Genomic DNA, 57,671 nt, shown 5'->3' on the forward strand with positions numbered 1-57,671 from the left:
TTCCGCTAAAAGAGGAGATGTATCAGGGGTTAGTCTTAGATCGCGCGGATGAGTCCTTCTTCTATCAGGCCCTCACTCGTGTCGGCTTTAAGGTTGAAGAGCTCTATATTACCCCTTTTATTAAGTGTCGGCCGCCTGAATTACGCGATGTGGAAGAGAGTGAGTGGCATGCCTGCTATGCTATCTTACGGCAGGAGATTTTGGCATTACAGCCGAAGGTGATCTTTCTTCTAGGACGAAATTGCGTTAAATTTCTTCTCCAGAGTGAGCTTCCCTTTGAGTCACTCCGTTTAACACCCCATCAATTGACCTTTGACGGGGTTACTATTCCGGCAGTGATCTCCCATTCACCTAAAGTTTATGCGCGAAATTCCCGTTTAAAAGCGAACTTTTGGCAAGATGTGAAATTTTTACACCGGCAATATTCTTGCTCAAATCGTATGCTATGACGATTCAATGAGTAATATCAACAGAGCGATTCTGTAGCCAAGCAGTTTTAAGAGACGTTATTCTGCACTTTTGATAACTTTGATGATCTTTAATAACTTTGATGATCTTTAATAACTCTGATAAGAGCTGATAAGAGCTGATAAGAGCGATTAAAGATGCTGTAAAGATCAAGATACTCATCAGAAGTATCTTATTAGGGAGGAGAGATGGAAAAGAGAAGAGAAGAGGAGATTGCCGCACTATTTGCACGCCTATCAATTGTGCCGGCAACAGTAGAAGATTTAGAGCGTATTGTTGAAATTGAGCAGAGAGCCTATCCTGTCCCTTGGAGTAGAGAGCAGCTACTTGCCGTCTTTCAGCAGAAGGTGATTCGCTTAAAACTTCTTCTTGATGAAGAGATCGTAATCGGTTATGCCTTTGTCTCTATTGTATTAGATGAAGGGCATCTGCTCCACATTACAGTTGATCCGCAATATCATGGAAAGCGATTAGGATACTATCTCCTCGATGCGATCTTAAAATTAGGGGAGAAAGAGAAGTTGGCAACACTCTTTTTAGAGGTCCGTGCCGGGAATGAACCTGCGCGCCGGCTCTATGATCGGATCGGATTTAATCAAGTCGGTCTGCGGAAAGGGTACTATCCTTGTAATATCAATGGACGGGAAGATGCGATTGTGATGGCTTATACTTTTCCAACGGCAATCTTTAATTTCAATTTAGAAGCATAGAGATAGGAGCATAGAGATAGAAGCATCGCTAGCAATCGGTGATCAATATCGATGATCAATGTCGGTGATCAATATCAGTAATGAATACCGATGAGTAGCATTAATGAGTCTATAAGAGAACTTTATAAGACTCGTTTACAAGTGAGTTAAATTACTAAACGCGTTAAAAGTAGAGGATTAATAATGAGTGAGAGTCATGAAAAAGCAGTTATCCAGCTCGATCTGAAAGGATTAAACTGTCCCATGCCGATCTTAAAGACAAAGCAAGCATTGATGCGTGCCGAGAAGGGGGATCGATTAGAGGTCTATGCCACAGATCCCCATGCAGAGATCGATTTTAAAGCCTATTTAGCACGAACAGAGCATCAACTTCTCTCTTTTGAGAAGCGGGATGATCTCTTTATCTTCTTGATAGAAAAGGCATAATTGAGCTCAATATCAGAAGCATCAGAAGCATCAGAAGCATCAGAAGCATCAGAAGCATCAGAAGCATCAGTAATAGTAATAACGTTAAACATTAATTAAGTTAATTAAGGTATTGATTGGTTAAAGACCAAAGAACGCATGAAGATTATTCGTAGAACCCCCCAACACGCCCATATTGCACCGCAACATTCCCCCTTTCTTCAAGAGATCTTAAAAAAGAGAGCCATTGAGGATCCGGCAGAGCTCGATCTCTCCCTTCGTGGGCTCCACTCTTTTGAAAGCTTGAGCAATATAGAAGAGGCAACAGCGATTGTTGTCGATGCGATTTTGAAGCAGAAAGAGATCTTAATTGTAGGGGACTATGATGTCGATGGTGCGACAAGTATTGCGTTAGCCGTGAGAATTTTACGGGAGTTTGGATCTCATCATGTACGCTATACTGTGCCGCATCGCATCTTAGATGGTTATGGACTTTCAACACCTCTAGTGCGTAAGATTTTACGTAATCCGCCCGATCTTCTGATTACGGTGGATAATGGCATCTCCAATATTGATGGCGTTGCGCTTGCCCGTGAAGAGGAGATTGATGTCATTGTTACAGATCACCATCTGCCACCGGAGAGACTTCCTAACGCGAATGCCATCGTCAATCCCAATTTAGTGGGAGATCAATTCCCGAGTAAAGCATTAGCCGGGGTGGGTGTGATCTTCTATCTTCTCTCTAGTGTGCGGGCAAGATTGCAAAAAATGGGATACTTTGGGCAAAATCCAGCTCCCAAGTTGGGGAAATATCTCGATATTGTTGCGCTAGGAACGGTGGCGGATTTGGTCCCGCTTGATGCTAATAATCGTAAAATTGCTCAGCAGGGACTTTTAAGAATGCGTCAAGGGATTACAATTCCGGGGATTGCCGCGTTAATTGAGGTCTCTAATCGCAATCAAGCGCGTCTTTCAACCAGTGATATTGGGTTTGGGCTTGCTCCGCTTCTCAATGCTGCAGGTCGACTCGATAATATGCAGGTGGGAATTGAGCTTCTTTTAACGGAGAGCCCAGAAGAAGCGCGAGCTATTGCGCATGAGCTCTTTAGTATGAATGAGGAGCGTAAACGAATTGAGCAAGAGATGCGTGAAACGGCTGATTTTATCCTCAACGAGATCTCGTTAGATGATCAAACATTGCCACTTTCGATCTGTCTTTATGATCAATCTTGGCATCAAGGAATCACCGGGATAGTGGCTTCTCGTATTAAAGAGCAATATTATCGTCCCACCTTTATCTTCGCTTATGATAATGAGGGCTTAGTCAAAGGATCAGGGCGCTCTATTCGGGGCATTCATCTTCGAGATCTGATGAGCAATGTTGCGCGAGATAATCCTGGCTTGATTGTTACTTTCGGGGGGCATGCAATGGCAGCAGGACTCTCTTTAATGGAAGAGAATATCCCCCATTTCCAGAAGGCGATGGAAGAGGAGATCGAGCGCTTTTTAGCGCAGAATGGAGAGGATCAAGAGGCGCTTTTGAGTCAAAAGATCTACAGTGATGGACCACTACCACCGACGGCTTTCAATCTGCACTTTGCCGATGAGATTAAGTTAGCATTCCCATGGGGACAGCAATTTCCCGAACCGATCTTTGATGATCGCTTTGAAGTGCTCGATTATCGTATTCTCAAGGGAGCTCACCTAAAATTTACGCTAAGAGCGCCGGAAAATGGGGAGACTTTTGAGGCAATGGCCTTCTTCCAAGCGCATCAATTAGTGGATCATGTTGGGGAGATTCATTGTGCATTTAAGCTCGACATTAATGAGTGGCGAGGGAATCGTAATCTACAGTTGATTATCGATTACTTTACGCCGGTGGCATAATAGCAATAATAAATACGGATGATACGGATGATACGGATGATACGGATGATACGGATGATACGGATGATACGGATGATACGGCGCCACCATCACCGTTTCTGACTTCTTTTATGTTTTCGTTCACTTTTCTTTTTCTGCTATCTCCGTTTTGTTCAGTCGATAAGGCAACAGAAGACACAATTTGGCAGACATAGACTAACTTTATACTTTTTATTCAGTTTAACGAAGTATAGAGGCGTCTTATGCAACAGATAGAGACCAGATTAGAGTTAATCGGATTAGAGTTAAATCTAGGATTGAATCATTCTTTGTTGAATCAGCGCTTATTATTCCGGCGCTATTGGCAGAGATTTTTTTGGCACTTTTCGTCCCCTATTTTACTGCTTTTCCTATTACTGTTGATCATCGTGCCGGCAAATGCAGTTCCGCTGCAGCATGGAAAGAGTTTAACCCCTGCTATATTAGATGAGATTATTGTGCAGGAGTATTTTGTAAGTGAAAAGCTCGATGGTGTTCGTGGCTATTGGGATGGGGAGCAGCTTCTCTCCCGGCAAGGATATGAGATCGTTGCACCAAAATGGTTTACAGAGCATCTTGGCGATATCCCTTTAGATGGGGAATTGTGGTTAGGGCGAGAAACCTTCCAAGAGATCTCTGCCTTGATCGCGCGTGCAGATCGGGAGGATCCGCTCTGGAGTAGGGTGACTTATCAAATTTTTGATCTGCCGGCAGAGCGAGGCCCCTTTCGTGATCGCGTTGCCAAGATGGCGCAATATCTACCCCTTTTAGCGGAGAAAAATCCCCATATCGCAATGATTCCTCAAATACGAGTGAACTCTAAAAGAGCACTTAAAAGAGAGTTAGATAGGGTAGTTTCGCTAGGGGGAGAGGGATTGATGCTCCATCATCAAGATGCTTTCTATCAACCCTATATTCGTCACGGTCAGCTGCTGAAGATGAAAAAAGTAGAGGAGGATTGTGCGATGGTGATCGGTTACACTCCTGGGAAGGGTAAGTATCGGGGCATGGTAGGGGCTTTGCGCGTTAAAAATGTTATTGAAGGGGAGACGAAGTATTTCAAAATCGGCTCCGGTTTGAAGGATCACGATCGGCAATCACCACCAGAGATTGGGCAGTGGATTCGTTATCGCCATAATGGATTTACCGATCGAAAGATTCCTCGCTTTGCTCGCGTTATCGATATTAGTGGTGAGCATTGTGAGCAATTATCAGAGCAGGAGTTTAGGGCGTTAGAAGAGGCAATTTAGCTTGAGATGAGATTATCTGTTTGTAGATATGGGGTTATCTATTATAATAATGGGGTTTATAGGATCTATATCGGATAATGGTAGAGAGCGATCATCTCGGAGATTCCCTGAAAAGTTGCTTAAGAGTGGCTGATAGAGAATAAGCTGTAAGAAGTTGCAAGAGAGATCGATAGGGAATTTAACCTTCTACTAATTATCACTTTTATTATATAAGAGGCTTAAAATGAAGAAATTAACAATGATTGGACTTGCAGTATTGACGCTTGCTGGTTGTACAAACTCAAGTCTATATTCGGGTGATGTCTATACAGGAAACCAGGCGAAAACAGTTCAATCAGTCTCCTATGGTACAGTTGTTGCAGTTCGTCCTGTGACGATTCAAGCGGAAGGTTCATCTTTAGGAACCGTCTCTGGTGCAGTCTTAGGAGGTGTTCTTGGTAATGCAATGGGTGGAGGTCGTGGTCGTAATATCACAACCGCTGTGGGTGCCGTTGCAGGTGGAATCGCAGGAAATAAAGTTGAGCAACAGATGGATAAAGTTCAAGGTGTTGAGCTCGATATTAAAACCGATAGCGGACAAACAATTGCGGTGGTACAGAAGCAAGATAAGAGCCTTTTCCGCCCAGGTCAGCGTGTAAGAATGGTAGGAAGTGGTCGTAATATCAACGTTTCTCCTCTTTAATAGCATCGATTATCGAGCGTAAGTGCATTAAAAACATTAAATTAAAAATGCATAGCAAAAAGGATCTAAAATGGAGTAATCCTCTATTTAGATCCTTTTTTTCTTTTACTGTAATAATCAATTATTGTCATAATCAATTCTTAAGAGAGTTATTGGAGCGGCGGGAGCCGACGAATTCTTTCTTTTTGCCACTGCATGCCCGCCCATTGGCATCTTTAATGCCGGGAATAATGATTATTAAAAGCATAATATTCATAATATTTGCCAAGACGTAATCATTGGCAGAGCGCATCTGCCGGCATGTGATTTAAGGAAGAGCGCGGTGGTTAAATCCGGCAGTGTTCAGCCTTTTTCTTTTTACTGTAATAATCAATTATTGTCATAATCAATTCTTAAGAAAGTTATTGGAGCGGCGGGAGCTGACTAATTTTTTTTTACCATTGCATGTCACCCATTGGCATCTTTGATGCTGGGGAAAATCACTATTTAAATGGTTAAAACTTCATCCCAAGATCGGCGCATTGCGCGCCGATTGGGTTATTGTATTATTTGAAAAGTATTATTTGAAAAAGTTAAGTGCAGAGACATTGAAGACTTCCACCAATAAATGGGAGACAATTGCCACTAAACCGTAGAGAATGATGATGTAGGGCATCACTTTTCCACCAAAAGCGCGGAATGAGACAGCAGGTTTTTGCCCGCTTTTTTCTGCTTTTTTTCGATAATTGATCACCATTGCAGCCGGTACAATAACAGACCAGATCGCTGCAAAGAGACCTGCAAACCCGATCGCTAATACAAATCCATTTGGAAAGAGCATCCCTAAAATTGTAGGAGGTAAGAAGGTGATCAATGCTGTTACAAAGCGACCTTTATGACCATCATTAATCTTAAAGAGATCAGCAATATAGTCGAAAAGACCCAATCCTGCGCCTAAAAATGAGGTCACAACCGCGAAGAACGCAAAGAAGCGGAGCGCTAAACCGGCAAAAGGTGAGGCATTAACCTCATCGAGAAGCCATGCTACTTGGTCACTTCCCACAGAGAGGAAACTTTCACGCTCAATACTGCCCATAATAGCGACCATCCAAGCAAGATAGAAGATAAAGGTGATGGACATTCCCCACGCAATCGCTTTCTTGATCTTTTTCCCCTCAATTCCATAATATTTTACAAAGCTAGGAACGCTAGCATGGAAGCAGAAGGAGGTTAAGAAGAAGGGCAGACTGGCAAAAGCATAGATGGCATAACGAGATTCACCACTTGGCTCAAAGAGATAGGGGATCTCGATTTTGCCTAAAAGACCTGTCACTGCGGCGAAAAGGGTCAAAAACATACCGATCATTAAGATGGTTGAGATACGATCAACCGCTTTAGTGCTCCACCAAACGATGCCGGTGAAGAGTAGAGCGAAAATCAGTGAGGATTGATAGCGCGGAATCGCAATATCGAAATTGTGACCGATGGTATTACTGATTACAGAACCAGAACCGACGACATAAGCATAGAGAAGAATATAGAGAACAAAGGCGACAGAGAACCCATTTACAAAGCGCCAAAGCCCCCCTAAATTATCTTTTACTAAGGTATCAAAACTCGCGCCAGGCTTATAGCCTAAATTGACCTCTAAGATCTGCTCCGCAGTAATATACATAAAAAAAACAGTCAAGAGCATTATCATGACTGTCCAACCAAACCACATCCCTGCAGATGCGATCGGTAAGCTTAACATTCCGGCTCCAATCATGGTTCCTGCAGCGATCATTGCGCCACCCACAACTGAAGGCGATTTATCTACTTTCATCTTCTTCCTCATCGGTCTACAACATAAGTTTGACCTGTTAGTTGATATTGCTCATTACTATATATGATCACATATATTGATCATGTGTCTTGATCAGCATCGATTAGCATCGATTAGCATCGATCAGCCAATCGGCTAATATGAATTGATAAGTGCTGATAAGCGCTGATAAGAATCTACCGAATTTATCAGATCTATCTAGCCTATCAAATCGATTGATGCTCCAAATTTATTACTGAAAGTCTCTAATATTATCACGATCTACTATTACTGTAATGATTAATCGGGAAAATCGCGGGATAAAAATAGATCTTTGGGGATAATATGTGATAGACTTCTCGCCATTGACCGCAACATAATATGATTTTTTGATTCGTTTATCACTTCACTTACTGCACAGCCCATCTTTTCACTCCGTTTATTCTATATTTGCGTAAGTAGGCCTTTTATTTAAGTACCGTTGCAACAGCGTCAATATTTTGGGCCCTATCCTTCAGATTTTTATATCACTATTTTACTGATGCTTGAATCAGCAGTCATTAAGATTGACGGATAGATCTTCTCCTCTTGCACCTTTTTGAGGAAATAATAAAAATGACTATTGAAGTATCGCCAGTTGAAGCGATTTCAACAAGAAAACCCACGATTATTGAAGCATTTATTCCCATAATATTTATGATGTTCTCCCTTGTGATCGGGATCGGTCTATGGGATGTTAGCCCCCATATACCCCTCTTATTGAGCGTCTGTGTAGCGATTATTGTCGCAATGCGCTTAGGTTTTAAATGGAAAGCGATCGAAACGGGAATGTTAGATGCCGTTCGTCTTGCGCTACAAGCGATTGTAATTCTGATTGTGATCGGTACCATTATCGCCTCTTGGATTGCCGGCGGCATCGTTCCGACCTTGATTTATTATGGACTCAATCTTCTTAATCCCGCCTATTTTCTAGTTGCAGCATGCGCCATCTGCTGCATTATCTCGATCGCATCGGGAAATGCTTGGACTGCCGCTGGGACAATAGGGATTGCGATTATGGGGATCGGCTTTGGTTTAGGGATTCCTCCAGAGATGGTAGCAGGTGCGGTAATTTCCGGCGCTTACTTTGGTGATAAGATCTCCCCACTTTCTGAGTCGACTAACTTAGCACCGGGAATCGTAGGGGTAGATCTCTTTGAACATATTCGTTATATGCTCTATACCACCATTCCGGCATTGATTATCTCTCTGATCCTTTTTACGATTTTAGGTTTTAGTGCAACCGCAGATTTAACTGATACGGCAGCGACAAACTTTACTCTGAGAGAAGATCTTAAAGAGCTCTTTGTGATCTCCCCTTGGTTACTCTTAGTGCCGGCATCGATCATTATTGTGATGATTTTCCGTATACCGGCATTTCCAGGATTAATGATAGGCTCTATTTTAGGCGTGCTCTGCGCACTCTTTGTGCAGAATGCTGATCCTAGCATGGTGATGAATGCGCTCTATGATGGCTATAGCATTACGACAGATAATGAGACGCTCAATGAACTCCTCAATAATGGCGGGATTGTCTCGGTCTTCTCGACAGTATCGCTTGTGATTATCGCAATGTGTTTTGGGGGGATTTTAGAGTTTACCGGCATCTTCCAGACTATCGTTGCCTCTATTGTTCGTTTAGCAAAGACAACAAAGAGTCTGATTATTGCCACGGTGACAACCTGTATTACGGGCAATATTGTCGGATGTGATCAATATATGTCGATCATTGTGCCGGGCAGAATGTATGCAGAGGAGTATCGTAAGCGTGGGATTAAAGGGAAAGTTCTCTCTCGTACATTGGAAGATTCTGGAACGATGACGTCACCGCTTATCCCTTGGAATACTTGTGGTGCCTTTATGGCAACAACATTGGGCGTTGCGACCTTTGATTATCTCCCATATACCTTCCTCTGCCTCCTAAGTCCGGTGATTGCAATCGCTTATGCCTTAACAGGTTATACCATTGAATATTATGAAGATGGGGAAGCGCCGAAGAAAGTTAGACGTTTTAGAATGCCTAAGCGTATCTAATCAAGAGGTAGATCGCTAGAGTAGATAAGAGTAGATAGATAAGAGAGTGATCGAGAGATCACTCTTTTTTATTATTTCTATTTATGCTGAGCGAAGATGGATCTGTCGGTAACGATCAGGTGTCATACCGGTCATTTTAAGAAAGAGGGTAATAAAGCTAGAGGTAGAGCGATATCCGAGCCTAAATGCACTCTCCTCAACACTATAACCTTTCTCTAAAAGCGCTAAGCCGTGGATAAAACGAAGACGCGCAGACCATTCACTAAAGCTCATTCCCAATTCTTTTTGAAAGTAGCGTGCGAGCGTTCGCTCGGTTGTATAGACTCGCTCCGCCCACTCTTTAAGCGTTAATCGCAGTGCCGGATTGGCTTCTAAGGCGCTTAAAATGGGCATTAAATAGCGATGATGAGAGAAGGGGAGATAAGTATGGCCGACCATTGCCTCTTCAAGTTCATCGATAAAAACGAGGCTTCGGCGATAATCACGATCACTTTCGGGGAGATAGATCTCTTTTGCAAAGAGCTCATCAATAATACTCGATGCGATAGCGCTCAGTTGTAGGAGCGATGGGGTTTGAGGAAGCTTTTTCGCCTCTGCTTCACAGATATTGACTGAGCGAAAGCGTGCTTCAGCGCGACTATAACAGCTATGAGAGCAGAGTGGTGGAATCCAGATAGCAAATCCCGGCGGGGCAATAAAGCGTTCTTGAGCAATCTCTAAGGTGATCACACCATCATTAACTAAAATCATCTGTCCCCAAGAGTGGGAATGGCTTAAATATTCTGTCGCTTCATTGATATGTTCATCCGCTAGCATAATAAGGCGCTTAGGGTGATGTTGAAATGATTGCAGAGGAAGTTGCTGCACCATTAAAGACTCCTATTAGAGAGAGGGTGGGGGAGATTGTCTGAATAGTGGGGAGGATTGTCCGATTTCCATTATATCCCTTATATCAGACAGGACTATACTATCCCTCTAATAATTTTCTTACAACTAATTCACTTATAACCTACTCAATCTAGGAGTTATCACTATGCAATTTGCAGCGATGTTCTATCCCCTTTTAGCCGTCTTAATTTGGGCGATGAATGCTGTTGTCAACAAATTATCGACGGGAGTTGTCGAGCCAGAGACTATCTCATTTTACCGATGGTTCTTTGCCTTTTTAATCCTCACGCCATTCTGCCTTAAAAAGAGCATTAAAGAGTGGCAAACGATCAAACCCTATCTTGCTAAACTCGCATTTTTAGGACTTTTGGGGATGGCGCTCTACCAATGTCTTGCTTACTATGCCGCCTATACCATTAGCGCGACGATGATCGGCATCTTTATCTCCCTCATTCCACTATTAACTATTATTTTGAGCCTATTTATCCTTAAAACACCAATCACATTGGGTTTAATTATCGGTAGTGCGCTCTCTTTTTTCGGGATTATCTGGCTGATTAGTGGTGGAATGCCGGGGATTCTCTTTGAAGTAGGGGTTGGGCAAGGGGAGTTGATGATGTTAGTTGCTGCTTCAGCCTATGCGCTCTATGGTGTCTTGACGAAAAAGTGGCAGATTCGTCTCTCTGTTTGGCAATCTCTCTATTGGCAGATTATCTTCGGAATGATAATTCTTCTCCCACTCTTCTGGCTAGCTGTAGATCGAGCGATCACCTCTGATAATATTGGCTTGATTCTCTTTGCCGGCATCCCCGCTTCTATTATCGCACCATTTCTATGGATTAAAGGGGTCGCTTTTCTTGGCCCTAATAAGACAGCACTCTTTATGAATCTTTCACCGCTATTAACAGCACTGATCTCCATTGTTGTACTGCATGAATCTCTAGAGAGCTATCACTATATCGGTGGTGCCGTCTCTCTAACAGGGGTTATGATCGCACAGAGATTTTCGCAGTAATCGATGCTTATCTAGAGTTTCTATTTTGAATCTTAACAAAACACCCTAAAGCAATCATTAATGATCAACTTTAGGGTGTTTTTTATATTCTCTTTATACCCTCTTTATTCTCTCTTTTAAGCGACTAGAGGCTTTTTCGGCGAATCATCCGATGGCGTAGACGGCTATAGATGAATGCGATTAAGAAGAGAAGTGTTTGGCTGAGAACGATACAGGGGCCCGTTTCGGCATCGATATGAAAGCTTAAGAGAACGCCCATAAAAGCGGAGATAAGTGAGGAGATTACCGCAATTATCATCATAATGGGGAAGCGCTTTGTGAGGAGAAAGCCAATAATGCCGGGGGCTACCAACATCGCGATAACGAGGATAACGCCCACCGCTTGTAGTGATGCCACAATACTTAGTGCTAATAGAATCAGTAATGTATAGTGCAGAAATTTAACCGGCAGCCCTAAAACACTCGCTTGTACCGGATCGAAGCAGTAGAGCATAAAATCTTTTCGTTTCAAGAGGATAACAAGTAACGTAATGCCGGCAATAATGATAATTTGCCACAGCTCTGATGGGAGAATCCCTAAGATATTACCAAATAGTACATGAGTAAGATGCTGATCGGTCTTTACAAAGGAGAACGCAAAGAGTCCTAATGCAAAGAGTCCTGAGAAGACGATCCCTAAAATGGCATCCTCTTTAATCCGGCTATTAGCGCGTAGATACCCCGTTGCAACAGCACAGAAGAGCCCAGAGGCAAAGGCGCCTATTACGAGCGGAAGATTGAAGATAAAGGCTAAAACAATCCCCGGCAATACGGCATGAGAGATCGCATCGCCCATCAATGCCCATCCTTTCAAAATAAGGTAGCAGGAGAGAACGGCACAGACAACGCCGGAGATAAGCGCGCCTAACATCGCTTGCTGCATAAAGGGATATTGTAGTGGTGTTAAAATTAAGGAATCGATCATAGTGATACCTCCTTCTGCGCTAACTTTTGCCCATCTTGCTCCAATGTCCCTTCGATCTTATCAATACTTTCACTCAGTTTTTGATGCCGGCGTGCTGAGCGACGTTTTGCAAAATGACCATGCTTAGGTGCGAAGAGAAATGCAAGCAGAAAGAGCGAGGTTTGAAGAACAACGATCAAACTCCCTGTCGTTCCACCCGGTAAAAAGAAGCTAACATAAGCACCAATAAAGCTACTGACGGCACCAATAATCACCGCTAGCGTGAGCATCACACCAAAGCGATCTGTCAAGAGATAAGCGGTAGCACCAGGGGTGATTACCATTGCGATTACTAAGATTGCTCCTACCGTTTGGAGAGCTGCAACAATACAGGCGCTTAAAAGCACAAAGAAGAGGATCTGTAGACGCATGACCGGTAAACCGATTGTCTTTGCTTGCACTTCATCGAAGAAGAGTAGCATCAGATCTTTCCAATAGCAGAGAAGGAGAAGAAGGGAGATGATAGTGATAATGGCTGCTTGTAGGGCATCACCATCGGAGATTCCTAAAATATTACCAAAGACAATGGAGTTGATGCTAATAGGGGTGGGATTGAGTGAGATGATAAGGAGCCCCGCGGCAAAGAAGCTACTAAAGATTAAGCCGATAATGGCATCTTCTCGCAATTTTGTGAAATGCTTCACCAGCCCCATTGCAAGAGCTGCTAAAATCCCGGTAAAAAATGCCCCAATAGCGTAAGGAAGGCTTAAAGCATAAGCGCCGGCAACCCCGGGGACGACAGAGTGGGAGAGCGCATCCCCCATTAATGACCATCCTTTAAGCACCAGATAAGCAGAGAGAAAAGCACAAACAGCGCCAACTAGAAGACTCATCAAAATCGCTTTGAGCATATACTCATACTGAAAAGGCTCTATTAAGAGCGACAATAACTGTTCCATTGATCACTCCTGAGATGTTTCACTATTAAGAGGGGCACGCTCTTTTTGATTATTGCGTACTTTTTTAAGCTCTTGAGTCTCTGTGCAGCCATAGAAGACAGCAGGGCGTTCATCATCAGTTAAGACCGTTAAATGGCGCGGATCATCATCACTATGGAGATGATCGCCCTTAAGTGAGATCTCACGCAGAACGCCACCGAAGGTATGGGTAAGATTCTCCTGTGTATAGGTGGTTTCTGTGGGACCTTGGGCTAAAACTGTCTGATTTAAGAGAATAACCTGATCACAAAACTCTGGAATCGATCCTAAGTTATGGGTGGAGACTAACATCAGATAATTCTCTTCTCTTAGTGAGATAAGAAGTTCAATAATGCTATCTTCGGTCTTAAGATCAACGCCGGTAAAGGGTTCATCGAGTAGTAAAATACGGCTCTCTTGCGCTAATGCTCTTGCTAAAAAGACCCTTTTTTTCTGCCCGCCGGAGAGCTCACCGATCTGCCGCTTACGAAAAGCGGTAAGATCGACGCGTGCTAAGGCTTCATCGACCTTTTGATGATCTATTTTAGAAGGAATTCGTAAAAAACCCATCTTGCCATATCGACCCATCATCACCACATCTTCAACAAGAACAGGGAAGTTCCAATCAACTTCCTCTGTCTGTGGGACATAAGCGATCTTATTGGCTTTTAGCGCCTCTTTAATAGCCATATTATCGATCTTAATCGTGCCGGAAGTGGGGTTGACTAACCCCATGATCGACTTGAAAAGTGTCGATTTACCACTTCCATTGACACCGACTAAGCCACAAATAGTGCCGGCATCGAGACGAAAATTAACATCAAAAATAGCTCTATGGCCATTGCCGTAAACAACAGCGACATCTTCAACAACGATACTCATTCTAGGTTAAATCCTTTAACAATCGTTTCTACAGTGGTTTGGAGAAGATCAATATAGGTGGGGACAGGCCCATCTTCTGTTGAGAGAGAATCAACATAGAGAACGCCACCATAACGAGCGCCACTCTCTTTAGCAACCTGTTTTGCTGGTTTATCAGAGATGGTACTCTCACTAAAAAGAACCGGAATTTGGTTGGCACGAATGGTATCAATCAAACGTTTAACCTGTTGTGGCGAGCCTTGTTCATCGGCATTGATGGGCCAGAGATAAGCCTCTTTGAGATTATAATCTGCGGCTAAATAACCAAAGGCTCCTTCACTCGTGACTAACCAGCGCTGATCTTCAGGGATCTGCTCAAGCTTTTCCCGTAATGGTTTATCGAGCGCTCTGATCTTTTCGGCATATTGAGCAGCATTTTCATTGTAGATCGCCGCATTTTCAGGATCAGCTTCTACAAAAGCTTGACGAATATTTTCGATATAGATTAAGGCATTATTAGGGCTCATCCAGGCGTGCGGATTAGGTAGCCCTTCATATTCCCCTTCATAGATCGAAAGGGGGGTAATACCCTCTGTTACAACAGCAGATGGGACATTTTTAATATTTTGGAAGAAGCGCTCAAACCAACGTTCAAGATTGAGACCATTCCATAAAATAAGCTCAGCATCTTGCGCTTTGACGAGATCTCTAGGTGTCGGTTGATAATCATGAATTTCAGCTCCCGGCTTTGTAATTGACTCTACAATTGCTGCATCGCCGGCAACATTTTGTGCCATATCTTGTATTATGGTGAAGGTTGTGATAACTTTTAAGGGTTCTTTCGCATATGCAATTCCCCACGCGGAAGTTAACATCGCGCTAATCAGCGCACCTCTTAGGGCAGTTCTAGCCCACTTTTTCAGACTTTTTTTCGATTTTAATTCCATGATTATTGGCCTCCCTCAGCCTTTTATTTGAGAACCATTCTCATTTGTAAATTTATATCATATAGAGCTTACTGTCAAACTTATCCTAAAAATATAATGAAAAAATGATATTTTTGGGACTGATATAGGATGGTTGAATCTCCCCTTGGAGTGCGCTATAGAGCAAGAGAAGCAGGGAGGAGTTGAAATTGAAGTGCAGAATTTTTCTGGAGATAGATAAAGATCTGGTAAGAGAAATAGTGAGAAGAATCGCAAGAGTCACAAAAAAGGTCACAAAAGGAACCGAAAGAGGAATCGCGAGAAGAAGGGCAGGAGGAGTAAGGGGCCCGGCGAGAATGGTGGAAACTTAAGAGGTCGTAGGAAGAGTTAAAAGAAGACTCAATTGGAAAATCGTCATCATTTCCATTTCAATCTATTTCCATTTCAATCCCAATCCGAGATAGAGCGTTCGATTGGTGCTGCTTCCCCGTTTCGCCTTTAATTTCTCATATTGATAACCGGTATTGATCGAGAGATTATCCGTCAAGCGATAGGCGAGAGAAGCATTGAGATTGAGATCTAAAGTAACATCCCGATTAAAACTTCGCCCGACACTCCCTTTAGTTGCAAAGGAGATGGTCTGATTGTAGAGGTCATGCTGAAAATTCCATTTGAGTGAGAGCTGCGGGTTATTGGAGTGTGTTCGATCCCGATACTCAATACTTTGATAGTTGAGTAATGTCGCCAAAGAGAGCTGTGAGCGCGCATTATTCCAGACCTGAAAACCAGGTCCTGTACCGATTAGTAGATTATTGCGGATATCTTCAATCCAATCGTGCTGAAATGCGATCGATCCTTGCCAGAAGAAGCGCGGCGTGATGAATCGATCCGCGGCATAATTGAGATGATAGTAGTAATCTTTTGTTTTATTCTGATCTCGCTTACGATAGAAGTGTGCGGAGGTGATATGACGCCAAAGACCATATTCCAAAGTATATTCCCCCTTAAGGCGATAGCGGGAGAGGCGAGAATTATCATTATCAAAGATCGCACTTGCGTTGAGCGCTAACTCTTGGCGAAAAGTTTTAGGTTGCAGAGTTGTACGATTTACTTTTGCAATAATAAGATTTTTATCGAAAGGAATGGATTGAGGGATGCCATGATTTTTAATAATGAGTCGATCTTTTAATGCCTCATCTTCAGCATCGTAGCGCACCTCGGTTGAGGTAAAACTCTTTGTAAATTGATTCTCTTTGACGGCGACCGGCGCTTTAATCTCAAATTGAGCGATATGTTTTGCATCTACCTTTACTCTGCCGGCATAAGGGGTTTCGATCTCAACCTTATGCGCCTCTATTAGTAAAATTTTACCACTGAGCTGATCCCCATTTTTTAAACGGATCTGATCGGCAAAGAGCGGAGTCGCTAGAAGTGAAATAAGCAGGGAGAGGAGGAGAATCAGTTGTGAAGTAAAGCGTTGGTGTGAAAATAATCTCATCAATTTTGGCATCAACAATCTCTCTTTTAGGGGAGAAGGTACTTTTCCGATTCTGTAGTAATAGATTACTGTAGAACGAATTAGAAAAGTCGGTAGAGAACAGGATAAAGGTCGATTTTGACAAGATCAAGAATAAATTGACGTTAATTGCCATTAATAAGCATTGGTAAGTACTAATAGACATCAATAGACATTAATAAGCGCCGATAAGCGCCAATTGACACTCACTTAAATTAAATTGATCTATTTGGTCTTGAAGTGTTTTCTTTATACTTTCTCTAAGAGCCAGTGGAGATAACGTGCATGTGCCTGATATCCGGGCTTTTCAGAGTAACGTAATTCCATCGCAAGGTGATCCTCTTCACTGATTCTTTGTCGAGCTTGTGGCGCCATAAAATCATAATAGGTACGTATTCCACTCTCTTTAAGGAGCATTAAACCATGATTCTCAATCTGCTTTGCTAGCCATTGTGGGGAGATGGGGGAGATCGGCGTTAGACTGCCCTTATCGCCCTGAAATTGCCCCTTATCAACATAGTAGTAATTCCCTCGAATGAGATTGTGGTAGATCAATCCTTCTTGGTTGTAGAAGAGAAGAGAGAGTTTGCCCCCTTTCTTCAAGTAAGGAAGTGCGATCTGGAAGAAGAGATCGGGATCAGGTAACCATTCGATCATTGCATGACAGGTGATTAGATCAAATTGAGGAAGCGATAGATGGGGAATTGTTTCCAGAGATTCATGATAAAAGGTGGCATCTATTCTTTCATTCTGAAAGCGCTCTTGCGCTAAATTTAACATCTCTATCGCCGGCTCAACTAAGGTGAGGTGATGGCCCTTTTGGGCAAGCATTAGCGCATATTGTCCCTGTCCAGCGCCTATATCGAGGATAGAGAGAGGTGTTTGATGAAGATTTAACGCATCAAAATCTCGTTCTAAAATAGCAAGGCGCAATCTTCCTTTAAATGTTTGGTAGATATTGCGTTTAAACTTTCGACTCAGCTGATTAAATGTCGTCTTATTGTCATGCCCTCTCTCTCCATGAGGAGCCGATTGCTCAAGTGATTGATCAGAAGAAGCGGATATCGGTTTTGGCGTTTTAGCGAGTTTAGTGGGCATGATGCTTTCTTAAATGACTAAGTGATTAAATGATTAAATGAAGTGACCCAATGATCAATTATCGGAGGATCAGTTGATGAGATCAGACTGATGCATCAGGTTTGTATCATCAGATTTGTATCATCAGATTGATTCGATCAAATTTACGCAATTAGATTAAAGCGGGGATATTGCAAGATTTCTGCTAGCATCGAGTAGGGGAACTCATTGGTAATCTCCCGATAATCGTGAGCTGTATCATTATAAAAAGAGGCAGATTCATCAATATTACGATTAGTGATCTCAACTCTACTCCAGAGCTCCTTTAATTGATCGAGATCTTTCAGCTCAGGATGGTGATTGGCGCGTTTATGAAGATAATTGAGGCGATCACGAAGTAGTAAGATATTGAAGATCTCCTCCTCTTGTGACTGTTTGTGGAGCTTATCATCGTAGAGTGGCATAATCTCTTCATAGAGTTTACGCTCGTCGCGTAGTACCTTCTGTGTGATAACAATAATAGGGCGAGAGTGGTCGATTAATTCACTCTGAAGTCGTAGAACATCTGAAAATGCCGTTTCACAGAGCAATCGCTGAGCACGTAATTTTCGGTAATGGTGGAGGAACAGCACTAAAATAGTGGCAGAGAGAAGAATCGTAATAACGATCGTTAATATAGTGGTTTTCATATAAGCTCAAGGTTCCTTAGCCGATGAGAGTTCTATCTACAAAGTGGCGCGTCGTTAGCCACCGCGCTATTCTCTATCATTTCTCCTATTATATTCGGAATAAAAATAAATGGAGAGATATATTGATCTATTAACCTAGGTTGGTGGGTCGGTGATCTATTAAATAGAGATTATCGATGAGTATTTCGATGGGTACTCTTTGAGATTTCTCATGCCTCCTCTTCATTTTCCATTTCCACTTCACATTTCATATTTCACATTCCTCATTCCCGGTTTCCAGTTTTTCTACTCTTAGATTGCCATTTTTTTAGGAGTCATCCATACCTTTTTTCGGGGTAAAAAGAGGGTGAAAAATTCTCTTTAGGGAAAGATAAAAATCTCTGAAATGCCCCATAAAATCTTTATCGAAAGATAAAAAATAGCGCTCTAATTCTATTGACTAAGGTGGGGCATAAGGATAGAATCAGTGACTCAGAAATCGATCATCTCTTTCGATTCCTATTGATCTTATTTATGGGTTGAATTTCTCAATGAAAAAACAGAAAGTCGCCATCATTATGGGGAGTAGAAGCGATCTGCCAACAATGCAGAATGCTGCTGATATACTCAACCAATTTTCCATCTCATACGACATGAAAATCGTCTCGGCACATCGTACGCCAGAGCATATGGTCTCCTTTGCGCTCTCTGCAAGAGAGGCAGGTTATGATCTGATTATTGCCGGAGCAGGAGGTGCTGCGCATCTTCCGGGAATGGTTGCTTCTTTAACGACACTCCCTGTCATTGGTGTTCCAATTAAAACAAGTACCTTAAGTGGTGTTGATTCTCTCTACTCTATTGTGCAGATGCCTGGTGGCGTGCCTGTTGCCACAATGGCAATCGGTGATGCCGGCGCCAAAAATGCCGCACTTTTAGCAGCTCAAATTCTCGCATTGAGTAACGACACACTTCATCAACAGATTGAACATTTTCGCGAAAAGCAAACCGCAACTGTATTAGCAGACAGCACAATTGAGGAGAAATAACTAAAATGCACATTTTACCCGGAAAAACTATTGGAATTATAGGTGGTGGTCAACTAGGTAAAATGCTAGCAGAAGCGGCGAACAGGATGGGATATTACGTTATCACGCTCGATCCTGCTTCAGATGCGCCGGCAGTCTCCGCATCTCATGGACATATTGTCTCTGGTTTCTCCAATGAAGAGGGTTATGAAACATTGATCTCTCGCTGTGATGTGGTGACTTATGAGTTTGAAAATATTAGCGCCAGCTTGGTAAAACGTCTCAATGAGGAGTATTGCAATATTCCTCAAGGTGAGCTTCCCCTCTATTTAGCCCAAAATAGAGCACGTGAAAAAGCAGCATTAACGGAAGCGAGCTTACCTGTTGCGCCCTATGTGGTATTGGAAGATCCAGAAAAAGAGCTCTCTAATGCGATTGACACATTAGGTTACCCTTTTGTCGTAAAGACACAGGAGGGGGGCTATGATGGTAAAGGGCAAGTGGTTGTTCGGAGTGAGGCTGATCTTCCTAAAGTTGCAACGCTCTACAATATCCCCTGTGTTGCGGAAAAATTTATCCCATATGATTGGGAATGCTCGATTATCGGAACGCGCTCAATTAATGGTGAATATCGACACTTCCCGATAGCGGAAAACCTTCATCACAATAATATTCTTTTTAAGACCGTTGCCGGCAGTGAAAAGGTGACGGCTGAATTAGAAGATGCGCTCAACGAGATGCTTAAAAGCTTTATGGTGACTCACAATATTGTGGGAACATTAGCGATGGAAGCTTTTGTTGTAGGAGATCTTATCTATGTCAATGAGCTTGCGCCAAGACCCCATAACTCCGGGCATTTTACCATTGAAGGGTGTGCAACAAGTCAATTTGAACAGCATATTCGGGCGATCTGTGGCCTCCCTCTTGGAGAGACTACACTCAAGCAGAAGACAGTGATGTTCAATATTCTTGGGCAAAATCGAGAGTTTCTCTTCAATTATCTCCCCCATCTTTCGAGCGATGCGCACCTTCATCTCTATGGGAAAAAGGAATTTAAAAATAACCGTAAAATGGGCCATGTCACCTTTACGGGCTCAAAAGGATTAACTTCTTTTGAGAAAATGCTGACAGATAGTTTTGAATAAACTGATACTCAAGGACTCTAATGAAACGTAGATTTTATATTGAAAGTACCCCGCGCTATTCAACTGAGGCTGCTGCCTTATTAAGCGAGCTCAAAAAAGCACTTAATATTCAGACGTTATCAAAAGTGCGACTCATTCAAGTATATGACCTCTTTGATTTGGCAGAGAAAGACCTTGATAGAGTGCGTACGGCATTAATTCAACCAGTCCGAGATCAAGAGATTGATGAGAGTATCATGATGGCTGAATTAGCAAAAATGCCTCACTTCACGATTGAATGGCTTCCTGGACAATATGACCAAAGAGCATATAGCGCAGAGCTTGCATTTAAAGTGCTCGGGATCTCTCCTAAAACACAAGTTGCAACGGCACTTCTTTACGGTTTTAATCATGATCTCTCTGCAGAAGATCTCCAAAAAATTCAAGATTATCTCTTTAACCCCATCAATTCCCGCCTGAAAGATCTCACCCTTCCTATTAATGAATCACGTTTTATCGATAGACGTGAGCCGAAGAAGGTGGAGAAAATTAAAGACTTTATCCATATGACCGATTCGAAACTGACAGAATTTAAGCTGCAGATGGGATTGGCAATGGAGTTTGAAGATCTTAAACATATTCAAGATTACTTTAAAAATGAAGAGAATCGTAACCCTACCGAGACAGAACTCTTAGTTCTCGATACCTATTGGTCGGATCATTGCCGTCACACCACTTTTGAGACTGCGCTTCAAACGATCGATTTTACCGAGAGTCAATTTAAAGAGCAGATTCAGCAAGCGTATGAAGATTATCTTGCGCTTCGTCGTGAGACGGGAATTACAGAGCGCCCTGAAACATTGATGGATATGGCGACAATTTTTGGTCGTTATCAGCGTAAAACAGGTGAGCTGGCTGATATGGAAGTGTCTGATGAGGTCAATGCCTGCTCTGTTCGCATCAATGTCGATGTTAATGGTGTCGATGAGCCATGGTTGTTGATGTTTAAAAATGAGACCCATAATCACCCCACAGAGATTGAGCCTTTCGGTGGTGCTAACACTTGTGTAGGGGGGGCTATTCGTGATCCGCTCTCAGGGCGTGCTTATGTCTATCAAGGAATGCGTATCACGGGTGCAGGTAATGTGCTTGAGCCGGTAGAAGAGACGCTTCCTAACAAGATTCCTCAAAGAAGAATTAGTAAAGTCGCAACCCAAGGAAATAGTGCTTATGCTAATCAGATTGGGGGTACAACGGCTTTTGCTAAGGAGTATATCCATCCCGGATTTGTGGCAAAACGAATGGAGTTAGGGGCGGTTGTCGGTGCGGTGCGTGAAGATTATGTTGTGCGTGAAAAGCCCGTTGCCGGCGATCTAATTATTCTTTTAGGTGCAAAAACAGGCCGTGATGGCGTCGGTGCAGCAACAGGCTCATCGCAAGTACAAACCGTTGAGACAGTTGAAACTGCAGGTACAGATGTCCAGAAGGGCTGTGCAAGTGAAGAGCGTAAAATTCTTCGTCTCTTCCGCAAGAAAGAGGTGACAACGCTGATTAAGAAGTCAAATGACTTTGGTGCGGGCGGCGTCTCTGTTGCGATTGGTGAGTTAGCAGATGGTGTCTATGTCGATCTTGATAAGGTTCCGACAAAGTATCCCGGCCTTAATGGTACAGACCTTGCAATCTCAGAATCACAAGAGCGTATGGCAGTTGTGGTGGCAAAAGAGAATGCAGAGCGCTTTATTGAGCTTGCGGCGGCGGAGTCTGTAGATGCTGTAGTTGTGGCAAAAGTAACAGAAGATCCTCGCCTTGTGCTTGAATGGAAAGGGCATAAAATTGTTGATATTGCCCGCTCATTCTTAGATACCAATGGTATTCGTAAAACGGCGACCGCTAAAGTGGTTGATAGCAACCTACCATCACCACTTCTTCAGCGTCAAAACTTAGATGATATTGAGAAGACTTGGCAGAATATTCTTTCTGATGTCAATATTGCGAGTCAAAAAGGGATGAATCAGAGTTTTGATTCCACCTTAGGGCGCTCAACTGTTCTTCTACCTTATGGTGGTAAGTGTCAGGCAACGCCGGCAGAAGCTTCAATTCAGAAGATTCAAGTTGCAGAAGGGGAGACGCAGACAGCAGCAATCTTAGCGCATGGCTACAATCCCTATATTGGTGAGTGGTCTCCTTTCCATGGCGCGGCGTATGCGGTTATTGAATCCCTCTCTCGCTTAGTGGCATCAGGTGGTGATCCTAAGCGCGCACGACTCTCTTTCCAAGAGTACTTTGAGCGTTTAGATGGTGTTCCAGAGCGTTTTGGTAAGCCGGTAGCAGCACTTTTAGGCTCTATCGCTGCGCAGAAAGCTTTCAATGTGCCGAGTATTGGCGGTAAAGATAGTATGAGCGGAACTTATGAGGAGATCAATGTTCCACCTACTTTAGTCTCTTTTGCGGTTGTTCCGGTAAAGACTGAAGATGTTATCTCACCAGAATTTAAGGATAGTGGTCACTATATCTATCTTCTTCCTGTGAAGGAGGATGTGACAGATCGCATCCCTTATGAAGAGATTAAACGTAACTTTGAAGTTTTTGAGAAGATCCATCGTCAATATAAGATCTATGCGGCAAGCTCCGTTCGTCAAGGTGGTGTCGCTGAGAGTTTAGCAATGATGAGCTTTGGTAATCGTATCGGTGCTAATATCGAAAATATCTCTGAGCATGATCTTTTCCGCCCACAATATGGGGCATTTGTGATCACAACGCGTCAAGCGTTACCGGAGTCGGAAGATTATATTGCCATCGGTACAACATTGAGTGAATACCGCTTCGATTATGGTCAGATCACTATTTTAGGTTCAACGCTACAAGCGGCAGCGGAAGATCGTTTTGAGAAGATCTATCCGATCTATCAGAAGAGCGAAGGTTTTGTTCCTAAAGTAGAGGCTCGCCCCTTAAGTGCCGTGAAGAATCATCTTGCAGTTGAAAAACCACAGGTCTTAATTCCTGTCTTTGAGGGAACGCATAGTGAATATGATACGGCGAAAGCTTTTGAAAAAGCGGGTGCGACAACCAATCTTCTACCGATCGTAATGTTAACGGAGGCTGATTATTTAGCCTCAATTCTGAAGTTTAAAGAGGCCTTAAAGCTCTCTGAGATCTTTGTCCTATCATCCGGCTTTGCAAGTACTGAAGAGCCAGCAGGAACAGGGTCAACAATGGCGCTCTTCTTAAAACGTCCTGAGATTCAAAAAGCGGTTGAAAACTTCTTAGAGAAGGGTGGATTGCTCCTCGGTATTAATGCCGGTTTCCATGCTTTAGTGAAAACAGGCCTTCTCCCTTACGGTGAATATCGTCAAGAGAGTGAACTCCTCTTAACGACCAATCAGATCGGTGAGTTTAAAGCGCAGATGGTGACAACAGAAGTTGTGAATAATCACTCATTATGGTTTGCGACCAATAGTATTGGTGAAGAGCATCACCTCCCCTTTGCAGCATTAGAAGGGCGCGTTGTCTTAACAGAAGAACTCTATGAGCAATTAAAAGAGCGTGGGCAGATCGCAACTCAATATGTCGATCATAAAGGGCGTGCAACACTTGATCTCACCTTTAACCCGGCACTCTCTGATTATGCGATTGAAGCGATTACAAGTCCTAATGGGCAGATTCTCGGTAAGATGGCACATAGTGAGCGATATGAAGAGGGGCTTTTCCTCAATATCCCCGGCAATAAAGCACAAACGATCTTTGAAAATGCAGTGGCAGCAGTCACTACTCCTAAAATCTAATATGAGCAGAAGGTATTAAATATGTCACAGTTACTCTATGAAGGTAAAGCGAAACAGATCTACAGTACAGAGAATCCAGAAGAGGTTCTGATCCATTATAAGGATGATGCAACTGCAGGTAATGGTGCTAAGAAGGCTCAATTTGAAGATAAAGGGGTCTTAAATGCTGCGATTTCGACGATGATCTTTGAATATCTAATTGAAAATGGTATTAAGACCCATCTGATCAAGCAGGTTAATGATCGTGATGTTCTCTGTGAGAAGATCGATATTGTCCTTCTTGAGGTGATTATGCGTAATATCGCAACAGGATCACTCACAAGTCGTTTAGGGATTAAAGAGGGAACAAAGCTGAACCCGCCGATCCTTGAATTCTGCTATAAAAAAGATGAGTTTAATGATCCATTGATCAATACTGATCACGCATTAGCACTCGGCTTAGCAACGCGTGAGGAGATTGAGACAATCTCTGAAGAGGCACGCAAGATCAATCAACTCCTTATCAAACTCTTTGCAGAGATCGGCATTGAACTTGTAGATTTTAAGGTGGAGTTTGGTCGTAATCCTAAAGGGGAGATTGTTCTCGCTGATGAGATTAGCCCAGATACCTGTCGCCTTTGGGATGTTGAAACCCATAGCAAGCTCGATAAGGATCGCTTCCGTCAAGATCTCGGTAATGTGATCGATGCCTACCGTGAAATTCATAAGCGTCTTTTAGCACGCAAGGAGAAATAAGTGTTTGCAGTTATTGGTAATCCAAATGCTGCTTCCTTAACGTACTACGGGCTGCATAGTTTGCAGCACCGTGGTCAAGAAGGTTCCGGTATCTCTGTAATGAATGATGATGGAGAGATCAATACCATTAAAGGTGAGGGACTCTTAACGGATGTCTTTACCAATCCTGCAATGTTAGTCGATCTGCCGGGGGCATATAGTATCGGTCATATCCGCTATCCATCAAATGGGGAGAAGGGCTACGATAATGTCCAACCGCTTTTGATGAAGATGAGTGATGAGAAGTTTGCCATCGCTTATAACGGCAATATCACCAATACAACAGAGCTTCGTCGTGAGCTAGAGCGTCAAGGAAGTGTCTTTCACGCTTCAGGTGATGCGGAGATCTTAGTTCATCTTATTCGTCGTAAAGAGGGCTCATTTTTAGAGCGATTAAAAGCTTCTCTCTTAGAGCTTGAGGGAGCTTTCAACTACTTTATTCTTCATGATAGTGGTGTCTACGCCGTTCGTGATAGTAAAGGAATTCGCCCACTCTGTATCGGTAAATTGTCAGACGGCGGTTATGTCTTTGCCTCTGAGACCTGTGCTTTAGGGATTGTAGGCGCAACTTATATTCGTGATGTGCTACCCGGTGAGATCGTCTATATTGAAGATGGTAGAGTGATGTCAACCTTCTTTACTGAAGAGCGCATGCATGCAATCTGCTTGATGGAATATGTCTATTTTGCACGCCCTGATAGTGATCTTGAAGAGCGAAATGTCCATAGCTTTCGTAAGCAGAGTGGTATTGAACTCTGTAAAGAGACCCATGTAGATGCCGATATGGTGATCGGTGTTCCCGACTCATCGATTTCGGCAGCTAATGGTTATGCAGAAGGGGCCGGACTTCCTAATGAGATGGGATTGATCAAAAATCGTTACGTTGGTAGAACCTTTATTCGCCCGACACAAGCATTGCGTGAGCAGGGTGTCAGAATGAAGTTAGCGCCAATTCCTTCTGTTGTTAAAGGAAAACGTGTGATTGTGATTGATGATTCTATTGTCCGTGGAACAACAAGTCGCCGTATTGTGCAGATGTTACGGGAAGCGGGAGCCAAAGAGATCCATATGCGCGTCTCCTCACCGCCGATTATGTATCCCTGTTTTTATGGGGTTGATACCTCAAGAAGAGAAGATCTTTTAGCGCATCAACTCGATACGGAAGAGATGCGTCGCCATATCAAAGCAGATTCCTTAGCGTTTTTAAGTCGAGAGGGAACGGTCCGCGCCCTTCAGCGTTCAGAGAGTTTAGGCCCTAATTGTGGTGTCTGTATGGCCTGTTTTACAGGCGAGTACCCCACTGATATCTTAAAGAGAGAGCAGTAGAGAGATCAATTAAGAGAGATCAACGTATAACGCAGTTATACTCATACGTAGTTAATTATAAGTAGGATCGACACTCAATTAAGCGTCTTAATGGGTGTCGATCCGCAATCATCAGATTCTGGTATAAGAAGAGTAGAAAGGAATAAGCATGAGCGATGCATATAGAGAAGCAGGTGTTAATCTTGAGGCTGGCTACGAGTCAGTTGAACGAATTAAAAAGCATGTTGCCAGTACCATGCGCATTGGTGCGATGGATATTTTTGGTGATTTTGGTGGCTCATTCGATCTTTCAGAGCTTAACTATCAAAAACCTGTATTAGTCTCCGGCACCGATGGTGTTGGCACAAAGTTAAAACTCGCTTTTGAGATGGATATCCATGACACCATCGGAATCGATGCGGTTGCTATGTGTGTAAATGATATCTTAACGCAAGGGGCAGAGCCGCTCTTCTTCTTAGATTACATCGCCTGTGGGAAGAATAATCCCGCACAGATTGAAGCGATTGTAAAAGGCGTTGCTGAAGGCTCTAAACTTTCAGGCGCTGCGCTCTTAGGTGGTGAAACAGCAGAGATGCCAGGTTTTTATCAAGATGGTGAATATGATATTGCTGGCTTTGCTGTCGGCGTTGTTGAAAAAGATGAACGCATTACAAAAGCAAATGTGAAAGTAGGCGATAAGATTATCGGCTTACCTTCAAGTGGCGTGCATAGTAATGGATTCTCCTTAGTTCGCCATATTATTAAGGAGAAAGGGCTCGATTTTCATACCACTTATGAAGGCTTTGATAAACCCTTAGGTGAAGTGCTTTTAACACCCACAGAGATCTATGTAAAACCGATTCTCAATCTCTTAAAAGAGGTTAAAGTCAATGCAATGGCACACATTACAGGGGGCGGTTTCTATGAAAATGTTCCGCGGATGCTCTCTGGTCAGTTAGGAGCTCGATTTGAGCAAAAAGCATGGAATCCGCCGGCGATCTTCCCCTTTTTACAGAAAGCAGCAGGGATCTCCGATAAAGAGATGTTTACTGTCTTCAATATGGGCATTGGCTATATGATTGTGGTTGATCCAAGTGATGTGGAGCAGACGCTGTCATTACTGCCTACCGCCACTTTAATTGGTGAAATTACTGAGTCTGGTGAAGTAGAGATTGTATAGATGAAAAAGATCGCTATTTTTGCCTCAGGAACAGGATCAAATTTTGATGCATTAGTTGCTGCTATTGAACGAGGAGAGCTCGCCGCATCGGTAGAGCTACTCGTTTGTGATCGTCGCTCTGCAAAAGTTTTAGAGAAAGCGAAAGCAAAGGGGATTCCAACACTCCTCTTTTCAGGAAAAGAGTATGCTTCTAAAGCAGAGTATGAAGCGATGATTGTTGAAGCTTTGCATGAACATCAGGTTGAATGGATAGTTCTTGCTGGATATATGAGACTGTTAGGGGAGACGCTTCTAAATGCCTATCCTAATCGGATTATCAATATCCATCCATCGCTACTTCCCGCTTATAAGGGGAAAGATGCCGTAGGACAAGCGCTAGCAGCCGGCGAGAGAGTGGTGGGTGTATCGATCCATTATGTCGATGCCGGTATGGATACAGGCGAATTGATCGCTCAAGAGTCGATCAATCTCACAGGACGAGAGAATAAGGAAGAGGTGATGGAGATGGTTCACCATGTTGAACATCAACTCTATCCTAAAACATTAGCAAAGCTCTTTGCAGCGTCAGCTAGCTAGAGTCGTTCGCACAACAATTTTATATCGATATCTATTTTATAGATGCTTAGAGTAGTCTTCGACTTCGACTCAAACTGAGAGTAATAGAGTAATAGATATTGATCACAATTTTCCGCGCTACTTCTGAAGCCTACTTATTGAGCGAATAACTTAGGTAGAGAATCGCCGTAGTATTCAGAAGTATTGCGATCATTTCATCGTTGTTATTTTAGAAAGGATAGATCTAATCATGACTAAACGACGCGCACTTTTAAGTGTCAGTGATAAAACAGGAATTACCGAATTTGCAGCTGAACTCGTAAATTTAGGTTTTGAGCTTATCTCCACAGGGGGAACTAAGAAAGCGATTAGCGATGCCGGCATTGCAGTGAAAGATATCTCTGATATCACCGGCTTTCCAGAGATTATGGATGGTCGCGTTAAAACGTTGCATCCTATGGTTCATGGTGGTTTACTCTCCATTCGCGGTAATGAGAATCATACCAAAGCGATGACCGATAATGGTATTGATTATATCGATATGGTTGTGGTGAATCTCTATCCTTTTAAAGAGACAATCAGTAAACCTGGCGTTCAATATAATGATGCGATTGAGAATATCGATATTGGCGGTCCTTCAATGCTCCGTAGTGCAGCGAAAAACCATGAATCAGTAACTGTTATTACCGATCCGGCAGATTATGCTGTGGTTTTGGAAGAGCTAAAAGCAAATGGTGATACCACTTTTGCAACGCGTCAAAAATTAGCGCTTAAAGTCTATCAAACAACAGCCGCTTATGATGCATTGATTGCACAATATTTTGCCAATGAAATTGGGGATCAATTCCCGGAGAAGCTCACTTTAACTTATGAAAAGCAGCAAGGTCTTCGTTATGGTGAAAATCCTCATCAAGAAGCAGCCTTCTACAGAACGCCATTACCCCAAAATAACTCGCTTGCCCATGCAACGCAGATTCATGGTAAAGAGCTCTCTTACAACAATATTCAAGATGCGAATGCAGCAGTCAATATTATGTTGGAATTTAAAGAGCCGGTGGTTGTAGCAGTGAAACATATGAACCCTTGTGGTGTTGGTTTAGGCAAAGATCTGTTTGAAGCTTGGACAAAAGCGTATGAAGCAGATCCAACGTCTATCTTTGGTGGAATCATTGCGACCAATCGGGAAGTGGATGCGAAAACAGCCGAAAAGATGAGTGAGATCTTCCTTGAGATCATTATCGCGCCAAGCTTTACCGAAGAGGCGAAAGCGATCTTAATGGCGAAGAAAAATATCCGTCTTTTAGAGAATAATCCGCAAGACGAGCAGATGAAAGAGACCTTAACAACCACAGCTGTCAATGGTGGTCTTCTAGTGCAGACACTCGATCGAGCAGAGATCGATCCCGAAGCCTTCACGGTAGTGACAGAGCGCAAACCGACTCAAGAAGAGATGGATGCGCTACTCTTTGCCTGGAAAGTGGTTAAACATGTGAAATCGAATGCCATTGTTGTTGCAAAAGAGGGGCAGACTTTAGGTGTCGGCGCAGGGCAGATGAACCGTGTGGGTGCAGCTCAAATCGCACTCGATCAAGCAGGAGCAGAAGCAGAGGGTAATGTTTTAGCATCTGATGCTTTCTTCCCAATGCCAGATACTTTAGAAAATGCAGCGAAAGCCGGCATTAAAGCGGTTATTCAACCGGGTGGTTCAATTAAAGATCAAGATTCGATCGATGTCGCAAATCGTTATGGTATTGCCATGGTCTTTACAGGAACACGCCATTTTAAACACTAATCAATCGTAAGATTGAGAGTTAATCTCCTTAGATGGAGAAAAAAGCCAAAAAACAGAATCGTCCACTTGAAGTCGTAATTTTATTGTGTGGTGCTTTAAGAGCGATCAGAGATGAACGGTTCTGTTTGGAGGAAGTCAAAGTGCCGGAGGACGCAAGTTCTCCGGCATTTATGTATTGGGATTAATATAATCACCCCAATTTTGATCTTTGTGCCACTTTCTGTGTTGATTATCTGTTCAAATGAGATTTAGTCAAAAACTTTTATGCAGAATAGATTAAAATAAGAGCCTTTATTCTATTGATACTCAATATTTATATTGTACTCATTCGAGGTAGTGCATGGATTGGCAGCAGGTTATCTTCCAGTTTTTAGGTGGTTTGGGTCTATTTCTTTTTTCTATTAAGTATATGGGGGATGGGCTACAAAAGTCAGCTGGCAATCGACTACGCTCCATTCTAGACCGCTTTACGACAAACCCTTTTATGGGGATCTTAGCGGGTATCTTTGTGACTGTTTTGATTCAGTCAAGCTCCGGGACAACGGTGATTACTGTTGGATTAGTGAGTGCCGGCTTGATGACATTACGTCAAGCGATCGGCGTGATTATGGGGGCTAATATTGGGACAACGGTGACCGCCTTTATTATCGGGATCGATATCGGAGAATATGCCTATCCCATTCTTCTGACCGGTGCGGTTATGCTCTTCTTCTTTAAGTCGGCAAAGATCCAAAACTTAGGACAGATCTTCTTCGGCTTTGGTGGTCTTTTTATCGGGCTCGATCTAATGAGTAGCGGCCTTTCTCCACTTCGTCATCTTCCACTCTTTACCGATCTGATCTTAGAGATGAGCCATAGCCCGATCTTAAGTGTCTTTGTGGGAACGGTATTCACCTTAATTGTACAATCATCAAGTGCGACGATAGGGATCTTGCAAGGCTTATATGCAGAGAATTTAATCTCGTTAGAGGCGGCATTACCGGTTCTATTTGGGGATAATATTGGAACAACGATTACTGCTGTTCTTGCGGCGATTGGTGCTAATATTGTGGCAAAACGAGCAGCTGCAATTCATGTTCTCTTCAATGTCTCCGGTGCTATTATCTTTCTGCTCTTTTTAGGGCTCTTTACCCACTTTATTGTCTGGGTAACAGGCGCTCTTCATCTTGAGGCGAAGATGCAGATTGCATTTGCCCATGGAACGTTCAACATTGTCAATACCTTGATTCAGCTCCCCTTTATTGGTGCTTGGGCTTATCTTGTCACGAAGTTATTGCCGGAGCGGGAGAAGCAGAAAGAGAAGATTGCGCTCTATCTTGATGAAACACTTATTGAAAAATCGCCCTCTATCGCAATAGGACAGGCAAAAAAAGAGGTGATTCATATGGGAAATCTCAGCTTAGATGGTCTTCGTACTGCTTATACCTATCTTAAGAATAATAATCCCGATGAAGCAGTCTTTGCCAATATGTTGGAGAAGAATATTAATCAGCTCGATGAGGAGATCACTAAATATTTAGTAAAGATTTTCCCTCACTCAATCTCTCCTCGTGATTCAAATGAGCTACAAGCGCTTCTCAATTTAGTCTGTGATATTGAGCGTATCGGTGATCACTCTGAAAATATTATAGAGCAGATCAACTATATGAATGAGCGCAATATCGTTTTAAGTGATGATGCAAGGAATGAGGTTTATGAGATGTTTGAATTGACAATCAACTCAGTAGCGCTCTCGATAGAAGCGTTAGAGAAGGGGGATCTAAGCAAAGCACGTCACGTTTATGAATTAGAAGATCAGATCGATGAGATGGAGCGTTATCTTCGTAAGCAACATATCCATCGCCTTAATCATGGTGATTGTACACCTAAATCGGGCTTAACTTATACCGATCTTCTCTCTAATCTTGAACGTATCGGTGATCATGCTCATAACGTTGCAGAGATGCTTTTAGATAAGGCGCAGATTAGAAAATAGATTGATGGTGTAATTATAAATATACCGCTAGATATAGCGGTAGGTATTTTTACCTATTAGAGAAGTTAGAAAAGTTAAAAAAGGCTCTTTATCAGAGCCTTTTGTTTGCATCATTTTTACATTAATTTTTTACATTAATTTTGTATCTTGTTTTTGTATCTTGTTGCATGGATGAATGATTATGGTAAAGATAAAGATCGTATTGCTCTGATCTTATTAGCCCAATAAGAGCGAGTCATCTTCTACTTTATCGCCTCTTGTCTGTTCAAAGAGCATCAATAGATCAGAGATGGTGAGCTCTTTGCGCATCTCTCCTGAAACATCGAGAACAATCTCACCTTGATGTAACATCACGGTGCGATTGCCAAGGGAGAGGGCCTGCTGCATTGAGTGCGTTACCATCAATGTCGTGAGGCGATTTTTACTAACAATCTCTTCCGTGAGCTTTAAGACAAAAGCTGCGGTTTTAGGGTCGAGGGCGGCGGTATGCTCATCAAGTAGTAAGATCTTCGATGGTTGTAGAGAAGCCATAAGAAGGCTAATCGCTTGTCGTTGCCCCCCAGAAAGAAGCCCCATACTATCTTCAAGACGATTCTCAAGGCCGAGTTTTAGGGTAGAGAGATGTTGCCGGAAAATCTCTCTTCGTTCTTGATTAATTGCCGGGGAGAGCCGAAAAGAGGGTGCGCCACGATCATAGGCGAGCGCTAAATTCTCTTCGATTGTCAGGCTTTCACAGGTGCCGGTCATAGGATCTTGGAAGACGCGGGCAACTAACCGCGCCCGCTCTGATACTGTTTTTTTAGTGACATCTTCATCATTGATAAAGACTTTGCCGGCAGTTGTTGCCGCGTTACCACTGATAACGTTTAAGAGGGTCGATTTCCCGGCACCATTTGTACCGATAACGGTGACAAACTCCCCTTCACGAATGGTGAGATTGACCTTCTTAAGGGCAATATTCTCTAACGGTGTATGTTCATTAAAGATCACTTGAACATTTTCTAAACGCATCATAATTATCGTCTCCCTCTTAGTTTCTTAAATTTGCCCTTTATTTGGGGTAGGACCAGTGCAATAACGACCAATGTTGAGGTAATAAAGTTTAGATCTTGTGCGCCCACCCCAATTTTTTGTAATGGTTCGCTATGAAGCGCCAGTGCGATAAAGAGACGATAGAGTAGAGCACCTAAAATAACCGCTGTGGTGATCCAAAACATCTTTTTTGAAGTGATAAAGGTTTCGCCAATAATCACAGCTGCTAAACCGATAACGATTGTTCCCACACCAATAGAGATATCAGCACCCCCTTGTGTCTGTACATAGAGAGAGCCTCCTAAAGCAATGAGCGCGTTAGAGATCATCATGCCGAGATAGGTGGTTAAATTGGTGTTGATTCCCTGTGCTTGCGACATCTTGATATTTGCACCGGTTGCTCTTGTTGCAAGTCCTGTACGGCTTCTAAAGAAGAGATCGAGTAGGAGTTTGCCGGCAACAACAAAGAGAAGAATAATCAGCGGTTTTACCCAAAATTGATTACTATAATCCTCATTGATAAATGGGGTGATAACGGTAGGTTCCCAAATTAAGGGTAGATTCGGTGCGCCCATAATTCGTAAGTTGACAGAGTAGAGGGCAATCATCACTAAGATACTTGCAAGAAGTTGCATAATCTTTAAGGAGACATGTAACCAAGCCGTCACAAAACCTGCAGCCGCGCCGGCAAGTGTCCCAAAGAGCGTTGCAAGCCATGGATTGACCCCAGCGATAATAGAGACAGCGCAGACAGCACCGCCTAAAGGAAAACTTCCATCTGCGGTTAGATCAGGAAAGTTGAGTATTCTAAATGAGATCAGAACGCCTAAAGCGACTAATCCGTAGATTAAGCCCACCTCTAAGGCGCCGAAAAGCGAAATAATCGACATTAAAACTCCATATTAAAAAGATCGATATAAGAAAGAGAGCGCTCATAAGAGAGAGCTGATGAGATATTCGCATCTCTCCTAAAGCGCTATTTAAGTTACTCAATCACCTTAACGGCAGCATCGATCACTTCAGGAGGAAGGGTTACACCTTGCTGTGCTGCTGCTTTTAAGTTGACATAGAGCTCAGTATTTTGTGGCTTTTCTGAGGGGATATCGCCGGGCTTTTCACCATTTAAGATACGAACAACCATCTTGCCGGTTTGGCGACCCATGCCATAGTAATCTCCACCTAAAGCGGCAACAGCACCACGCTCAGCCGATGAAGTATCTGAAGCGATAAGTGGAATCTTTGTCTGAACAGCTGCTTGATACATCGATTCATACGCTGAGACAACATTGTTATCGGTACTGGTATAGATCACATCAACACGATCTTGTAAGCTCTTCACCGCGGTAGAGATATCGGTTGTTCTTTGGGCAGGTGCCGGCACAACACGAATATTTTGCGGCGTTAAGATCTCTTGGAGCTGCTCTAAGACGATTGTGGAGTTAACCTCGCCGGGGCTATAGACAAAACCGATACTTTTAACTTCTGGAATAATGGTTTTAATAAGCTCTACTTGTGGTTCTAATGGAAGATGGTCGGAGACGCCTGTGACATTGCCTCCCGTAGCTTCCCAACTACGAACAAGATTTGCGGCGACAGGGTCAGTCACTGCGGTATAGACAATTGGAACCGTTCTCGTTGAAGCAAGAAGCGCTTGCGCACTAGGGGTTCCAATTCCGACAGCCACATCGGGATGATCGCCGGCATATTTTTTAGCAATTTGCGCCGCGGTTGCACTATTACCTTGTGCGCTTTGGAATTGGATTTTAAGATTTTTTCCCTCTTTGTAGCCCGCATCTTTAAGCTCATCAATAATTCCTTGGCGAGCCTGATCAAGCGCCGGATGCTCTACAATTGCGGTAATTGCCACATGTTTGGGCTTCTCAGCAACGGCGAATGTACCGATCGAGAGCGGTAATACTAAAGAGAGCATTTGTAACACTTTTCTTCTATTCATTATTTCAATATCCTCATTTTCTCTGATTGTTAATCGTCAATTTTTGATTGTTAATTACTAATTACTAATTACTAATTACTAATGAGTCACTAGTAACCAATCATTGATCATTAATCGTATTTGTTAAATATTATTTTTAACTACCTTATCTTGATACTTTTATCTTGATACTTTTAAGATTTTGATAGAACTTCTCATCCCTCCCATTCCTCCCATTCTTCCCATATTTCTGTTAAATCATCTATTGAAATCATGGACACTTGAAGTTTCTAACTATAGGAGATCACTCGAAAAAAGTTCAATACTTTGAACATAACACAAAACAATTTATCTGGATAGTAACTGTTCAATAGAATGTTTCAATCTTGCCATTTTCAGGGGGATGAGAAAGGGTGCTATACTCGATAGAGGTATTATTAATATATAATTTCATAGAATCGTTTTATACGCTCGATGAGACGCAATAGGTTTTGTCGATTTGTAGGGTTATAAAATTGTTGATCTTATGAGGATATGATTCATCAGAGTAGATTAGGAGAGAGAATGTTAAATTGTAAAGATGGGATGTGTGAAGCAACGCCGCATCAGAAGCAAGAGGGCGTTCCTAGAGCGCTTGCAGAGAGAGGCCGGCATATCATCTATGTGAATGATCCGATGTGTTCATGGTGTTATGGAATCTCAGAGATCGTGACGGGACTCCAAGCTTATTGTGATAAGAAGGGGATAGGCTTTGAGATGATGGTGGGCGGACTTCGCTCTGGTGGTCCTGAAAGTTGGAGCGCTGCGCAACGACAATATCTACGAGAGGTCTGGAGTAGAATCACCAGAGTGACGGAGCAATCTTTTAACTTTAAGATTTTAGATCTTGAATATTTTGATTATGATACAACGCCGAGCTGCCGGGCGATTGTTGTCGCTAAAACATTATTGCCGGCAGATAATGGGCGAAGTTTAGTGCAATTTCTCCATGAATTGCAGAAGAAGTTTTATCTCAGAGGGGAAGATCCCAAAGAAGTCGATTTTTATCGTTCGATCTGTGAGCAGTTTAAAATCGATTTTGAGCAATTTACGATCCTTTTTCTCTCCGATGAGATAAAAGAGGAGACCTTAAGAGAATTTAATTGGTGTGCCGCGCATGATGCGACACTTTTTCCCACATTTCTCTGGATCGATGGTGGGGATATTCGTCGCTTAGCTTCGGGGTATACCTCTTTAGATCGGTTAGTCCGTCGAATTCCTATTATCGAAGCAGAAGAGCAGGGAGCGGAGATTAGGCCTTAAAATGCAAGAAGGCTTAAGAAGACTCTAGGATTGAATAATCCTGTCGAGATCAACTTAAGCCCTCGCTATTTATACTCTATTTGTACTCCATTTATACTCTTTTGAGGCTCTATTAGTGCTCTATTTTGCGTTCTACGCTTTACGCTCTATTTTATATGCAAAATATCGCCACTTGAGAGTGGAGCATCGATCCTTAATTGACGGCAATTCCGGTATTCGCTTTTACACGAATCTCATTATAGATCGCTGTCGCCTCTGCTTGATTGCACTTTTTAGCACCGATCAGCGTTCCTACATAGCCGGCGATAAAGCCTAATGGAATGGTGATAATGGCCGGCACAGCAAGATCGACTAGCGGTGAGCCGACAAAGATCGCCGCTCCCGGTGTTTCAGACCAGATGTTAGGCCCCATCATTCCGAGAATGAGGCAGGAGATGACGCCTGTTGAAATCGCTGTGACAGCACCTGTTGAGTTAAACTTACGCCAGTAGATGGTGTAGAGAATAACCGGTAGATTGCCTGAAGCGCCAATACAGAAAGCGAAGGAGACGAGGAAGGAGACATTAAGATTTTGGGCAAAGAGCGCCAGAAAGATAGAGAGTACCGCAATACCGATTGATCCTGCACGCGCAGCGGCAACTTGCTGTCTAACGGTCAATTTACCGCCCTTAATAATCTCACCATAGATATCGTGAGAGATCGCCGACGCTCCTGTTAATACTAAGCCAGAGACAACGGCTAAAATGGTGGCAAAGGCAACTGCACTGATAAAGGACATTAAGACATCGCCACCTAGATAGTGAGCGAGCAGAGGAGCTGCGGTATTACCCGCTTTATTTTCTGCCATAATATTCTCTAGGCCAACAAATTGTAGCGCGCCAAACCCTAAGAAGATGGTGAGTGAGAAGAAGATCGTTGTAATCCAGGTTGTCCAGGAGATCGATGCTCTTGCCGTCTTTGCATCTCGAACGGTAAAGAAGCGCATTAAGATATGGGGAAGCCCTGAAGTACCTAAGACCAATGCCATCATCATTGAGACAGAGTCGAGTGGGCTTGAGTATTTAATGCCGGGAACTAAAAACTTCTCTCCATGCTCTTTAGCAATCGTATCGAACATATTGGTAATGGAGTAATCAAACTTAATAAAGACCATTGCTGCTAAGAGTCCAGTTCCAAAGAGCAGAAGGAAAGCTTTAATAATCTGTACCCAAGAGGTTGCCGTCATGCCTCCAAAGAGAACATAGCTCGTCATCATCACCCCAACAATCATCACCGCAATCCAATACTCAATTCCAAAGAGCAGTTTGATGAGTGCGCCGGCACCCACAAGTTGTGCAATCATATAGAGGATCACAATCACAATGGTTCCTGAAGCGGCAACACCCCGAACCCGCTTCTCATTAAAGCGAGCAGTGAGCATGTCGGCAAGGGTATATTTTCCTAAGTTTCGCATCGGTTCAGCAATCAAGTAGAGCAGTACCAAGTTAGCGACAACATAGCCGATCGAGAAGAAAAATCCATCAAATCCCGTTAGAGCAATAGCGCCAGAAACACCTAAAAAAGCAGCGGCAGAGAGATAATCCCCGGCGATAGCAAAACCATTTTGCCAGCCTTTAAGGCCACCACCGGCGGTATAGAAATCGCTGGCTGAAGAGGTTCGCTTAGCCGCAAAATAGGTAACAACTAAAGTTAAGCCCACAATGGCTAAAAAGAAGGAGACAGAGACCATATTCATCTTAATGTCCTCCTCTTGTTGCTTGATACTCAGCGATTAAACGTGCAGAGAGCTTATCGAAATGAGTCGCCTTTCGGATATAGAGCGTGCAGAGAATAATCGTCATCAAGAAAAGGAGCGCCGAATAGATCCAAACGCCGGTAATTGCACCAATGACAGGTATTTGTAATATCGGTTGAAAAGCCAAAATTGGCAGTAAAATATAGATAAATAGAAAGATGCCCGTAATCGTAAAGAGAAAACGGTTCTTCTGCCGAACAAATTGGTGAAAGCTCTCCATCGATTCGATGGTGTTATAGTCGTCCCTTGTTAAGGGTTCTTTTTGTAGATCTATCATCTGATCCATACTTTATTCCTCCTAGTGGTTATGGATATCGCGATCTACTCTGTAATCTTTCTCTTCTTCTTATTTTCTACTTAATTATTATAGTTGTTGTATTTATAGTTATTATTCTGTTTTTATTATTATGTTGTTTGTTGACTTTCGCTTTAACTACATTTTAAATTTGTGAGTAAATTAATGTCTGTTTATATATTGTTTATATATTTTTAATTATTAATCGATGATTGCCTAATAGTACTACCCCAATTCTTATCTCAATGTCAAATAATTAAGCAAAAAGGAATTAAGTAAAGGGGGTGTAAAGTCAGAATTGAAAATAGAAAAAAGCTACTATCGAGTGATCTCAATAGTAGCTCTTAATGAGTAAGGGACTATTCTTTAAAAGTTTAAACTTTTCAGCTTTTAGGTTTTAAATTTTTAAAAACCGATTTAAAAGGACTCTAGATCCACTCAGTAGGGGCGGCCATCGCGAAAAGCTTCGATCTTTTTATTGGTATCATATTGCGATAGTGCGTAAACAGCCCAAAGTGCTGCCGGAATCCAACCAATCAAGGTAAATTGAAGGATCAGGCAGACAATTCCCGCCAGCGGACGACCGATAGTGAAGAAGACTAAAAATGGGATAAAGATGGCAATTAATAGACGCATAATCGTACTCTCTTTCTTTTAATAAACATCATGAAAATGATATGAAAATAAATATATCCCTAGATTATATACCCTATAGCGCCACTATACAGCTTTTTCTATAAATTTTAGGGGGAGTCTGCCAATCAGTTTCCACCTTTAACCTAAGGGCATCTATGCTATACTTTCGGAAATTATTGGGAGAGGAAGGATCACAATTTAAGAATTATTTTGTGAACCTAGATCATCGTTGAAATCGATTCATTTAACATTCATTTAGGATAACTTGATAGATGAAAGTATTAATTGTAGGTAAAGGTGGCCGTGAGCATGCGCTTGCGTGGAAGAGTAAGAAGAGCCCATTAGTCTCTGAAGTTTTTGTCGCTCCCGGCAATGCCGGAATGAAAGAGGATGCAACATTAGTTGCACTTTCAGAAACTGATCCTATCGCACTTGCTGATTTTGCAGAAAAAGAGGGGATTGATCTGACGATTATTGGCCCTGAAGCGAGTCTTGTTGCCGGTGTTGCGGATGAGTTTAAGCGCCGAGATCTACTTGTTTGGGGACCTGATAAAGCGGCGGCTCAGATCGAGGGTAGTAAAGATTTCTCCAAAAAGATGATGGTGAAATATGGTGCGCCAACAGCACATTCTGAGAGCTTTACCGATAGCGAAATGGCGAAAGCTTATGTAGGAGAGATCGGTCTTCCCATTGTGATTAAAGCAGATGGTTTAGTCGCAGGAAAAGGGGTCGTTATTCCAGAGAATATGGAAGAGGCTCTAACAACAATTGATGATATGCTCGAAGGCAATAAGTTTGGTGAAGCGGGCAGCTGCATCTTAATTGAAGAGATGTTAGTGGGCGAAGAGTTCTCATTGATGTGCTTTGTCCATAATGGTGTTGTTATTCCTATGGTGATGGCGCAAGATCATAAGCGTGCTTATGATAATGATGAAGGCCCTAATACCGGCGGAATGGGTGCTTATGCGCCAACCTTTGGTGCCGATAGCCCAGAAGTTTCGGAAGCTGTTGCTAAAATTATGCAACCGATTGTCGATGGCTTGAGCAGTGAGGGAATGCCATATACCGGATTTCTCTATGGTGGGCTCTTCCGCACAGCAGAAGGTTTTAAAGTAATTGAATTTAATGCTCGCTTTGGCGATCCAGAGGCGCAAATTATTCTCCCACTTTTAGAGAGTGATCTGATTGAGATTATCCATAATCTTTTAACGGAGAAGCCTTTGCCGGAAATTAAGTGGCGTCCACAATATGCGATCGGCGTTGTGCTTGCTTCTGAAGGTTATCCCGATCATCCCAATATTGGCCATCCATTGAAAAAATTGAACCTTAATGGTGAAGATGAATTGATTTTCTATGCCGGCGTTAGGGAAGAGAATGGCGCGTTGTTGAGTGATGGCGGCCGTATCCTTCTCAATGTTGCTATAGCAGATGATTTTAAAAGCGCTTATGAGAAAGCATATCGCAATATGAAAGCATTAGAAGTTCCCCATACTTTCTATCGCTCCGATATTGGGCATAAGCAGTTTAATCGCCAATAATTGATATTGATCGATCAATATTGAAATCAATATGAGAGAGAGATCTCGGTTAAAGAGCCTCTTCTTCGGGAGAGGCTTTTTTGTGTAAAAAAGAAGCAAAAGTTAGCGATTTTTGTGTCAAGTTATTGTATAAATATTATGAAGATAATTTTATCTCTTCTAAATAGGTGAGCTATATCAATCTTTTTAACTTTCTTAAAGGGTATGAATTCTCAGCTTTTTAGAGGCGAGTCTTGCAAATTGCGCATGAAAAGCCTCTCTTCATCAATTTTAGGTTATCAAGAAACGAAGTTAAAGGGATGGATCGATCGATACTACTTATGAAAAAGATATTTTTTAAGGAGATTTAATCGCCTATTTTGTTGTGCGAAATTTGTGCAGCTTTTAAGGTTGAAAAGTGCAAAACCATGAGAAATCATTGATTTTGTGTTACTATTTTTGCGTCAAATTAAAAAATCTCTATTAAAACTAAGGGCATAGGGCTCTTAGGAAAGACTCTCCACTAGAGGGAGAGAAAGGATGTTAAAAACAGATGGTAGCAACAAATATTAGAGGAAAATTGCCAGATAAAGAGGGCGATCAACACGGTGAAAATGGTGGTCTATTTTCATCGCTTCATCTCCCCGTCTTTATTAGCGCAAATATTATCATTTTTGCCATTATTGCATTAGCGCTTTTTCTGCCAGATGCTCCGGCATTCTTTAGTGGGGCGCTCGGTTGGATTACCGAAAATCTTGGTTGGTACTACCTACTTGCAGTAGGGATCATATTAATCGCATTTATCTTTGTCGCATTGAGCCGTTATGGAACCATTAAGTTAGGGCCTGACCATTCTGAGCCGACCTATAGCGATCGTAGTTGGTTCGCGATGCTCTTCTCAACGGGGATGGGGATCGGAATCATGTTCTTCGGGGTTGCAGAGCCGTTACTCCATTATCTCAATCCTCCTGTCGGTACACCTGAAACGATTGAAGCTGCAAAATCAGCAATGAATATCACCTTCTTCCATTGGGGTATTCATGCATGGGCGATCTATGGTATCGTCGGTCTTATCTTGGCTTACTTTAGCTTTAGAATGAATCTCCCATTAGCAGTGCGTTCAGCACTCTATCCGATGATCGGTGATCGTATCTATGGTCGCTGGGGAGATGCTATCGATACTTTTGCGGTGATCGGTACAGTCTTTGGGGTTGCAACAACGCTCGGTTTCGGGGTAATGCAGATCAATACAGGTCTAAACTACCTATTCCCCGCAATTCCTGTTGCATCGCCAACACAAGTGATCTTAATTATTATCACAACTGCTTGTGCGACGCTTTCAGTCTCAATGGGATTAGATAAGGGAATCAAGATCCTTTCGGAGCTCAATCTTGTTTTAGCCTTTGCTTTAGTGCTCTTTATCTTCCTCTTTGGAGGTAAAGTACTCTTCCTTTTAGAAGTATTAATGCAAAATATTGGCCAATATTTCTCATCAATCTTCAATAGCACATTCAATATGTATAGCTATGAAGCGGCTTCATCACCTGCGATGAAGGAGCAGATCGAAGGTTGGTTAGGGGGCTGGACAATCTCCTATTGGGGTTGGTGGATTGCTTGGTCACCATTTGTGGGGATGTTTATTGCGAAGATCTCACGTGGTCGTACCATTCGTAACTTCGTCGGTGGCGTTCTCTTAATTCCAGCAGGATTTACCTTCTTCTGGATGACAACATTTGGTAACTCCGCGATCGACATGATTGCATCAGATGGTGTTACCGAACTTAAAGAGACACTTTTAGGTCCCGATGGTAGCTCTAAAGCGCTCTTTGCCTTTATTAGCCATTTCCCTGTAGCAGAAGCCGTTCAGACAATTATTCCGGCAGAGTGGATTCGCGGAACGATCTCCTTTATTGCTGTCATGATGGTTGCGGTCTTCTTTGTGACCAGTGCTGACTCGGGTGCTTTAGTGATGGATATGTTAGCAAGTAAGAAAGATGTGGCAGTTACACCACTCTGGCAGCGTATCTTCTGGGGTTCAATTACTGGTTTAATTGCTATTGTTCTGCTTCTTAATGGTGGTTTAGGATCACTACAAGCGGTCTCGACTATGAGTGCGTTCCCCTTTAGTATTGTGATTTTGATCTCAGTCTATGGGCTCTTTAAAGCACTTCGTATGGACTTTGGTAAGATCGATATTCGTAATAAAGCGAATATGTATGTTCAACCGAGTACTCGAGATTCTGGTGGTTGGCAGAAACGTCTACGTAATGTGACGGTCTATCCGCGTCGTGATAATGTCTTACGCTTTATGGAGCTAGTTGTTGTTCCCGCCTTTGAAGAGGTTAAATTAGAATTTATCAAGCAAGGTTTACCTGTTAACCTTCATTTAGAAGAGGAAGGGGATATCTCTCTTGAGATCGATCATGGTGATAATGCAAACTTTATCTATCGTGTTAAAGCGAAACATTATCTCAAACCAAGTTTTACACTGCTTGATGAGGAATCAGATCAAGAGAATCAGAAATATTTCCGCGCGGAAGTCTATCTTGATGATGGAAGTAAGGGATATGACATTATGGGATATACCAAAGAAAATATTATGAATGATATTGTTGACCAATACACAAGTCATCACTACTTCATACAGAACTTTGAGGTCCCTTCAGATTATGATGTAGGCTCAAACCCTAACGAATCATAATCGATACTCTAGAGTATGATAAGGAGCGTAGCTTATTAAAGTTACGCTCTTTTTTTAACGCTTTTTTATCAATTAGCGGTGACTGAAACAGAAGCAACAGGGGCTGAACGCTGCCGGATCTTACTATCGCGTACTTCCAGAGATTACGCGCCGGCAGGACGGCAATCTTATTACTCGTAAGAAAGATTATTTTAAAGATACTATTTCCGACATTATTTTCCGACATTATTAATGTTTAATCACGGGCATGCTAAATTGCGGGCATACGGGGGTGAAAAGAGCGAGATGGTCGGCTCCCGCCCCTCAACGAATCATCTTAAGAATGATTAATCGAGATTAATTGAGATTAATTGAAGTTAATTGAAGCGAAGAGAGCTGTTGAGTTGCCGGAGGTCATTACTGTATGCATTTTTATAGGGGTATTAGCTATCTTCTCGCAATACTTTAAGAATTAAACTGATAATGATAGCGATAATACCACCGATAAAGGTCTCGATAATGCGATCTATCAATAGTTCAACCTTTGGAGGATGATCCCAATACATACCTAACTCAACAAGTACCAAGCTATAACAGGTAACGCCGAGCGTGACGATAAGATAACTCTGTTTAAAGCAGATGGGGAGAAGAAAAGCGAAAAAGAAGAGAAGAGCGACCATGATATAGAGTCTGTTGATCGGGATATGGAGGGATATCTGAAAGAGAATAAAGAGTGCGATTACGGCAATCACACTTCCCCAGAAGCGTAACCAAGTATTATGAATAACGGTCATTGCTTTGGGCGGCATCACCATTAAGAATGTGATTGTTGCCCAATAATTTTTTTCGATTCCTAACATTTGAGGAATAATCAGGCTTAAAAATAATCCTGAACTATAGATAAAAGCTCGCGGGATAAGATTCGTATCGAGCCGGAAGAGGTCATGGGTAAAGATCCCCTGTTTAAAGGCTTCAAGATCGATCTCTTTTCGTAGAAGATAGTGGGAGATAAGCAGTGCCGAGAGCGTACCGATCGCACCACCAATCGCGAGTTGACTATCTGCTATCGGTAGAGCAGTACCGATTGTTGCAAAAATAATGACAAAGCGAATTGCTCGATCAAAGACAGGATCTCTTCCAAAAAGGTAGTAGTAGAAGTAGCTAATAATAAAGAGAAAGAGATAGAACTTCCAAGTGAGATGAAATAGTTGACCAATATAGCTACTGCTGAAGATCAATATGATCCACAATGCCACATAGAGAAGATTGCTCCGATCAGGTTTAGCATTGTAGAGCGCATAGGTACAGAGCACCGAAAATGAAGTCCAGGCGATTGCCGCATGTAGACCAATAAATTGTGCGGCAATCAGGGCGCTGATAGCCATGCTAAAGACAAAGACGAAGCTGTCTCGAAAAGAGATTTTTTTGGGCAGATTGGCAGGGGATTGTGACATATTTATAAGCTCCAGAAAACTGCTTTATCTAATCGGAATAAGCCGGCAATATTGATCCAGCCATAGAGTTAAATTCCGCACATTAGTGTATCACTGATCTATAGAAAAAATCTTGATCGATTCAATATGCTTTGGGGTTAATGATGTTAATGGTGTCAAAGGTGTTAGTGGTGCGTTGATGAGATCTAGTTGTTGATAGATAAAATCAGTCTCATGGGTGATCTTCCCACCATCGATAATACGCTTTAAGAGCGGCTTAGGCGTCTCAAATTGAGGTAAGGGGAGATCAAGCTTTTTAGCCATCGCTTGATAATAGCTCTTACGTTCGAGATGAAGCGGGGTAACAAGATTATAGATTCTATCGATTATCTCAATCTCTTTGGGGTTCTTATCATTGTCTCTCTCTTGTTGCGCGATAAGTGTCGCAATAGCGCTTAAGAGATCTTCAATGTGGAGTAAGTTGATCGCATCATAGGGAGATTTAATCTCTTCTCGCCCGGCAAGAGAGAAGATAGGATGGCGACCATTGCCGATAAGCCCCCCTAAACGAAGAATGGTACTTGGAATCTTGCTGCTGCGGATCACTCTCTCGGCAGTTAGAATTGCTTTTGCATTTTGAGTTTGGGGAAGTGCAGGGATCTCTTCATGGATTAACCCACTGGTTGCGCCATAGAGCGAGGTAGAACTTAAAAAGAGAAGCTCACGTGCTTGGTAAATCTCTGCTAGCTCAATGATTCTCCCGATCATCTCACCATAGGTGGGTGTTATTGTTTGCTGGGAAGCCTCTTGATCTGTCGTTTTTTTGTTTTCCCACTTTTCTTTTTTATTGCCTATGAAGGGGGAGGGCGGGATCGTAATGATAATGGTTCGATCCTGAAAATAGGACTCCATTTGTGATTGAGTCTCTTCTTGAAAGAGTTCTCTTTCAGAGAGCGCTTTTAATTGTAAACTTCCTGAATAAGTGCTAGTTGCCGCCTTAATTTCCCGCTCTAATTGAGATGGAATCTCTCGTTTTGTTGCTATCACATCCGCCCCATGAAATGTTAATAATTGAGCTAATGGCAGTCCTGCCCAACCGGCACCAATAATGAGAATCTGTTGATTATTTAAACGATTATTCATCTATTTTCCTTACAATTGCATCTAAAATTAATCTATATCAATTGACATAGAGCAAAGAGTGAAGAGAAAGATGATCTCTGCTATAGTCAAAAGGAGAGAGTAGCTCAAGAAAGAGATAGCTTTTCAGAAACTTAAAGATCCCGACGCTTGAGAATCTATTGAATTATCTCTATTGATTTCTTCTGTTAGTGTAAGCGATTTAGGTCAATAGAGATAATCGAATAGATCAGTTAAGGGATATTGATCATCTCGAGGTTTCTTTAGGGCAGGCGGTATAGGGTTCTGCTTTGAAGTTCTACTATCAATGGACAATCAGATGATTGCACCTCTGCTACAAGTGATGAGTGGTTTAGCAATTTTATTTCGCTACTTAATCTTATATTGAGTATCACTCTACTCCCCTTAAATGATCTACAAGATTGTGGTGCGATTAGCGTGCCGTCATTTTAAAGTCATTGATGAATTTTAAGGGGGTTCATAATGAAAAACAGTAATCTATTACATAATAAAGAGGGAAATGCCGGCAGTGATTGGCGCCGTTTTCTACTATTGATGATTGTTATCTTACCGCTCCTCGCATTCTGTCTTATTGGTGCTTATGGGTTAGGCGTTTGGATTATGCAGCTGCTCTTCTGGGGACCACCGGCATAAGCAGATGCTATAGAGCGATCAGACAGTCAGTGATCTTATTTTGACTCATCATTACAACATCAACCTACTTATCAACTGCAGCATTATCGCTGCAATAGTTTTTGTTATCCACTTTTCGCTATCTAATTATTAGCATTAGCGATTTTCGTAGATATGATTTTCGCAGATATGATTTTGTTTACTGTTATCTGTTATTGAATGGGCGTATCTATCAATTCAAGATATACAAAGATGATGATTAATAGTGATGAGAGATGAGATCCCACAGATAATTAGATTAAGGGATATTAATTATGGGAATATTTAGACGATTAAAAGAGATGCTCTACAATCTCTTTTTAAAGCCGAGCATGCGTATAGGGCTCGGTGTTTTAGTAACCGGCGGATTTATTGCCGGCATTATCTTCTGGAATGCTTTCGATGCGGGTTTAAAGGCAACAAACTCAGAGGCATTCTGTATTAGCTGCCACACAATGGCAGATAATGTCTATCCAGAACTTCAGCAGACCGTTCACTTCCGAAATCGTACCGGCGTTCGAGCATACTGCTCTGATTGCCATGTCCCCCATAACTTTACCGATAAGATTGCCCGAAAAGTACAGGCAAGTCGTGAAGTTTGGGCTCATTTAACGGGTGATATTGGTACAAGAGAGAAGTTCTTAGATAAGCGTTTAGTACTTGCGCAGCGAGAGTGGGACCGCATGAATGCTAATGGTTCCAAAGAGTGTCGAGCATGTCATGATTATGAACATATGGCTTTTGAAAAGATGGATATTATGGCGGAGATGGAGATGCGAGGAGCTGCAAGTCGTAATACCAGCTGTATCGAGTGTCATAAAGGTATTGCCCATCAGCTCCCTGTTGTTGAGAGTATCCGCAATGAAGATCTCGATAAACTCTTAGCTTCTGCGAATAAGGTCTCAACTAGCGTCAATCATGAGTACTACAACGTTTTACCACAGACTCTTTATCTCGATGAATCCTTAAGTGAACCTATTGGAACACTTGAAGTAGCAACAGAAGTTCGCATTATCGATCAGAAAGGGGATGCAGAGCAGATTGAATATGAGTTATGGCGTAAAAATAAGGGGTATGGGCGCGTTCTCTATGGTGCTTACAGCCTCAATATGGTGAGTGCTATTTTAGATAAAGAGGTTGCACAAAATAGTGAGTTTAATATTGTTGAAACAAAAGAAGATCCTTTAACAGGTCTTGAATGGCAGAAGGTGAAGGGAACCGCTTGGATTGAGAAAGGGGGCTTGATGTCCGATATTACCCCTATTTGGGAAGTTGCCAATGCAAGCTATACCAAAGGTTGTAGTACTTGTCATATCCAACCCGATACTGAGCATTACGATACCAATACCTGGCCAGGCTTATTTGCCGGAATGGTGGGCTTTACCAATATGGATGAAGATACCTCCAAAGTGGTCTTAAAGTATCTCCAGCTACACTCGATGGATTTTAAAAACAATCAGAGTGCGCGTTAATCTCTCTTAACGCATGGTTATCGCTAGAGTATCGAACGTTATTCAAGAAATATTCAAGAAATATTAAAGAAGATATAGGTGAAGAAGTGAGTCGGCTCAATCGACCTGATCTATTCAACTGATTAAACTGATCGAATCGATTGGATCTAGAGAAGTTAAAACAGCCGACTTACAACATATTTCATCTATCGAAAAAGGATTAAAATATGAGTTATCAAACAGATAGATCTCGCCGGGGATTTTTAAAGATGGCATCATTGATCGCAGGTGGGTCATTGGTAGCGCCGGCATTGATGGCAGAATCTCTACTTCATACTAAAAAGCCCACAGATGTGGATATTGAGACTTTAACAGAGTGGCGTATCTCGGGCGCACACTGGGGAGCATTCCGCGCTAAAGTTGTCGCGAATCGCCTTGTTGAGGTAGAGCCTTTTGAATTTGACCGTTATCCTACAAGAATTTTAGATGCGGTACCTGGGATTATCTATAGCCCGGCGCGCGTACGCTATCCTTTAGTGCGTCTCGATTGGTATAAGCATCGCCATAAGAGCGATACGAGCCAACGGGGTGATAATCGCTTTATTCGCGTCAGTTGGGATGAGGCGCTCGATCTGATCTATGAATCATTAGAGCGAATTCAGACCCAGTTTGGACCTTGGGCACTTCATACCGGAAATGTGGGATGGCGCTCTGTAGGTCAGGTGCATAGTTGCGGAAATCATATGCTTCGCGCAATTGCGATGCATGGTAATAGTGTCGGGACTGCAGGAGATTACTCAACCGGTGCCGGGCAGGTCATTATGCCCTATATCCTCGGCTCAACAGAGGTCTACTCACAAGGAACCTCTTGGGATATTATTCTCGAAGAGAGTGATGTGATTGTGATCTGGGGTTCTGATCTAGTGAAGAACCTACAGGTGGGTTGGAATACAGAGACTCATGAAGCTTATGGATATCTCGAGCAGCTTAAAGAGAAGGTTGCAGATGGAGAGATTCGTGTGATCTGTATCGATCCGGTCAAGAGCATGACGGCAAATTATCTCAATGCTGAGCATCTCTATGTCAATCCAATGACAGACCTTGCAGTGATGATGGGAATCGCCCATACGCTCTGGAAAGAGGATCTCTATGATAAAGAGTTCCTAGAGACCTACACCTTAGGTTTTGATGAGTTTCTCCCATATCTAAAAGGGGAGACGGAAGATATGGTGGAGAAGACGCCTGAGTGGGCGGAATCGATCTCTGGGGTGCCGGCAGATACCATCCGTGAGCTTGCGCGTACAATGGCGCAAAATCGCACACAATTGATGATCGGATGGGCATTACAGCGTCAACAACATGGAGAACAACCTTACTGGATGGCGGCTATTGTTGCTGCGATGCTAGGGCAGATCGGTCTTCCAGGTGGTGGTATCAGCTACTCGCATCACTATAGCTCTGTGGGAGTCTCTTCATCAGGAGCTTCAATGCCGGGAGCATTTCCTCTCAATCTCGACTTTGGCCGTGAGCCAAAATATAAGAGCACCGACTATAAAGGATACTCCAACTTTATTCCGGTTTCGCGTGTTGTCGATGCACTCTTAGAGCCGGGTAAAGAGATCAATTATAATGGTAATAAGATTAAGTTAGCGCCCTATAAGATGGCGATCTTTTCTGGTGCAAATCAGTGGCATCGTCAGCAAGATCGTAACAAGATGAAGCGGGCCTATCGCAACTTAGAGACCGTTGTTGCGGTCGATTATGCTTGGACAGCAACTTGTCGCTTTGCTGATATTGTGCTGCCGGCCTGTACTCCTTATGAGCGAAATGACCTCGATGTTTACGGCACCTATAGTAACCGCGGTATTATTGCGATGCATAAGTTGATCGATCCGCTCTACTATTCGAAGAGTGATTTTGATATTTGGCGTGAATTTAGTAAGCGACTCAATCGCGAAAAAGAGTATACGCAAAATCGTAATGAGATGCAGTGGATTGAGAAGATCTATATGGATTGTTATAACGAAAACTATCCAAAAGGCTTCTATATGCCCTCATTTAGAGAGTTCTGGGAGCGTGGCTACGTTCTATTCCCTGAAGGAAAGCCTTGGGTTCGTCATGCAGCCTTTAGAGAAGACCCTGAAGTTAATGCGCTAGGAACACCTTCTGGCTTTATTGAGATCTATAGCCGAACGATTGCGAGCTATGGTTATGAGGATTGTAAAGGGCATCCGATTTGGATGGAGAAAGCGGAACGTTCCCATGGTGGGCCGAAGTCAGATCGTTATCCGCTCTGGTTACAATCGGCGCATCCGGACAATCGTCTCCACTCACAAGGGTGTGAAGCGACAAAGATGCGTGAAAGTTATGCGATCGCCGATCGAGAACCTGTTTTTATTAGCCCAATTGATGCTGAGAAGCGGGGGATTAAGCATGGTGATCTCGTTCGAGTCTTCAATGATCGAGGTCAATTGCTTGCAGGAGCAAATGTTAATAATAACTTCCCGGAAGGCGTTGTAAGAATCTTTGAGGGCGCATGGTATTCACCACTTGATGAGACAATCGGCTCGATCGATACTTATGGTGACCCTAATACCTTGACGATGGATGTGGGAACCTCAAGTCTCTCGCAAGCACCAAGTGCTAATACCTGTCTTGTTGAGATTGAGAAGTTTGTTGGCGTTGCGCCGGCACCGACAGGATTCCATGGTCCTACAGTCGTCGATATTGAAGGGAATGAGACGGTAGAGGTATAGCCTAAATCGGCTTGAGAGCGTAACATAGAGTATTGATAGTTAGCGTATAGTAATTAGCATATAGTAATTAGCGTATAGCAAAGAGATGCGTTGTAGTGAGTCTGCTACAGCGCATCTTGATTATTGAGTTGAGATAGATAACAGATAGGATTAGCTATGAGTGAAATAAGAGCCATCATCAATGAAGCGGCGGTCGTTGCGAAAATGAGAGGGGAGACCTATCAATGGTTTGCCCGAATCTTTGCGAATGAATTAACCGAGAGTGATGTAACGCTCTATCAGGAAGGGGCACTCAATACACTACTAGCGCTCTTTAGTGAGATCGGTTTAGCACTAGAAGTTGATCAGGTAAAATCCGCGATTGATCGATTCTCTGAGATTGAGCATGTAGAGGTAGAATTGCGTGCTGATTTTGCAAGCTGTTTTCTCTTAGATGATCAAAGTGGAGCGATTCCTTACGCCTCTCTCTATTTAGGAGATGGCGATATGATGTATGCCGAAGCGGAGCGTAAGATGCGAGAACTGCTTTCAAAGAGTGGCTTAGCAATTTTAGACTCATTTAAGGAGCCTTCTGATCATTTAGCAATCTATCTGGCACTATTACAAAAATGGTGTGAGCAATTAGTAAGAGATCTAGAGGCGCAGGATGAAGATAGCACGCTCTTAAAGAGTGAATATATTGCGCAGCAGACCTTTCTACAAGAGGGATTACTACTTTGGGTACCTCTTTGGAATGAACGACTACAGCGAGTGACTAACTGTCGTTGCACCTTCTATAGTGCGATGGGATCACTTTTAGTAGCTTATCTTTTAGCCGATAATGATTATTTAACTGCTGAAATTGAGCGATTGATTGCGCTTGATGTATAGCAGAATATCTCCCTTTTTGTTAAGGTTATCGGGTTATTGATTATTTCTCCGCTTTTGAGCGATTTAGGAGCCTTTTTATGATTAAAAAAATTACTCTCTCCATTCCAGAAATTAGCTGCTCTCATTGTACAAGTAGTATTGATGCTGCCTTACGAGAATTAGATGGTATTAAGTCGGTAGAATCGAGTGTTGAGAAGAGAGAGACTACAGTAGAGTTTGCTTCGGAGATTATCTCTGAAGGCGCTATTATTGAGATCATTGATGATATCGGCTTTGCCGCAGAGGTTATTTCTCGATAAAGATCTTAAACCGGCATGTCAGCCGTCAGCAGATTAAAAGAAAACCAGCGACATAATCGCTGGTTTTTTTATCTCTTTAGTACCTCATATAAATACTTCATATAAGTATTTTATATAAGTAATCTATATAAGTTGAGAAAATAGAGCTTCAATTACTCAAATATTTTTAGGAAGTTTTGCAGTAAGGTCTGGAAGAAAGAGCGGCTGTGATGGCTACTCCATTGAATTCCATTTGCATTACAGCTCTCCGTGATAAAGGGATTATCATTTCCCTGAATATCAAGAATAATCTCATTTCGCTCACACTCCCAAGAAGTGGGTGGGAAGGTCAGATGCCATTTCTGCATAAGATTCATCTCACGGCTAGTGAAAGGAACATTGTAACGATCATTCATGTAGAGATAGGTGCGTGCAATCATTCCTTTAACCTCATCACGAGGAAGAACCTGTCGCTTCTTAAAATCAGTTCTAAATTGGCAAGCGCCATATTGATTAAATTGGGGCGTTAATTCGGCAAAGCTAAAGTTAGAGCGATCGGCATTGATCTCACCGACAGCGGGTTGCAAGTTGTGCATATCCCCCTCCATCATCTTAAAGAGGGTATTTTCATCCACATCACCCACTTTACAGCCACTACGACCACCATCTTTCCAACACTGCATGTTTTTACCAAAGGCATGTGCCGGAACCACATGTTCCCACTCAATACGATTCGCACGCTCTGGATTATTACGAATCACGTAACCGCAGCTGGCAAGATCAACAACGCCGCTCTGATTGTTGAAGGTAAAATCACAGCCACAATAGAACTCTTCTTGATCAGGATAGGCTTTGTAGATCTTAACAAGCTCTCTCTTTGCCTGCTCAAAGCTGGTGACCTTACTGCTCTTATCAGTGATCAGTCCATCGCCATAGAAGTATTGAAATAGACCAATTGCCGCAAGTGCAACAATTCCTAAAATCCACTGTTTAGGATTACGTTTCTTAAAACTCTTTTTAATAACTTTTTCGATCGACTTGTTAAAACCTGGGCGCATAATATAACTCTTGATTCCCTTGAGGAGTGAAATTGATCTAGTACTAGATCTTAAAAGTGAGGGCGCATTATACTGCTATTTGTCCATTTTGTGAAAAGAGTGGGGAATAAACCGCTATTATTGAGAGCCATTGAGAAAGATGGGCTATAATTTAACCACTTTTCCCGATCGATCGAGTAATTAATTGAGTAACTTGAGTAACTCATTGAGTAATTGATCGAATCAATGATTGAGTAATCAGAATGCAATCAGTTAGCCTGCTGACCAGTTAACTAGTTGATCAGTTAATGATGATTGCGCGTCGCCCATAAGGAATTCAAGAGATGATGATATTTGTAATACTCATGGTGATTTTACTGCTGCTATTAGTGCTTTTAGCCTATTATGTGGCCTATCTATTGATTATGCCGGCAACAATCTGGGGATTAGTGACCGTTGGGGCGATCGGTACAGGTTTACTGCTTCTACTCTTTCTCTTAGTGCGTCTGATCTTTATCACAATTGAGTGGTTTTTAGATCAAAGACGTATGAAGAGAGAGATCAGAATAGAAGCGGAAGCGGAGCGCGGGAGGGGAGGAGAAGAGTAATGGTGCGATTAATTTTTGTAATATTGATGATCTACCTACTCTATAAGGTGGGGCGTCTTCTTTTACGTGGATTGATGCTCCTGATTGCGGCTATCTACTCCTTTATCTCAGAAGAATCGCAAAAACAGCGAGAGAAAGAGAGCCTCTATCAGAAAGAACGTGCCTGGGAGGTGAAGCAGAAAGTCTCCCAATATCAAGCGCAAGGTGACCTCCCTTCATGGATGAATAGCGATCGCATCAACGATTTTAATCAGGGGGTTTATCAAGTTTTACGAGGTAGCGGTATCGGTATTGAAGATGCCAAACGACTCCTCAATCATCGAAATCCCTATCTAAGAGCGCTCTATGTTGCCGGCAGAATGGAGCGGAAAGGGGCAACTTATGAAGAACAGAAACGCGCTGCCGGTGAGACACTCGTCGCATTGTGGCAACGGGCAGATCATCGGCAACTCTTTTCAGATCATCTTGAGTAATAGTGATCAATAGCCTCTATGGTTTTACGACCCTCCGGCTCTATGGATCTATGGCTCTATGGAAACATCTTTAAAATCATCACTAATAATTTTTGTGCTGCCGGAGGCAGTTGACGACCGCGCCGAGTTATCATATAGGTCTCTGTTCGATTAAAATAGGGGTGACTTAAGTGGTGGAGTGCTAATCGATCTCGATCCTCCTCATAAAGCATAAATTCAGGCAGTAGCGTGACGCCACCACCAATCGCATACTGTTTTAACATATGGAGCTGGCTACATTTTAAGGTGGGGTGAAGCGTGACCTCCTCCTCATCTTCCACACGTTGAATAATTTGTCGAATCCCTTGAGAGATATCACCCATCGCTAAGGGATAATCTCTGATTTGCGCAAGGGTTAAAGGCTCTTTCTCATTTAGAAGAGGATGTGTCGGGGGAAGAAAGGCTTTTACGGTATGTTGGCGCTTAAAATGGACCCGTAAATTGGGCTCTAAGATAGGATTAAAAGCGATTCCGATATGGGCTTCATTATCACTCACTTTTCGGACAACATGATTGCTACTTCCGGCAGAGAGCTGCACCTCAATCTGAGGATGATCTTTAGAAAATTGGGAGATAATTGTTGCTAAGTGGCGTAGATATCCTTCACCTGTTGCAATTGTTACCTTTCCTCGCTCTAATCCTTGTAGCGCCGCTAAAGAGGCGAGAAGATCCTCCTCCTGTTCTAATGAGTGAGCAAAATACTTTAAGACTAATTCTCCCGATTCTGTAGGATGCGCACCTCTTAAATTCTTCTCTAAGAGCGATGTTTTCAGCTCCTCTTCAAGCAGGGTGATTTGCCGGCTAATAGAGGAGGGCGCGATATTGAGAATATCTGCCGCATTACGAATTCCACCATATTTGACAGCTTGATAGAGATAGTAGACGCGATGCTTCTTAATCATAGAGTAACTCCTCGCTCTTTTTTTAGATGAGTGTTGCGTTAAAACGAACAAAATTCCCAATTCGTTTTATTGTTGCACATTTTGACTTTCTCTATACTGAAATTGATCAGAATGATCGAGATAAGAGAGAGAAGGGAGTGGAATATGGATCAGGAAATATTGAAGGATGTCGCAATTATCGGCTTAGGTAATATGGGGCTAGGGATGGCGAAGAATCTATTGTCGAAGGGATACCGTGTCAGTGGTTTTGATTTAAGTGAAGCGGCACGAAATAGTGCTATGGATGCCGGCGTTAAGATTTTACCCGTAGAGGAGTTGATCGCAGGGACGAGAATTCTGCTGCTCTCTCTACCAAAAGCGGAACATGTTCTCGATTGTAGTAATGAGATTGAGAAGTGGGGAGAGAAAGGTTTAGTGGTGATTGATACTAGCACCTCGACTCCTGATGTTACGCGAACGATCTATCAACGCTTTATTGAGAAAGAGATGCTCTTTGTGGATGCTCCTGTTTCGGGGGGACCTAAAGGCGCGCTTACCGGCACGATGACAATGGTCGTTGGCGCAGATAGATGGTTATTTGAGGCATTAAAGCCGCTCTTAGAGGCGATGAGCTCAACGCAGGTTCATGTTGGGAAGGCTGGTGCCGGCAATATAGTAAAGATCTGTAATAACCTATTGATTGCGGCTCATCTAATCACAACTGCAGAAGCACTTTCGTTAGCAACTAAAGCCGGCGTTGAGCCGGAGGCCTTTTTTGCCGGCATCAATAGAGGGTCGGGAAGAAGTGCGGCGAGCGAGGTCAATTTTCCACTCTGGATTCTTAATGGTGCTTTCAACTCCGGCTTTACGATGGGATTGATGCGTAAAGATGTGGGATTAGCAGAGTCATTAATGGAAAAGATGGGGATGGAGTTGCCACTCAGTCAAGAGATTATCGCTCTTTGGGAGAAGAGTCGTACTCTTCTAGAGGATCATGCCGATTTTAATGAGATTGTAAAGCAGAGCGATAGCAAGATTTATGGCTAATTTCTTTATTGCCAATTTAATTATCACTCAATGATCTTTAGTAGTGACCTTTAACAGAGAGTTAGAGAAATAGATAGAGAGATAGAGAGAGATAGAGAGAGATAGAGAGAGATAGCTAGAAACTCGAAATGAGTATTAAAAGAATAAGATAAAAATAAGATAAAAAAATAAGATGAAGAGATTAAGAACAAGGAGAGGAGAGAAGATGGGGCGTTATTATAGAGAAGAGAATCAGATACAAAACCGTTTCTGGGAATTATTTAATCGATTTTTCCCCGGCGCTGAGAGTATCGGCAGTTATATCGGCGGAGAGTGGTTGATTGGCGATGGAAGCGATATTGAGCTCTACAATGCCGATAATGGAGAGCTCTTCTACGCCTATCGGGATGCATCTTTAGAGATCATTCCAAAGCTCAATGAGGTCACAAAAATAGCACAAGCAAAGTGGCGCGCGATGAGTGCTGCTGATCGTGGACGCTTAATTTTTCAGGTTGGGGCGAAGATTAGGGCCGTGAGTGCGGAGCTTTCGGAGTTAGAGGCGATTGTCGGCAATAAACCGATTCGTGATGCACGTGGGGAGGTCGCTAAAGTTGCGGAGATGTTTGAGTATTATGCCGGTTGGAGCGATAAGCTGCATGGGGAGGTGATTCCAGTACCTACGACTCATCTCAATTATGTTCTCTACGAACCTTTAGGAACCGTGTTACAGATCACACCTTGGAATGCACCGATCTTTACGGCAGGATGGCAGATTGCGCCGGCAATTACCGCAGGAAATGCCGTGATCTTAAAACCTTCAGAATTAACGCCGGTCACCTCCTTAATCTTAGCGAAATTGATCGAGGCGGTTGGCATCCCGAAAGGTTTAGTCAATGTTGTTGCCGGCTATGGTCATACCATTGGGCAGATGATGATTCAACGTTGCCATATTGAGAAGGTTGTTTTTGTCGGTTCTCCTAATACCGGTGAGCAGATCGCTGTTGCTGCCGCACGAAAGGGAATTCCTGCCATTTTAGAGTTAGGAGGGAAGTCCGCCAATATTGTCTTTGCTGATGCTGATTATGAGAAAGCATTGAGAGGTGCGCAAAATGCCATTTTTGGTTCTGCGGGGCAGAGTTGTGTCTCCGGTTCACGTCTATTAGTCGAGCGAACTATTTTTGAGCAATTTGTCAATGATCTTGCCGCAACTACGAATCAGTTCCAAGTGGGGAATCCGCTTGATGAAGCGACACAGATCGGCCCTATTCAGAACCGAAAACAGTACACTCATGTCTGCAAAATGATTGCGCAAGCTTTGGCGGAAGGCGCAAAAATTCCTAATAATAATGTAGAATCTCTCCCTTCAAGTAGCGGGTATTATGTTTATCCTACTGTTTTGATCGGTGATAATCGGATGCAGTGTGCTCAAGAAGAGATCTTCGGTCCTGTTGTTGTGGCAATACCTTTCGACAGTGAAGCAGAAGCGATTGCTATCGCCAATGAGAGTGCCTTTGGGCTTGCCGGAGCTGTTTGGTGTCGTGATGTTGCAAAAGCGCATCGTGTTGCCGATCAGGTAAGGGCGGGAACATTTTGGATCAATGGTTATAAGACGATTCATGTGAGCTCCCCTTTTGGTGGTTATGGCGCGAGTGGTTATGGGCGCTCATCTGGATTAGAGGCTTTAAGGGCTTATAGTCAGGTTAAAAGTGTCTGGGTTGAAAGGGCGGTCGAACCGCTTGTAAACTTTGGATATGGCGCTCAGGAGAAGTCATCATAGATAGGCATTGTTGATGACAACAGTCGATATCATATTTTCGAGATATATGAGATGCTCGAGTTATATGGGGCATATGTGCCATGTGGAATATGCGATCTTCATCGAGATATGTCTCGAAATATGTCATTAACATAAGATGTAGATGTAGATGTAGATGAAGCAGTAGAAGCAGTAGTAGATAGATAATAATGAGAATAAATAAGATAAAGATCACTTCAGTGATCATGGAGGATTAGAGTATGAGCAAGCATGAGCATTATTCGAAGCTGTTAGATTGGCGTCTGCATCTGGTGGTTATTATCGTTACCGTTCTGGCAGAGATAATTGGCATTATGAAATTTGATATCGGGATCGGAATTGTTATCCTTCTTCCGCTTCTTT

General features: G+C 42.7%; 49 protein-coding genes (2 of these 49 running past the window's edge). 30 read left to right on the top strand and 19 right to left on the bottom strand.

The window, feature by feature from the left end; all coding sequences use genetic code 11:
• The 6 genes from B9T19_RS04030 to B9T19_RS04055 form a co-directional block, all read left to right on the top strand.
• On the top strand, window positions 1-449 hold the end of the coding sequence (locus B9T19_RS04030) for a uracil-DNA glycosylase (protein WP_094567283.1). 661 nt of this gene lie to the left of the window's left edge; the window shows 449 of its 1,110 coding nt (coding positions 662-1,110); its start codon lies off the left edge, out of view; its stop codon occupies window positions 447-449.
• 207 nt (window positions 450-656) lie between these two features.
• On the top strand, window positions 657-1,178 hold the full coding sequence (gene rimI, locus B9T19_RS04035) for a ribosomal protein S18-alanine N-acetyltransferase (RefSeq protein WP_094567284.1): 522 nt from the start codon (window positions 657-659) through the stop codon (window positions 1,176-1,178).
• A gap of 183 nt (window positions 1,179-1,361) precedes the next feature.
• Window positions 1,362-1,604, top strand: a complete 243-nt coding sequence (locus tag B9T19_RS04040) for a sulfurtransferase TusA family protein (RefSeq protein WP_094567285.1) — start codon at window positions 1,362-1,364, stop codon at window positions 1,602-1,604.
• A 138-nt stretch (window positions 1,605-1,742) separates the two neighbouring features.
• Window positions 1,743-3,470, top strand: a complete 1,728-nt coding sequence (gene recJ, locus B9T19_RS04045; protein ID WP_094567286.1) for a single-stranded-DNA-specific exonuclease RecJ — start codon at window positions 1,743-1,745, stop codon at window positions 3,468-3,470.
• Between the two features lie 311 nt (window positions 3,471-3,781).
• Window positions 3,782-4,738, top strand: coding sequence for a DNA ligase (locus tag B9T19_RS04050; protein WP_233146783.1), 957 nt, complete (start codon window positions 3,782-3,784; stop codon window positions 4,736-4,738).
• Between the two features lie 223 nt (window positions 4,739-4,961).
• Window positions 4,962-5,420 (top strand): glycine zipper 2TM domain-containing protein, encoded by a 459-nt coding sequence (locus tag B9T19_RS04055; RefSeq protein ID WP_094567288.1) that lies wholly within the window; start codon window positions 4,962-4,964, stop codon window positions 5,418-5,420.
• Between the two features lie 559 nt (window positions 5,421-5,979).
• Here the strand turns inward: B9T19_RS04055 and B9T19_RS04060 are convergent.
• A complete protein-coding gene (locus B9T19_RS04060; protein WP_094567289.1) occupies window positions 5,980-7,224 on the bottom strand; it encodes an aromatic amino acid transport family protein in 1,245 nt (414 codons plus the stop codon).
• A 594-nt stretch (window positions 7,225-7,818) separates the two neighbouring features.
• Between B9T19_RS04060 and nhaC the strand changes: the two genes are divergently transcribed.
• The gene (nhaC, locus tag B9T19_RS04065; protein WP_094567290.1) at window positions 7,819-9,276 is read left to right on the top strand and encodes a Na+/H+ antiporter NhaC; all 1,458 of its coding nucleotides are present in this window, start codon (window positions 7,819-7,821) and stop codon (window positions 9,274-9,276) included.
• An 81-nt stretch (window positions 9,277-9,357) separates the two neighbouring features.
• Here the strand turns inward: nhaC and B9T19_RS04070 are convergent, their stop codons facing one another.
• The gene (locus B9T19_RS04070; protein ID WP_094567291.1) at window positions 9,358-10,146 is read right to left on the bottom strand and encodes a helix-turn-helix transcriptional regulator; all 789 of its coding nucleotides are present in this window, start codon (window positions 10,144-10,146) and stop codon (window positions 9,358-9,360) included.
• A gap of 163 nt (window positions 10,147-10,309) precedes the next feature.
• Here B9T19_RS04070 and B9T19_RS04075 point away from each other — a divergent pair, with 163 nt between their 5' ends.
• Entirely contained in the window at window positions 10,310-11,179 is an 870-nt protein-coding gene (locus tag B9T19_RS04075; protein WP_094567292.1) for a DMT family transporter, read from the top strand.
• Between the two features lie 124 nt (window positions 11,180-11,303).
• Here B9T19_RS04075 and B9T19_RS04080 read toward each other — a convergent pair whose 3' ends face one another.
• From B9T19_RS04080 to B9T19_RS04110, 7 genes are all read right to left on the bottom strand, one after another.
• Complete coding sequence (locus tag B9T19_RS04080; RefSeq protein ID WP_369828057.1) at window positions 11,304-12,149, bottom strand: metal ABC transporter permease; 846 nt, start codon at window positions 12,147-12,149, stop codon at window positions 11,304-11,306.
• Complete coding sequence (locus B9T19_RS04085; protein WP_094567294.1) at window positions 12,140-13,081, bottom strand: metal ABC transporter permease; 942 nt, start codon at window positions 13,079-13,081, stop codon at window positions 12,140-12,142. Before B9T19_RS04085 ends, B9T19_RS04080 begins: the two co-directional genes overlap by 10 nt.
• 3 nt (window positions 13,082-13,084) lie before the next feature.
• Window positions 13,085-13,981 (bottom strand): ATP-binding cassette domain-containing protein, encoded by an 897-nt coding sequence (locus tag B9T19_RS04090; RefSeq protein WP_094567295.1) that lies wholly within the window; start codon window positions 13,979-13,981, stop codon window positions 13,085-13,087.
• Complete coding sequence (locus tag B9T19_RS04095; protein ID WP_233146784.1) at window positions 13,978-14,835, bottom strand: metal ABC transporter substrate-binding protein; 858 nt, start codon at window positions 14,833-14,835, stop codon at window positions 13,978-13,980. The genes B9T19_RS04090 and B9T19_RS04095 overlap by 4 nt, the downstream gene beginning before the upstream one ends.
• 484 nt (window positions 14,836-15,319) lie before the next feature.
• On the bottom strand, window positions 15,320-16,396 hold the full coding sequence (locus B9T19_RS04100) for a DUF481 domain-containing protein (RefSeq protein ID WP_094567297.1): 1,077 nt from the start codon (window positions 16,394-16,396) through the stop codon (window positions 15,320-15,322).
• 255 nt (window positions 16,397-16,651) lie between these two features.
• On the bottom strand, window positions 16,652-17,500 hold the full coding sequence (locus tag B9T19_RS04105; RefSeq protein WP_094567298.1) for a methyltransferase domain-containing protein: 849 nt from the start codon (window positions 17,498-17,500) through the stop codon (window positions 16,652-16,654).
• Between the two features lie 143 nt (window positions 17,501-17,643).
• Window positions 17,644-18,168, bottom strand: coding sequence for a LemA family protein (locus tag B9T19_RS04110; protein WP_094567299.1), 525 nt, complete (start codon window positions 18,166-18,168; stop codon window positions 17,644-17,646).
• Window positions 18,169-18,698: 530 nt separating this feature from the next.
• Here B9T19_RS04110 and purE point away from each other — a divergent pair.
• From purE to B9T19_RS04155, 9 genes are all read left to right on the top strand, one after another.
• The gene (gene purE / locus B9T19_RS04115; protein WP_094567300.1) at window positions 18,699-19,193 is read left to right on the top strand and encodes a 5-(carboxyamino)imidazole ribonucleotide mutase; all 495 of its coding nucleotides are present in this window, start codon (window positions 18,699-18,701) and stop codon (window positions 19,191-19,193) included.
• A 5-nt stretch (window positions 19,194-19,198) separates the two neighbouring features.
• Window positions 19,199-20,317 carry a 5-(carboxyamino)imidazole ribonucleotide synthase gene (purK, locus tag B9T19_RS04120; RefSeq protein WP_094567301.1) on the top strand — a complete coding sequence of 373 codons (1,119 nt, stop codon included), beginning with the start codon at window positions 19,199-19,201 and terminating at the stop codon, window positions 20,315-20,317.
• Between the two features lie 20 nt (window positions 20,318-20,337).
• Window positions 20,338-24,078 carry a phosphoribosylformylglycinamidine synthase gene (locus B9T19_RS04125; protein WP_094567302.1) on the top strand — a complete coding sequence of 1,247 codons (3,741 nt, stop codon included), beginning with the start codon at window positions 20,338-20,340 and terminating at the stop codon, window positions 24,076-24,078.
• A gap of 21 nt (window positions 24,079-24,099) precedes the next feature.
• The gene (gene purC / locus B9T19_RS10720) at window positions 24,100-24,813 is read left to right on the top strand and encodes a phosphoribosylaminoimidazolesuccinocarboxamide synthase (protein WP_094567303.1); all 714 of its coding nucleotides are present in this window, start codon (window positions 24,100-24,102) and stop codon (window positions 24,811-24,813) included.
• On the top strand, window positions 24,814-26,178 hold the full coding sequence (purF, locus tag B9T19_RS04135) for an amidophosphoribosyltransferase (protein ID WP_094567304.1): 1,365 nt from the start codon (window positions 24,814-24,816) through the stop codon (window positions 26,176-26,178).
• 148 nt (window positions 26,179-26,326) lie between these two features.
• Window positions 26,327-27,337 carry a phosphoribosylformylglycinamidine cyclo-ligase gene (gene purM / locus B9T19_RS04140; RefSeq protein WP_094567305.1) on the top strand — a complete coding sequence of 337 codons (1,011 nt, stop codon included), beginning with the start codon at window positions 26,327-26,329 and terminating at the stop codon, window positions 27,335-27,337.
• Complete coding sequence (gene purN, locus B9T19_RS04145) at window positions 27,338-27,913, top strand: phosphoribosylglycinamide formyltransferase (protein ID WP_094567306.1); 576 nt, start codon at window positions 27,338-27,340, stop codon at window positions 27,911-27,913.
• A 229-nt stretch (window positions 27,914-28,142) separates the two neighbouring features.
• Window positions 28,143-29,684 (top strand): bifunctional phosphoribosylaminoimidazolecarboxamide formyltransferase/IMP cyclohydrolase, encoded by a 1,542-nt coding sequence (gene purH, locus B9T19_RS04150; protein WP_094567307.1) that lies wholly within the window; start codon window positions 28,143-28,145, stop codon window positions 29,682-29,684.
• Between the two features lie 340 nt (window positions 29,685-30,024).
• On the top strand, window positions 30,025-31,659 hold the full coding sequence (locus B9T19_RS04155; protein WP_094567308.1) for a Na/Pi cotransporter family protein: 1,635 nt from the start codon (window positions 30,025-30,027) through the stop codon (window positions 31,657-31,659).
• A gap of 216 nt (window positions 31,660-31,875) precedes the next feature.
• Here B9T19_RS04155 and B9T19_RS04160 read toward each other — a convergent pair whose 3' ends face one another.
• The 3 genes from B9T19_RS04160 to B9T19_RS04170 all read right to left on the bottom strand — a co-directional run bounded on the left by B9T19_RS04160 (window position 31,876) and on the right by B9T19_RS04170 (window position 34,621).
• The gene (locus B9T19_RS04160; RefSeq protein WP_094567309.1) at window positions 31,876-32,673 is read right to left on the bottom strand and encodes an ABC transporter ATP-binding protein; all 798 of its coding nucleotides are present in this window, start codon (window positions 32,671-32,673) and stop codon (window positions 31,876-31,878) included.
• A 2-nt stretch (window positions 32,674-32,675) separates the two neighbouring features.
• A complete protein-coding gene (locus tag B9T19_RS04165; RefSeq protein ID WP_094567310.1) occupies window positions 32,676-33,581 on the bottom strand; it encodes an ABC transporter permease in 906 nt (301 codons plus the stop codon).
• A 95-nt stretch (window positions 33,582-33,676) separates the two neighbouring features.
• A complete protein-coding gene (locus tag B9T19_RS04170) occupies window positions 33,677-34,621 on the bottom strand; it encodes an ABC transporter substrate-binding protein (protein ID WP_233146791.1) in 945 nt (314 codons plus the stop codon).
• Window positions 34,622-35,188: 567 nt separating this feature from the next.
• On the opposite strand from B9T19_RS04170, the gene B9T19_RS04175 reads away from it, so the two are divergent.
• The gene (locus B9T19_RS04175) at window positions 35,189-35,926 is read left to right on the top strand and encodes a DsbA family protein (RefSeq protein WP_094567312.1); all 738 of its coding nucleotides are present in this window, start codon (window positions 35,189-35,191) and stop codon (window positions 35,924-35,926) included.
• A 193-nt stretch (window positions 35,927-36,119) separates the two neighbouring features.
• Here B9T19_RS04175 and B9T19_RS04180 read toward each other — a convergent pair whose 3' ends face one another.
• From B9T19_RS04180 to B9T19_RS04190, 3 genes are all read right to left on the bottom strand, one after another.
• Window positions 36,120-37,661, bottom strand: coding sequence for a cation acetate symporter (locus B9T19_RS04180; RefSeq protein ID WP_094567313.1), 1,542 nt, complete (start codon window positions 37,659-37,661; stop codon window positions 36,120-36,122).
• 1 nt (window position 37,662) lies between these two features.
• Window positions 37,663-38,007 carry a DUF485 domain-containing protein gene (locus tag B9T19_RS04185; RefSeq protein ID WP_304441074.1) on the bottom strand — a complete coding sequence of 115 codons (345 nt, stop codon included), beginning with the start codon at window positions 38,005-38,007 and terminating at the stop codon, window positions 37,663-37,665.
• A 447-nt stretch (window positions 38,008-38,454) separates the two neighbouring features.
• The gene (locus B9T19_RS04190) at window positions 38,455-38,652 is read right to left on the bottom strand and encodes a YqaE/Pmp3 family membrane protein (RefSeq protein WP_094567314.1); all 198 of its coding nucleotides are present in this window, start codon (window positions 38,650-38,652) and stop codon (window positions 38,455-38,457) included.
• A 272-nt stretch (window positions 38,653-38,924) separates the two neighbouring features.
• On the opposite strand from B9T19_RS04190, the gene purD reads away from it, so the two are divergent.
• The gene (gene purD / locus B9T19_RS04195; protein WP_094567315.1) at window positions 38,925-40,190 is read left to right on the top strand and encodes a phosphoribosylamine--glycine ligase; all 1,266 of its coding nucleotides are present in this window, start codon (window positions 38,925-38,927) and stop codon (window positions 40,188-40,190) included.
• A gap of 532 nt (window positions 40,191-40,722) precedes the next feature.
• Window positions 40,723-42,870 (top strand): BCCT family transporter, encoded by a 2,148-nt coding sequence (locus B9T19_RS04200; protein WP_094567316.1) that lies wholly within the window; start codon window positions 40,723-40,725, stop codon window positions 42,868-42,870.
• 422 nt (window positions 42,871-43,292) lie between these two features.
• Here the strand turns inward: B9T19_RS04200 and B9T19_RS04205 are convergent, their stop codons facing one another.
• On the bottom strand, window positions 43,293-44,303 hold the full coding sequence (locus tag B9T19_RS04205) for an FUSC family protein (RefSeq protein WP_094567317.1): 1,011 nt from the start codon (window positions 44,301-44,303) through the stop codon (window positions 43,293-43,295).
• A 90-nt stretch (window positions 44,304-44,393) separates the two neighbouring features.
• A complete protein-coding gene (locus tag B9T19_RS04210) occupies window positions 44,394-45,425 on the bottom strand; it encodes a hypothetical protein (RefSeq protein ID WP_094567318.1) in 1,032 nt (343 codons plus the stop codon).
• Between the two features lie 480 nt (window positions 45,426-45,905).
• Here B9T19_RS04210 and B9T19_RS04215 point away from each other — a divergent pair, with 480 nt between their 5' ends.
• The 5 genes from B9T19_RS04215 (at window position 45,906) to B9T19_RS04235 (ending at window position 51,470) form a co-directional block, all read left to right on the top strand.
• On the top strand, window positions 45,906-46,076 hold the full coding sequence (locus B9T19_RS04215; RefSeq protein WP_094567319.1) for a hypothetical protein: 171 nt from the start codon (window positions 45,906-45,908) through the stop codon (window positions 46,074-46,076).
• Window positions 46,077-46,369: 293 nt separating this feature from the next.
• Complete coding sequence (torC, locus tag B9T19_RS04220) at window positions 46,370-47,566, top strand: pentaheme c-type cytochrome TorC (RefSeq protein WP_198959032.1); 1,197 nt, start codon at window positions 46,370-46,372, stop codon at window positions 47,564-47,566.
• Window positions 47,567-47,772: 206 nt separating this feature from the next.
• Window positions 47,773-50,301 carry a trimethylamine-N-oxide reductase TorA gene (torA, locus tag B9T19_RS04225; protein WP_094567320.1) on the top strand — a complete coding sequence of 843 codons (2,529 nt, stop codon included), beginning with the start codon at window positions 47,773-47,775 and terminating at the stop codon, window positions 50,299-50,301.
• 156 nt (window positions 50,302-50,457) lie between these two features.
• Entirely contained in the window at window positions 50,458-51,171 is a 714-nt protein-coding gene (gene torD / locus B9T19_RS04230; RefSeq protein WP_094567321.1) for a molecular chaperone TorD, read from the top strand.
• Between the two features lie 77 nt (window positions 51,172-51,248).
• Complete coding sequence (locus B9T19_RS04235) at window positions 51,249-51,470, top strand: heavy-metal-associated domain-containing protein (protein ID WP_094567322.1); 222 nt, start codon at window positions 51,249-51,251, stop codon at window positions 51,468-51,470.
• 152 nt (window positions 51,471-51,622) lie between these two features.
• Here B9T19_RS04235 and B9T19_RS04240 read toward each other — a convergent pair whose 3' ends face one another.
• Window positions 51,623-52,507, bottom strand: a complete 885-nt coding sequence (locus B9T19_RS04240) for an endonuclease (RefSeq protein WP_094567323.1) — start codon at window positions 52,505-52,507, stop codon at window positions 51,623-51,625.
• 323 nt (window positions 52,508-52,830) lie between these two features.
• Between B9T19_RS04240 and B9T19_RS04245 the strand changes: the two genes are divergently transcribed.
• Both B9T19_RS04245 and B9T19_RS04250 read left to right on the top strand, forming a co-directional pair.
• A complete protein-coding gene (locus tag B9T19_RS04245) occupies window positions 52,831-53,094 on the top strand; it encodes a hypothetical protein (protein WP_094567324.1) in 264 nt (87 codons plus the stop codon).
• Window positions 53,094-53,567 carry a hypothetical protein gene (locus B9T19_RS04250; protein WP_094567325.1) on the top strand — a complete coding sequence of 158 codons (474 nt, stop codon included), beginning with the start codon at window positions 53,094-53,096 and terminating at the stop codon, window positions 53,565-53,567. The genes B9T19_RS04245 and B9T19_RS04250 overlap by 1 nt, the downstream gene beginning before the upstream one ends.
• Before the next feature lie 56 nt (window positions 53,568-53,623).
• On the opposite strand, the gene B9T19_RS04255 is transcribed toward B9T19_RS04250, so the two are convergent.
• Complete coding sequence (locus B9T19_RS04255; protein WP_094567326.1) at window positions 53,624-54,508, bottom strand: LysR family transcriptional regulator; 885 nt, start codon at window positions 54,506-54,508, stop codon at window positions 53,624-53,626.
• A 156-nt stretch (window positions 54,509-54,664) separates the two neighbouring features.
• On the opposite strand from B9T19_RS04255, the gene B9T19_RS04260 reads away from it, so the two are divergent.
• The 3 genes from B9T19_RS04260 to B9T19_RS04270 form a co-directional block, all read left to right on the top strand.
• Window positions 54,665-55,534, top strand: coding sequence for an NAD(P)-dependent oxidoreductase (locus B9T19_RS04260; protein WP_369828058.1), 870 nt, complete (start codon window positions 54,665-54,667; stop codon window positions 55,532-55,534).
• A gap of 205 nt (window positions 55,535-55,739) precedes the next feature.
• A complete protein-coding gene (locus B9T19_RS04265; protein ID WP_094567328.1) occupies window positions 55,740-57,290 on the top strand; it encodes an aldehyde dehydrogenase in 1,551 nt (516 codons plus the stop codon).
• A gap of 239 nt (window positions 57,291-57,529) precedes the next feature.
• On the top strand, window positions 57,530-57,671 hold the 5' end (the start) of the coding sequence (locus B9T19_RS04270; protein ID WP_094567329.1) for a DUF3100 domain-containing protein. It continues 1,184 nt past the right edge of the window; only the first 142 of its 1,326 coding nucleotides appear in the window; the start codon lies at window positions 57,530-57,532; the stop codon falls past the right edge of the window.

This window comes from Ignatzschineria sp. F8392, assembly GCF_002252045.1.
GTDB lineage: Bacteria > Pseudomonadota > Gammaproteobacteria > Cardiobacteriales > Wohlfahrtiimonadaceae > Ignatzschineria.

Coding starts and splice junctions, on each gene's coding strand:
- B9T19_RS04170 (WP_233146791.1), bottom strand. CDS start 34,621: ATGCTCTCTTTAGTATTACCGCTCTCGATCGGTACATTCGCCGTTGCT.
- B9T19_RS04060 (WP_094567289.1), bottom strand. CDS start 7,224: ATGAAAGTAGATAAATCGCCTTCAGTTGTGGGTGGCGCAATGATCGCT.
- B9T19_RS04245 (WP_094567324.1), top strand. CDS start 52,831: ATGATGATATTTGTAATACTCATGGTGATTTTACTGCTGCTATTAGTG.
- torA (WP_094567320.1), top strand. CDS start 47,773: ATGAGTTATCAAACAGATAGATCTCGCCGGGGATTTTTAAAGATGGCA.
- B9T19_RS04190 (WP_094567314.1), bottom strand. CDS start 38,652: ATGCGTCTATTAATTGCCATCTTTATCCCATTTTTAGTCTTCTTCACT.
- B9T19_RS04185 (WP_304441074.1), bottom strand. CDS start 38,007: ATGGATCAGATGATAGATCTACAAAAAGAACCCTTAACAAGGGACGAC.
- B9T19_RS04240 (WP_094567323.1), bottom strand. CDS start 52,507: ATGCGCCCAGGTTTTAACAAGTCGATCGAAAAAGTTATTAAAAAGAGT.
- B9T19_RS04200 (WP_094567316.1), top strand. CDS start 40,723: ATGGTAGCAACAAATATTAGAGGAAAATTGCCAGATAAAGAGGGCGAT.
- B9T19_RS04090 (WP_094567295.1), bottom strand. CDS start 13,981: ATGAGTATCGTTGTTGAAGATGTCGCTGTTGTTTACGGCAATGGCCAT.
- B9T19_RS04205 (WP_094567317.1), bottom strand. CDS start 44,303: ATGTCACAATCCCCTGCCAATCTGCCCAAAAAAATCTCTTTTCGAGAC.
- B9T19_RS04250 (WP_094567325.1), top strand. CDS start 53,094: ATGGTGCGATTAATTTTTGTAATATTGATGATCTACCTACTCTATAAG.
- B9T19_RS04105 (WP_094567298.1), bottom strand. CDS start 17,500: ATGCCCACTAAACTCGCTAAAACGCCAAAACCGATATCCGCTTCTTCT.
- torC (WP_198959032.1), top strand. CDS start 46,370: ATGGGAATATTTAGACGATTAAAAGAGATGCTCTACAATCTCTTTTTA.
- B9T19_RS04040 (WP_094567285.1), top strand. CDS start 1,362: ATGAGTGAGAGTCATGAAAAAGCAGTTATCCAGCTCGATCTGAAAGGA.
- B9T19_RS04175 (WP_094567312.1), top strand. CDS start 35,189: ATGTTAAATTGTAAAGATGGGATGTGTGAAGCAACGCCGCATCAGAAG.
- B9T19_RS04160 (WP_094567309.1), bottom strand. CDS start 32,673: ATGATGCGTTTAGAAAATGTTCAAGTGATCTTTAATGAACATACACCG.
- rimI (WP_094567284.1), top strand. CDS start 657: ATGGAAAAGAGAAGAGAAGAGGAGATTGCCGCACTATTTGCACGCCTA.
- B9T19_RS04180 (WP_094567313.1), bottom strand. CDS start 37,661: ATGAATATGGTCTCTGTCTCCTTCTTTTTAGCCATTGTGGGCTTAACT.
- nhaC (WP_094567290.1), top strand. CDS start 7,819: ATGACTATTGAAGTATCGCCAGTTGAAGCGATTTCAACAAGAAAACCC.
- B9T19_RS04165 (WP_094567310.1), bottom strand. CDS start 33,581: ATGTCGATTATTTCGCTTTTCGGCGCCTTAGAGGTGGGCTTAATCTAC.
- B9T19_RS04265 (WP_094567328.1), top strand. CDS start 55,740: ATGGGGCGTTATTATAGAGAAGAGAATCAGATACAAAACCGTTTCTGG.
- B9T19_RS04215 (WP_094567319.1), top strand. CDS start 45,906: ATGAAAAACAGTAATCTATTACATAATAAAGAGGGAAATGCCGGCAGT.
- recJ (WP_094567286.1), top strand. CDS start 1,743: ATGAAGATTATTCGTAGAACCCCCCAACACGCCCATATTGCACCGCAA.
- purK (WP_094567301.1), top strand. CDS start 19,199: ATGCACATTTTACCCGGAAAAACTATTGGAATTATAGGTGGTGGTCAA.
- purE (WP_094567300.1), top strand. CDS start 18,699: ATGAAAAAACAGAAAGTCGCCATCATTATGGGGAGTAGAAGCGATCTG.
- B9T19_RS04125 (WP_094567302.1), top strand. CDS start 20,338: ATGAAACGTAGATTTTATATTGAAAGTACCCCGCGCTATTCAACTGAG.
- purH (WP_094567307.1), top strand. CDS start 28,143: ATGACTAAACGACGCGCACTTTTAAGTGTCAGTGATAAAACAGGAATT.
- B9T19_RS04110 (WP_094567299.1), bottom strand. CDS start 18,168: ATGAAAACCACTATATTAACGATCGTTATTACGATTCTTCTCTCTGCC.
- B9T19_RS04095 (WP_233146784.1), bottom strand. CDS start 14,835: ATGTTAACTTCCGCGTGGGGAATTGCATATGCGAAAGAACCCTTAAAA.
- B9T19_RS04085 (WP_094567294.1), bottom strand. CDS start 13,081: ATGGAACAGTTATTGTCGCTCTTAATAGAGCCTTTTCAGTATGAGTAT.
- B9T19_RS04210 (WP_094567318.1), bottom strand. CDS start 45,425: ATGAATAATCGTTTAAATAATCAACAGATTCTCATTATTGGTGCCGGT.
- B9T19_RS04100 (WP_094567297.1), bottom strand. CDS start 16,396: ATGCCAAAATTGATGAGATTATTTTCACACCAACGCTTTACTTCACAA.
- purN (WP_094567306.1), top strand. CDS start 27,338: ATGAAAAAGATCGCTATTTTTGCCTCAGGAACAGGATCAAATTTTGAT.
- B9T19_RS04070 (WP_094567291.1), bottom strand. CDS start 10,146: ATGGTGCAGCAACTTCCTCTGCAATCATTTCAACATCACCCTAAGCGC.
- B9T19_RS04255 (WP_094567326.1), bottom strand. CDS start 54,508: ATGATTAAGAAGCATCGCGTCTACTATCTCTATCAAGCTGTCAAATAT.
- B9T19_RS04155 (WP_094567308.1), top strand. CDS start 30,025: ATGGATTGGCAGCAGGTTATCTTCCAGTTTTTAGGTGGTTTGGGTCTA.
- torD (WP_094567321.1), top strand. CDS start 50,458: ATGAGTGAAATAAGAGCCATCATCAATGAAGCGGCGGTCGTTGCGAAA.
- B9T19_RS04235 (WP_094567322.1), top strand. CDS start 51,249: ATGATTAAAAAAATTACTCTCTCCATTCCAGAAATTAGCTGCTCTCAT.
- purM (WP_094567305.1), top strand. CDS start 26,327: ATGAGCGATGCATATAGAGAAGCAGGTGTTAATCTTGAGGCTGGCTAC.
- purD (WP_094567315.1), top strand. CDS start 38,925: ATGAAAGTATTAATTGTAGGTAAAGGTGGCCGTGAGCATGCGCTTGCG.
- B9T19_RS04075 (WP_094567292.1), top strand. CDS start 10,310: ATGCAATTTGCAGCGATGTTCTATCCCCTTTTAGCCGTCTTAATTTGG.
- B9T19_RS04055 (WP_094567288.1), top strand. CDS start 4,962: ATGAAGAAATTAACAATGATTGGACTTGCAGTATTGACGCTTGCTGGT.
- purC (WP_094567303.1), top strand. CDS start 24,100: ATGTCACAGTTACTCTATGAAGGTAAAGCGAAACAGATCTACAGTACA.